Origin of the sequence: Pseudoalteromonas sp. C2R02 (assembly GCF_018860845.1) — a bacterium.
Lineage (GTDB): Bacteria > Pseudomonadota > Gammaproteobacteria > Enterobacterales > Alteromonadaceae > Pseudoalteromonas.
In genome coordinates, this window is sequence record NZ_JAHKQC010000012.1 from 1 (window position 1) to 57,671 (window position 57,671).

The window sequence follows — 57,671 nt, forward strand, 5'->3', positions numbered from 1 at the left end:
ACTTTAATAAATACTTCAAGGTTTTTAAAGTCGTAATCTTTAGCGGCATTAACTTCTCGCTCAGCAGCAACCTGTGCAGCGAATGGCGTAGATTTACGTGAACCACGGAAACCTGAACCACCTGCAGTTGCCCAAGATAAAGCATTACCTTGACGATCTGAAATAGTTACAATAGTGTTGTTGAAAGAAGCATGAACATGAGCCATACCATCAGCAACTTGTTTTTTTACCTTCTTACGACGAACTGGTGCTTTAGCCATAATCTATATCCCTTATCGCTTGATAGGCTTACGTGGACCCTTACGAGTACGCGCGTTAGTCTTAGTTCTTTGACCACGAAGTGGTAAAGAGCGACGGTGACGAAGACCACGATAACAACCAAGGTCCATAAGACGTTTGATATTTAAAGTAACTTCACGGCGAAGATCACCTTCAACAGTGTACTTACCAACTTCTTCACGAAGTTGATCAAGTGTTTCTTCATTTAGTTCACTGATCTTTGTAGATTCAGCGATTCCTGTCGCAGCTAAAATTGATTTAGCGCGAGTTGTACCAACACCATAAATGGCAGTAATAGCTACTACTGCGTGCTTATGATCAGGAACGTTAATGCCAGCAATACGGGCCACTAACACATCTCCTAATTTGGATTTGGTAATCAATTTGTTGGAAAGCCCGTTAGGATACCCAACTAATGACCAAATCATCTAAATAAACAGACCAAGCTACTTATATAAATAGTTAGCTTAGACTGCACGATTTCTTAATTAACCTTGCCTTTGCTTATGCTTAGGCTCTATGCAAATTACACGTACAACACCGGCACGTTTAATAACTTTACAATTACGGCAAATCTTTTTAACGGATGCACGTACTTTCATGAGTCATCTCCGTAGCTATCTAAAAGTGCCAATTGGCTAAACTTTTAGATTAACTTTTTTAAATATAGAATCATATTGATAAGCCTACCGATTTCTTCCAGCGATATTAAAACAGTATGAATTAAATCAGCGTGTTTAGTTCGAGCTAGAAAAATCAGCCCTGTATTCTACTCGTTAACAGTTCAATTCCACTACTAAAGATTGGTGGAATAACACTATATAAGATGATTTTATATGATTCTAGTGCGCTTTACACTACAAAAATAACTAAGTTGCACATTTAAAATACTGATTTGTATATATATCATTCAAAATAAAAGTTATCCCTATCAAAAATAATCATAGATGCATCCTCGCTTGTAAAAAAGTCAGCCTACAGGCCAACCTACAATAAACAAATCCAATATAAGCCTGTAGCACCAAACCTGTAGGAGAAGCTTTGCCTACATTAATGCAGGAACTTGAAAAATCCAGGGAGATATTGCCGTTGCTTTTCTAAACTTTATACATGTAAATATAAGAATTACACAGGAGCAGACATAGTTCGTTTTTCATAACTATATTACTGTAGGAGAAGCTTTAGCTTTTCAAGGGCCATCAAAATCTACCAAGTCAGCCTAAAGGCCAACCTACAAAACATTAATCAATCAAATTAACCTGATATCACCAAAATTAACCACACATCACAAATTCAAAAATAAACTATTAAAACTGCCCTATTATTCATTCCAACAACTAGCAATTATAACTAAACAAATACAAAGGGAATAAATTATGAACACTTCAAGCAATAGCGAATTATTAGTAACTTCAGTATTAGGCGGCATGGTAATGAGTGTTTTAACTTTTAATGGCATGGCATCAGCTGTTGCTGTTGGTTCTGTAATTGCAGTTACAGTAATGAGTGCAACTTATGCATTAACTTCTAAATAATGAAGGTACAAATTTGATAAAACTTAATACAAAACTTCAACCCTGAAACACCGCTAATTAGCGGTGTTTTTATATGTACGTTTAGCTATAAATGGCATTCTTAATTCTACTCAAGGCCACAGGCGTCACCCCTAAATATCTTGCAATATCATTTTGCGTAACAAAATCATAAATATTAGGGTTACGTTGTAATAATTGCTGATAACGTTGTTGGGCATCTAAACATAAGAGCTCATATTCTCTTTTTTCTTTTTTCTTACCAAAAGCAACAAGTAATTCAATCACAGAATTTGCGATTTCAATATTAGTTTTGCTCTGTTCGACAATTGTTTGATAGGCCAATTTAATAACCTTAGTATCTTTTAGGCATAACAAATTAAAACTACACGAATCACCGTCTAATGCTTGAAGACTCGCAATAGTATCATTAGGAAGTACAAAAGATTTTATAAACTCTTTACCCTCTTCTGTTAGATAATGTGCTTTTAATACTCCTTCAATTACAAAATACACATGCTGGCTAATGTCGCCTAAGTTGAAAATATATTCTCCTTTTTTAAAGCTTTCTACTGTGCCAAATTGATTTGCTATCTCAGAAAAATTCATTTTTAACCTATGTTAACGATTATCTATAAAATCCTTTTTATATTAGTACCCAATAATCTACAAGGGTCAAGATATGAAATTGTTAAATAAAAAAATTTTAATAACAGGTGCTACTTCTGGTATAGGGCTCAGCATATTAGGGCAGTTATATGACACTAATACACTGTATATAATTGCCAGAAGCCACAAAAAAATTGAACAAATTAAGCTAAAGTATCCAAAAGTTCAGATCATAAAAGCCAATTTAACTGAATTAGACGATATACAAACAGCGCTCACTACACTAAAACAGTTGACGAATGAAATTGACATATTGATCAACAATGCTGCGGTGCAATATACCGCAAAGTATATTGATGACGACTTTATGTTAGATACAATAACTGAAGAAATTAACTGTAACTTCACCGCTATTTGTAGTATCACATATTTAACATTGCCTCTATTACAACAAGCTAAAAGTGCTTCGATTGTTAATATTAATTCAGGATTGGCTTTAGCGCCTAAAACATCATCAGCAATTTATTGTGCAACTAAAGCGGCATTAAATTCTTTTTCTCAAAGTTTAAGGTATCAACTAACAAATACAGACATTAGCGTGTTACAGGTATTTTTACCTTTAGTCGATACCCCAATGACTCAAGACAGAAATCAATCAAAATTAGACCCTGACTATGTAAGCAGGTTAATTACGGCAGGAATTGAAAAACAAACCTTAGATAATGATATTGGTAAAGTAAAAATACTCAGAGTATTACTTCGCTTATGGCCTGCACTTGCAAAGAAAATTATGAGGGCTCAATAAAATGAAATTAACGATTACAAAACTTTTAGTTAGTTTATTTATATTTTTAAGCTCTCCATACGTAAATGCAAACATCATAAATGTTGAGATAAGCAATATTAATACAAATAAACCAGGCAATATTCTGATCATGCTATTTGGTAAAGATGGCTTTCCTATTGAACATCAAAAAGCACTCGATATTAAAATTAAACCAGCTTTAACAAGTTTTATTAATGTTAGTTTTGATAATGTAAATCCTATTTTTGCTATTAAAGTTTTACATGATGAAGATGAAAACGGTCAAGTGACAAAAAACTGGTTAGGTCTCATTCCTACCGAAGGTATGGGGTTTTCTAATGGCGCAAAATTAAATTTTGGCCCTCCAAGCTTTAAGGATGCAAAGCTGATAATGCAAGAAGTTGATCCAGTAATTAACTTAACCATCATTTATCCATAAGGAAATCTCAACATGAACCCGTTACTAAAAATAATGCTAATTTTAGCAAGTATATTTGCATCAACGTTTATAATCATAAAATCTACCGGTTTGATTTCAATTGAGATAATAGAAAACTGGTTAATTCAGGCTAAACTCATTAATCGATATTATGTAGCTGCAATCATAATTTTGATTCTATTCGCAGATTTATTTATTGCAGTTCCTACACTGACAGTGATTATTTTATCCGGTTACTTTCTGGGTTTTACGCATGGCGCATTAATGGCAATATTAGGAGTGAGTCTTGCTGGGAGCACTGGATATTATTTGAGTTATCAATTTGGCGATAAACTTTTAAAGCATTTAATTAAAAATACAACAGAAAAACAAAAAGCTTTGTCACAATTCAGGGCTTATGGATTTGTAATGATATTACTCTCAAGAGCTGCCCCTATTTTACCAGAGGTGACCGCGTGCATGGCTGGAACGAGCAAAATGCCAAGAATTAAATTTATGACAGCGTGGTTATTAGCGAGCGTGCCTTACACATTGATAGCTGCTTATGCAGGCTCTATTAGTACAATACAAAATCCTAAACCAGCAATTTTTACAGCAATAGGTCTAAGTTTACTGTTATGGATATCATGGTTTGTATTTAATAAATATTTTATAAATCATTCTAAACTTGTTTAACAGCTCAGCATAGGGGGAGCATCCCCCTTAGGTTTTCTCTAAAATATAATCACGTAATTAACCCATTATCACCAAAAATAACCGCACATCACAAAGCTAAATTAAAAAACTCAAACTACCCTATTATTTATTCCAACAGCTAGTAACAACAACGACTAGCAATTATAACTAAACAAATACAAAGGGATTATATTATGAATACTTCAAGCAATAGCGAATTATTAGTAACTTCAGTATTAGGCGGCATGGTAATGAGTGTGTTAACTTTTAATGGTATGGCATCAGCTGTTGCAGTGGGCTCTGTGATTGCAGTAACAGTAATGAGTGCAACATATGCTTTAACCTCTAAATAATGAAGGAATTAATTTGATAAAACTAAATACAAAACTTCAACCCTGAAACACCGCTAATTAGCGGTGTTTTTTGTTTTAATAATCGATTATCCTAAAAGTTAAAGTTGCCCTAATATCTCGATCATTTTTTCAGCTATTGGTGCTGATGACAAATAATTTTGCCCTGTAATAACCCTGCCATCTACTTTTATAAAAGGTGTGTTTCTTGGTCCAAACTCAAATATACCTGAACGCGACTCTATCGTTTTTTGAATTAAAAAAGGAAAGTGCTTAAAGTAAGCTTTATCTGGATTTTCATAAGAATCAGGGTAACCACTGATCTTTTTGCCTGATACAAGGTATTGACCGTCCTTGGTTTTTAAATTAACAATTCCAGCAGTACCATGACAAACAGATGAAATAAGGCCATTGTTATCTTCATAAATAGACATTGCGATATTTTGTATTTGTGTATTATCAGCGATACCAAACATGGCACTTCCACCGCCTATGTAATGTATAGCACGATAATTTTTAGGGATAACTTGTGATGGATTCATTGTATTGCCAATTGCAGACATAAAATCATTGTTGTACAAATATTCTTTAAAGAGTTCATGAGATGTATTGATATAAGCAAGCGGTATCGCGCCCCCTTCAGGGCTTACAAAATCGACTGAATAGCCTCCTTTAATAAAAGTATCATAAGCATTTACCAATTCAGAATAACTATTACCTGTATTTAAAGTAGACTCTCCATATTTATCAGCGTTAGACACTACAAATAAAATTCTTTCACCATTTTTATTAGATTTTTCACTACTTGCAGTTTTACTGATAATTTTCCATTCCCCTGCAACTTTTTTGAGTAACAGAAGATCAATATATTTAAGTTTTCTTTTCGGGTATATAATTTCAATTTTTGCACTGGCGATATTGCCATTAATATCACTGGATATGATATTGCCTATTCGACCTGTAAAACTGCCGTATTCTTTTTTAGTAAACCAGCTCACATACTCTTTAGAGGGAACGGTCCATACATCTTCATCTTTACGCGTTAAATATAAATTTGCTTCTGAATAAAAAGCGTTTTTAATCATATCGGGTTTGTTAAACGAAGTGCCATTTATATAGTAATTTAACGCTTTATTTAGCTTTTCTTGCTCGGGATTTTTAGCAAAACAATTGCTGCTAAAAATCATAATTAAGACAATAAAATAAGTTTTCATATGTTTTCCTTACAAATTAAGTAAAGGAATTTTGGAACATACAAAAAACTAAATCATTGATTTATTATAATTTAGGTCTCCTGAATTATAATATAAGACATAAAATCAACCCTTTTTAACGCTATCTCTGTATTTTGCAGGTGTTGTCCCTGATATTTTTTTAAATACAGCATAAAAAGTAGAGTTACTATTAAAACCACATTGTTCTGAGATAGTCTCCATTTTCATAGGTTTTTCTTGATTCAATAAGTATTTGGCTTTTTCAATACGGTATTCATTAACAAATAAAGTGAAGCTTTTATTTAAATTGTCATTCACCAATTGCGATAATCTTGGAGTTAAAATATTCAGTTTTTTAGCTAACTGAGGCATAGTCAAATTGGGATCTGTATATAGCGTCTGCTCTTGCATTAACAAAGCTAACTTATCAATGAGATATTGCGCATCATCATTTGTCATTTTCTTATCTGCATATTTTTCAGGCTTTATAACGGCCTTATTTTTAAGACGAAATACATACAACAATCCTAATAAATAGAATACAAAAGAAAACGACAAAGCACCGACAATATAAGAAGTGTAAGAAGCAGAATAATGTGCCAACCAAATTATTGCATTGCCAATAAAAATACTTAAAAGCCAAATATCATTTTGTTCAATTGCGACTTTACTCGCTAGAAGCTTAAATTTATCTTTAATTAAATAACCCGAGATTACAATATAAGTTAACCATTGATAATAAAAGAGCCAATAATAATCAGACCAAATCTCAGGATATTTTGAATAGGGATAAAGTAACCCTACCCCGAAAACAAGTATGGTGAGCGATGCAAGATGTAGTTTCCATTTAATAGTGACTTCATTAGATGATATTTTACTTTTGACATAAAAATACAAAAAAGGGCCAATCATAAAATATGCAGAGAGTCCTATCTGTAAATATGTTTTATCAAGATCTGGATTAAAATAAAAAAAGATAGATTTAGAAATGCGAATACATAACATCAAAAGTAAAGCAGCCAAAAAGAAATTAGACTGTTTTCTAGGTTTTAGCCAACAAAAATATCCCGCAAGCAATAAACCATTAAATACACCTAAGCCACTAAAAAAAAATAAAAACTGTTTTGTTATATCCATGGTAAAAATAATAAGTATATAGTACTCACATGATAAATATCAAACAGTTAAAAGTCTACGAACTCTAGAGTCAAAAAACATTAATAATCACCTAAATCAGCCCAACATCACCGAAATTAACCACACATCACAAATTCAAAAAAAACAATTAAAACTGCCCTATTATTCATTCCAACAGCAAGTAACAACAACGACTTGTAATTAAACTTAACCGATACAAAGGGAATTTATTATGAACACTTCAAGCAATAGCGAATTATTAGTAACAAGCATTTTAGGTGGTATGGTAATGAGCGTTTTAACTTTTAATGGTATGGCATCAGCTGTTGCAGTGGGCTCTGTGATTGCAGTAACAGTAATGAGTGCAACATATGCTTTAACCTCTAAATAATGAAGGAATTAATTTGATAAAACTAAATACAAAACTTCAACCCTGAAACACCGCTAATTAGCGGTGTTTTTTGTTTTACTAATTTAATTATATAAATCTTTAAATCAATCTAGTTAAAAAACAAGTAAGCCTAAAGGCCAACTTACAAAAATAAAATAATACCCAAATTTATGATTAATCACACATATAAAAAAATGTAATCGCCAAACGTTTATCTCTTTTATCGGTTCCAAAATAACTACTCGCGCTATGAACCATATTGCCTTTAAACAAAATTAATCTATTAAATTTATTTTCAATACTGTGATCAACGTACCAGGCATCAGATGGCAATGCTTGAGTATGTAAAGCATCAACTAAGTTTTTATAGGGATCTTGTACTAAATTTCCACCAGCAGCACCATTTGCATATTTTAATCTATAAAATGAAGTGCCAGAATCTGGTGGGGGATTTTGATTTAAATATAAAACAGCGCCATATTTACACAACTTACGATTATCAACGTGTGGCCGCGATTTCCCCTCTTTAGCACCGACTAAAATTGCTGTATTTGAATCAACAATAACATCGTCACTGTCGACTACCCATATTTTATCTGTATTGATTTTACTTTTTATCCAAGCCTCTACTTTTTCTAGTTGTGCCTTTTTAAGTGCTTTAGCTGCTCGCATACCGGGCCAAAGCTCAATTGTATATGGGCTGCCTAACTTCCATTTCTTTTTATCTTTGTTTAAACATTGATTCGCAATTGCGATAGCATCTTTATGACTAAAGAAATCATCAATAATCCAATAGTTTTTATTAAGTTCAGGGGCTTCATGAGTTAATGTAGGTACATTATAAGGAACGGCGATGTCTAATAAATCTTCTGTAAACAGTGTATGACGCATATACAACACTCAAAAAAGGTATATGTATTAAATAAAAGCATTTATCTGAAGATAATCAATATTATCTTCAGATAAATTTAAAATATGAAGCAGGAATCACTTCCTGCTTGAATAATTACTCATCTGTCGTATCGTTTTTTACCTGAGGGTCGCATAAAATGAGTGCATTATTTTCGATATCTCTCACTTTAATCGTTAGATCATAAATTGCGTTTTTATCAGAAGTGTCTAAATCATCTATAACTATCTTTTTACTATCAAGGCTAGCTTCATTAAACGGGCTTTCTGAGACTCGTGTAACCTTAAATCCTTCTAATTTAAATTGTTTCGATTTTTCTAAATCAACAACTATATTTGATGATTTATCTACTTTGATTATTTGCTCGCTAAAATTATATAAATATCGACCGCAAGGGCTATTTCCTCCTCTTGCAACAGGCGATACACTTAATGTTATATTTATTTCAGGTTGTGCGTTCATGTAACTTTTCCTTTTTATGAACATTAAAAAATAGTGCTATATATATCTGGATTTCTGTATTGAGATGAGTGTAATCGGGAAAGTAAAGCTTCATCACTATTTAACTTCTTAGTATGATTAATCATCGCAAAATACAGAGATATATTTTTAAAAGAGGGAGTACGGTTTTCAGTAGTGTTAATTAATGATTTGGCTGCATCGTGATAGAGACGTTCATTTATATCATTAATAAAGTGATTAGATTCATTAGAGGTAATATGGCGGTTAAATATAATAAATGCATTAAGGAAATTAGATTTACTTCCTTCATTTAAATGATTGTTATAAATATCTAAAGCTTCATCAATTAAAGTAATAGCACTTGCATTCTGATTCAATTTTTTAAACAAAAAAGCTTGTTCAATCAAAACATAAATATGTACTCTCATAATAGAGTTTGAATATTTATTTTTTATTTTAAAGTTATTAATTAATTTTGTTGCAGTACTTGTAAGTAGAAGTCCTTGCTCTAAATCACCTTCATGTTTTAATAATTTTATTTTTAATAAATAACTCCACAAAAGCTTAATTTTATAAGATGAATTTAAATCATCATTTAAAATTAATCTATTCAATAAAGATTGAGTATTACTTGTGTGCAAGTCAGAAAGCTTTAAATCATTAATATCATAAAATAATTGAGCAATACTATGCTCTAACCTTGCTCTATATTCTATCCATTTATAATTATCTGGTTGTAATGTTGATATTTCGACGATATAAGTTCTAGCATTTTTAAGTAAATCTAAAGCTATAATTAATTTTCCATTTTGCTTGTAAATCTCACTTTGCCAAGATAGCGTATCTGCTAAATCGGCTCTTATATCTAAGTTATTTGGCTGTAAATGCGTTAACTTGGTTTTTATTAAAATAGATTGTTCAAAATATTCCATCGCAAGATCTGACATAAACGTCTTTTTAGCGATAGAACCTAAATTACTTAAAGCATACGATTTCTCTAATAACCATTGTGCTTTAATAGGTTCAATTTCGATTAACTTATTAGCCGTAACTAGATATTGCTGCCAAAATGTTTCAGCACTTATAAAATTTTGTTTGCGGTATTGTAAGTAGCCTAACCAATAATCACTATGCATTTTTAGTTTGAGTAATTCGACTTTTAATGGCTCAGAAGTTAACGCTGTAGATAAGACTAAATTTGATTGAGAAAAGTACTCATTAGCCTGAGAAAAGTCATTTTTATTTATGTTTACTTCACCCAAAATATGAAGTGACTCAACCCACTGAACTAAAGGTTTACCCGTTAAGTTTTTTGTACCGGCTTGTTTAAAGTAGTCTCGTGTTTTTTCGCCAACTAAACTTAGTAATTCTAGTTTACCCAAAGGTTCCAATTTACCTTTTAAGTCATTCAAAATAAATGAAATTAAATTTTCAGCACTGTTTCTTGTCTTAGCTACTTGATTATTTTTTTCGACAAAAGAATAAGCCAAAACTGTTAATGAAATTAAACAAGTCGATAGTAAAACAAAAATAAAAGATCTTAATTTTTTGTTGCTTCTATATTTACTTGTAGAAGAGGCAATAAAAGTATTTTCATTTTGAGTAAGTGTAATATCAGTATGTTCGACAAGTTGGTTAATTTGATTTAGAGGGGTATTAGAGTTTAATAAAAAGTCAGGATGGCGGTCATTATATATCCACCTTTCAGTTGCCAGTTTTATATCTTGCCTAAAATATAGCAATTCGAAATTTTTCTTTATCCAATAACTTAAATAATCCCATTCTATAAGCAATTTTTTATTCGAGATTTCAATACAATAACTATCATTTACCTCTTTTGACATATCTTCAATAATTTTATAGTTTAGTGCCCCCATTTTTATAAGTTTAAATACGATATTAATCTCAGGTGAATTATTAAGTGTTAATTCTGTAGTCGTAAGTAATATTTCTTTATTGTTACATGGGTTTATTGCTATCAAACGAAAAAGCAAACTATTAAAAAAGCTTTTATCTGAACTTACCAGTAAGTCATAATCATGCTCTATTTCACTCAGCTGATAACCAAAAACTTCTCCTAAACTATTGTAAATATCGTAAGTTAAGGTGTTATCTGTTCTGTTTTGATAAAGATCAAATAATAAGTTTTGTAATGTACTTAATTTGATAGAATGTTTTTCTTGTTCTTGTAGTATTAAGTCAGATAAACTTTGCTGTTCTTCAGTGTCATAATCAAAAGCGATATTAGCGACTTTAGCTGGTTTAGCTATGGCTTCTGATATTTCACGTGTTCTCAATTCTTGTAAATCATAATTTATAATTTTTGATTCTGTACAGCTGTTAAGCCGATATAAAAACAAATCAGTTACAGCTGTTAAAACAAAAACCTTATTTGAGCGCAATAAGCAATATACAATTTTAAAAAACACATTAACTTTTGAACTCATTGACAAAAATAATAACTCTAAGTGTTCTATAACTAGGATTATTTTTTCATCATTATTTTCATTATTGATACATTGTGGCTTAACATACCTAATAAATTGATGGTATTTATTTTCATCTGTTAAAAGTTTTAAATAATGCGTAAAATCTACTTTATTATCCATGATATTTCTATCGACTAGAAATTCTAAAAATGTATGCGCTGAATCATGCTTTTGGTCACACAACTCGTAGTTAAATTTATTTATATACAATGCAGTTGAAATAGATTGATAATGTTCATTTTCCGTCTGTATTTTTATTTTTAAAATTTCAGGTACAACATGAATATTTATAAAAGAAGATTTTCCGCATCCAATTTTTCCTGTGATATTAAGCCAATTATGTTGTTCTAAAGTCATTTGATTAATAACTTTAGTAATCTCTTTAAGTGCTTTTTGTCTTCCAAAAAATACATCTTTATTTTGATACTTTAAGCTTTTATTTTGAATATAAGGATTACAGTTTAATTTAACGTGGGTATCAGTATCTTTACTGATATCTAAGCCTGACACTTTTGCTACAACCGTATAGCCCCTTTTAGGAATCGTCGCGATAAAAGATGAATCTTTTGATGTATCACCTAGGGCTTTTCTTAATTGCGCAATACATTTGTGTATCGGGTTATCACCCATGAATTGATTAGACCAACATTGATTTATTAACTCATCAGCACTAATAACTTTTGTATTTTTAATGCATAAGTAGGTCAAAACTTCCATAAGTTTAGGTTGAATGCTTCGAGTATCAGTTAATGTATGAATTTTATTTAGCTTTGGATCAATTAATAATTGTCCTAAATGAAAGGCAGCTATATTTTTAATTTCATTGTTGTTCATCAACATCCGTATATGACATTCCATTTAATTAATGATGATATTCGAATAAATACAAGTTCGATTTACTTAACAATTAATATAGTCATACTCTCGATATTTTGTACCTATTTTATTATTTATTTGTTCAATAATTTTATTTATGAAATTAGAGAAAAACTTTCTTAGGTAAGGCACTGTTATTGTTAGCTTTTAATTTTAGGTAAGTTTTTGGTAAGAAAACACAATATTAAAGTAAGGACTAAACACCTCCAATTAATCTAGTTTTATTTTCGAACTGTTCAGGTAACTCTTGGTTGTTGTAAATCTTAACAAGGATTATCAGAACTTAATAAGGTAGTTTTGAAATACAAAATGGATGATTATTATGTTAAACAAAAATTTTTTTTTACTAACCCAATTAATGATTACGGCAACAAGTACGACTGCATTGGCAGGTACATTATATGAAACAAAGCCGGCAACAAATATAAGTCAATATAGTGCACAACTTAATGGATATGCAGCCTCTACAATTGGTTTAAGTGGTGAAATATTTCATTTTGGCACAACGACAAGCTATGGCAGTGCTACTATGGCATCACCACAAGGCGTAAATGGTCCTGTGGATGCAACAATATCAAATTTGCAATGTAATACAGTCTATCATTTTAAATTTGTGGGTGATCCAAAACCCCCAAGAACTACAGGTCAAGGACAAGACCTTACTTTTACTACATTACCATGTGACCCCGTAAATCAATTACCAATTGGTTATTTAGATGGCATATCAAATAGCTATACTGCGTATGGATGGGCATTAGATTTACCATCAAATGCACAAGTTAATGTACAGTTTGAGATTGATAGTCAAATACAAGACAACATAACAACCAATGTTTTACGCCCAGATGTAAATGCAGTGTTTAATGTGTCAGGAGATCACGGTTTTGATTGGCAAATTCCTACTCAGTTTTTAGACGGTCAACCACATACCTTAAATGTATTAGCCCAAGATGATATTACTGGTGACTATATAAACTTGGTTCATTCGGGTATGTCTTTTGTTAACAACACATTTAGCAATAACCCAGTAAATCAAACCTTAACTGTTGATGGCGTTGACTTTGCTTGGAGTAATGACGGACCAATAAATAATATGGTTTGTACACATATTAATGAAGGAGCAGAACCAAGCGAACACACATGGAATAATAATTATTTTTGTAGTTCGATAGATATTGGCTTAAGTTGGAACTCAGCTGGCCCATTAGCTAATATGGATTGTACTCAAATAGAAGAAGCAGCTGATCCACATACATGGCATGACAATTACTTATGTTTACCGCAAAACGCTAATTTTAAATTAAATTGGAAAAGTTATGGTGATAAAAATAATCAAAATCTACAATGGTTAGAACCTTCTGATCCAGATACATGGAACGACAATTATTTAACCATTACTGGACAATCTGTTATTACCCCTGCTTCGGCTTCATTTAATGGTAACTCTTATACTTCAGCAAATAAATTAATTGACGGAAGTGGTTTAACTAATGAAGTAGAATTATTAACTCAAGCACACTACTCTAGCATCGGCACGAGTAACTTTGTTGGTCCTGCCATTGATATTGTTAATAACACTATTGATTTAGAATTAGGTGGTCTGACTAATCTGTCACGAATACATATTTGGAATTATTCTAATGAAATATCTTTTTATATTGAAAGGGACGCCAGAGAAATTGATGTATCTCTTTCAACAGATGGAGTTAATTACACGCAACCTACAAGAATCACATTAGCTGGCAGTGGCAATGATCCTGAGTATGTTCAATCTTTTGACCTTACAGGTAAAGCAACACATGTTCGCATTCAAGTTGTTACGGGTTATGGTGCAACTAACACACATGGCCAAGAGTTTGGCTTAGGTGAAGTGCGTTTTAGCGGTATTCAATAAATCAAAAAAGCATAGCGAAGTTCGCTATGCTTTTTCACTTATAATTAATGTTCATCTGAATCATGTGCCGCAGCATATTTAAATGCAATAAATGATATTAAAGCCAATACAAAAGGTACTGGCGCTGCAAAATAACCAAAATAATCGGAGTTTGCATAACTTGCTCCTGCTAAATGACCAACAAGCCCAATTACAAAAACAATTACAGCTAATATTAAAACTACAATTTCACTTTTTCTCATGTTAATAATCCTTCATACATTGTTAATAACTAAACAAATTATGAACCCATAAATAAAGTATTTATTGATCTTAATCAAAAATCATAAGCCAATTTTCATACTTAATCACACCCATGTTTTAGATCAATAAACAACCAATTGTTTTATGAAATTAAACATCTTGGTATAAAAAGTAATTTTAAAATGGCATTTATTGTCCTTTAATTCACTCTTTTACTAAAATTTACCAATAAGCTTAATTTAATGAGGTGATAGTGAATGCAGGTAAATCAATTAAGCGTTGTTTTAATACTCTATATAACCTTATTAACAAGCACGCATGTTAGCGCTACTATCAATGACCCTTTAATAACTAACCAAACTCAACCAATTCAAGTTCGCTATTATCAAAGAACCGTAAAAGATAAATTAACTGCCGATGAAGATTATTGGATAGGGCTATTAAAACTAGCTTTAGATAAAAGTGGCCATCCATATAAAATGAATGCAGTGATTGAGAAAGATATGTCTCATGCGCGATTAATTAACAGTTTAAATAATAATGGTCCTGTAAACTTAGCTTTTATGGGGACTTCTAAAAATGTTGAGCAACAATTACAGGCTATATATATCCCCGTTTTTCGTGGCTTAATGGGTTACAGAATAATGATGACTACAAAAGAGTCTATGTTGTCATTCATAAACGTGACACATATAGATCAATTAACAAATATTAAGTTTGGCCTAGGTTTCAACTGGGCTGATGAACCTATAATGAAAGATGCCAATCTCACCGTTATAACAGCCGCATACAATGATTTATTTACAATGCTTGCAGGTGGTCGTTTTGACGCGATATCACGTGCAGCACACGAAATAAAGTCAGAACATGATATTGTTGTTAAACAATACCCGACTCTTACGATAGAGCCCAACCTCATTTTTGAGTATCGATTACCCTCGTTTTTCTTTGTTGGACAACATAATACAAAACTTGCCAATATTATTAATTTAGGATTAGAAAACGCATATAATGATGGCAGTTTTTTAAACTATTTTAATCATCACCCTGTAATTATTAGTGCATTAAAATTTATTAACCAACCAAATAGAAATTGGATTAACCTAGAAAACAATCATTTATCTGAAAAATCAAACCAGATCGAAAGTAAATACTGGTTAAAATAAATATTAATAAAATAGTCACGTTATAAAATACACTTAGTGCCATGAAAATATTAGCCTAAGGCAAACCTGCAACCTTCCTCTGTTAATAATATTGTTTAAATTAAACCTGGTTTTAAAACAAAAAAATCCGGCATAAAGCCGGATTTTAATGATAAATTGAGTTTACTTATAATTACTCAACAATATCCATTTCTTCAATTAAGTTAGTCGCGCCATCAATGTGCTCCATAACCCAAAGCATATAACGTACATCTACATGAATTGAACGATTTAACTTAGGATCGTAATCCCAATCACCTATAATGCTTTCGTACACACCATCAAACACTAAACCAACAAATTCAGCTTTGTCGTTAAGTGTTGGTGAACCAGAGTTACCACCTGTGATGTCTAAAGTACCTAGGTAATTAACTGGTACTGAACCAATTTCAGGTTTAGCATAGTCACCATAAAACTTATTTTTGATAAGCTCTAACTGCTTTTTAGGCGCGTCAAATGGTGCTATACCTGTGTCTTTAGCAACAATACCTTCAAGCGTTGTATAAGGTGTAGCTGTTAAACCATCTTGTGGAGAATACCCTTTAACATTACCGTAAGTAATACGTAGCGTGCTGTTTGCATCTGCATATACAGGTAGGTTTTTATCATTAAAGTAAGCAATTAATGCTTCCATATATTTAGGACGATAAGCTTGAATATTACCCGCTAACTCTTTTGATGCATCTTCAATTGCTTTACGCTCTTTAAAGCTAGATACAGCTAATTTAACAAATGGGTCATTACTATCTTTAAAGTCAGCAACTGAATTATTCATAAGCGCTAAACGTTGTTTTTGAGAATTAAGTTTAGTTTTCTTATAAATTTTGCTTAATTTTGTACGAAGTTTTTTCTCGTTAAAGTTTTTAGCGGTTACATTTTTTAAACCAAAGAATTTATCGTAAGACTTAAGACGATCTACTTTTGGTAATGCAACATAATGCTTTAACATCGCAACAAGAATTTCTTTATCAATTTTTTCATCATAACGACGGTCAACTGATTTCATACCTTGCTCAAAACGTGCTAAATCACGTTCTTGGTATCCACGTTCGCGTTCAAGGTTAGGCTTTTGCTTTTCAATCGCTAAACGATGCAATTTATTACCGGTAGATAGCATTTTGCTATAACGCATGTAACCCAAAATTAAATCGCGTGCTTGTTGTTTATCATCTTGCTTAATAAGTTTATTTAAACCAGATAATGACTCACCATATTGTGCATTACGTTTAGAGCTACTCTTTAACCACTTACCAAGGTTTGATTCTAGTTCTTGCTTGCGTTGTAAAAAAGTACCTTTATTGTAACTGTGGATCATAGAACCATAGTTTTTAGCGTAGTTAGCAAGGCTAGCTAGTGTGCTTTCGTACTTAATGCGTGCTTCGCTACCTACTTCAGAATTTGTATGAATTAAATCGATAATTTCTTCACGGTACGCTTTAGCTTGCGGGTAAGTCCACGAAAAAGTATTTTCTACTTCATAAGCTGTACGGTAACGGTTTGTTCTACCAGGGTAACCCAGTACCATGATGTAATCGCCGTCATCTACACTGCTCTTATTTACTTTTAAGTGATGTTTTGGCTCATATGGTACGTTGTCTTTATGAAAATCTGCAGGTTGGCCATCTTTACCTACATAAGCGCGGTAAAAACCATAATCGCCAGTGTGACGTGGCCACATCCAGTTATCAATATCACCGCCGTATTTACCAACACTGCTTGCTGGTGCATGTACTAAACGTACATCACGGATCGTTAACTGTTTAAATAAGTAATACTCTAAACCGCCATGAAAGTTAACAACACTACAACGATATCTGTCGTCGTTTTCACATTCAGCAACTAATTTTTTAGAATTTGTATCAATCGCTTTGTAACGTTCGCTACCAGGCATATTGTCAGTAATACCAGATTTTACAGACTTAGTTACTTCAGTAATTTCTTCAGTTACATATATACGACTACCCGGTGTTGCTGGTAATTCTTCATTAAAACTTTTAGCTAAAAACCCATTTTTAAGTAAGTTGTTTTCAGCAGTTGAGTTGTATTGAACAGAGCCATATACACAGTGATGGTTACTCGCAACTAAACCTTTGTCTGACACAAAAGAGGCTGTACAACCACCAAGGCTAACAATTGCGCCCATAGGAAAGCCGGTTAAGTCTGTTAAATCATTTGGATTTAACTTTAAACCTGCATTAGTTAACTCTTTTGCAATTGTAGGTAATTGGTTTGGTTGCCACATACCTTCATCTGCTAATACTGCCGTACTGCTTAAAGCAAATACTGGCAACATTATTAGGTTTTTAAGCTTTTTCATAGTATCCCTAAAATAGTTTATTTTATTAATGTTTTTATAATATTGTTATAATGTATCAAAACGCAGCTATTCTGCGCTAGTCAAACAACTTAGTCAAAAAAACAATCAAAATAATTATCACAGAAGTGTAAAGCACTTTGCCCATTTTGAAGTTGTTTTTACGGTTATGATATTTTGATAAAACACATATAGTCAATGTGTTATAAGCCTAAAGCCCAACCTATAAATATACACCTGTAGATGAGGCTTAAGCCTTACATATGATGTTTGTACTTATACAATAAAAGAAATAATGATGTAGACGGGCTTCAGCCGCGTAATATATATGTCATAAAAAGAACATGCATGAAGAAATACAGCTAGCCTTTCATAACTTAATTCTGTAGGAGAGGCTTTAGCTTTTCATGATAAATAACATATAGATTCATGCATAACACAGGAACAATTGTCAGTAGCGTTTCTTTTGTTGTAGTACATTTGTAAATCAAGTCAGTCTAAAGGCCAACCTACAAAAACAAATGTAAAATTATCTCGTACATTTCTAGCGAAGCAATTATCACCATCAATTTAAAACTCAAAAGACAGTTTCATCTGCTGAAATAGATTAATTTTACCTTATGAAGTTATTAAGATTTACAACTGATATAATTCTCTTGTTTAAAATCTGATGGATTCAAGTCTGTTTCATTCGTGGTATATGTTTTCGAATTACTTGAATTCCATCTAATAACATCAATCATGTTAATAATTTTTTGTGAACTTTCCCCTGTGATTAAATTAGTTGAATGCCATTGATAAATAAATCCAGTGAATGTCACCCTATCACCTGCTTCAAAGTCTGAAAAAGAATGTGGGTCAGGAATATCAATCGGCATATTAGGAAAAATTCCTTTATTAGTTATCTTACCATTTTCAACTTTATAAAATTTAGAGCAAAGAGGTGCTCCAGTAACGTTATAATATTCAGATTCTAAAGTCACTGGTATATCACCCATTCTTTTATACTCATATTTCATATAAGGCTTAAACAGCCAAATGTACAAAAATGAGAAAATCAACACGAAGCTAAATGTAATTTTTAAAAACATGATTATAAACTCGCAGTTGAGGTATTTTTATATTCTAATAACCCTTTACTTTATTTTACGAGCAACTCGAAATCCTATACGTTTGCTATTAAAAGTCTTTCCGTCAACAGCTGCGCCTCTAACTGTAGCTTGTATAAAGTTAACATTATTCATCCAAGATCCATTTTTAACAATATGTCGATCACAGTCTCCATTTAGTCTAGGGCTGCCATCAGATATTTTATCTGGATTACTTTTAATTTCACAATCAGCAGTCCATTCAGCTACATTTCCATGAACATCATACAAACCAAAGGCATTTGCTTTAAAAGAATCGACTTCTGCAGTACCATCTTCAAGCAAAGGAACATTTTTACAATCTATGCATGTATGAATTTGAGCACACCCCGCACATTGAGCATTTTTATCTCCAGGATCATTGCCCCACCAGTACTTTGTAGTTGTTCCTGCTCGTGCAGCATATTCCCATTGCGCTTCGGATGGTAAAAAGTAATCTTGCCCAGTTTGTTGAGACAGCCAAGCTACATATGCTCTTGCGTCATCCCAAGTACTATCAATAGCTGGACGCTTACCTCTGCCCCAACCTTCATCAGTTGGTTTTGGGCGACCAGTTTCTTTACAAAAAAGATCATATTCTTCAAATGTTACTTCATATACCCCCTAATGCAAATGGCTCTTTAATATCAACTAAATATGATGGTCGTTCATTTATTGGTCGTGACTCATCATCTGTGCCTAACCTATTAACTCCTCTCGGAATAATTGCAAGTTTAGGAGCTAATTCATTGTTGGCTAATGTATCTTGAATGTAACTAACTTTGTGATCATCAAACTTAGTTAATTTATCATTATTGTGATTTGAAACTTTATTACAGCCTGTAATTATAAGAAACAAGAACATGTAGATTATAGAATTGATTTTCATAAGCTATAGGTGTGATACCTCAGCTTTATTGTTATGTTCAAATAGTAAAGGCCATTTCTCAGGGTCTTTAAGCTGTTTTTCAGCAATGCTCCATAATGAATCATTTTGCTGTACCGTATACTGCCTTCCTAGCATATTATTTTCCTTATAATTTCAAACACAGTAAAGACCCGATTATAGGTACTCATGATATTAAATTCAACAGAATTATATAAAACAAATACTTTATTCACTTACCTCCAATTAATGTAATGTAAAAAAATAGTGATGGTGTAGATAGAATCATATTCATAACTCAAAAACGATGAAACAAACTATTACTCAACTTGAATGCCAACCTACCAATGACCCGGTACCTGTAGGTGAGGCTTCAGCCTTACAACTAAATATTGCTACTAGCCCAATTCAAACAACAATTTTAGATATCTCGGAATCAAAAATAACCTTAATCTTTTGCTGCACCCTTTTGCCTTAAACAATACCTAAATTAACTTTTATATACTCACTACCCGTTTCTGGCATATAAGATCATCATTTTGTTTCATTTTCTGATCTGTTTATCTGTAAATTCAACTTACTCAAAAATCCAGCATTTAAAATATTAATTCAAATGCTTTTAAACATCGCATTATTTATTCACCCACCAAGCAGTACCCATTACTTAAACATTAATTATCCAAATATAAACATTAAAAAATACAATTACTAAAAACCTATAATAGGAACTAGATTAAACATAGCTTTTAACATTTGGTTAACAAGCTTTATTTAATAACAAGGATAAATAATGAAAACAACAATACTCCCTATTTTAACATCCTGTTTAATTACGGTAGCGACAGGCACAAACGCACAAGTACACTTTGATAATCACGATACAATTGAATTTGACGAAAAAAAATTACAAAACTTGCCTATTAATGCTTTATTAGTAATTGATAACGATAAATTTGTTTTTTCAAATACACAATTAAATGAAGACTGGGACCACTTTTTTAATACACAAGCCACAGCATTAAAACACAAACAAGAAGTCATAATGCACTGGGCCGGCTACACGAGTATCAACCCTAAAATTCTAATCGCATTAATGGATCAGCAAAGTGAAATTTTAAATAATGCCAAACTAAACGCATTCACTACCCCATTTGGACAGTTATCAACAAAGAAAGGGTTTGATAATCAATTACAGGATATTGCTTTAAGATTAAGCAAACATTTTTATTTGTTTTTAGAAGCACAAGAAAATAATAACATCACAACAAACAAGCTAAAAAATACCACCGCAGCTACAGTTTCAATCTCCAATTTATTAAAACTCAGTAAAGCAAACACCTTTAAAATCGACACTAAAACAACGAGTAATTTTGTTAATCATTTTCATCAGCTTTTTACTCAAAATAAAGACAGCTTACTATTACAAAATGCACTTATAGAGCCTGATAATAAAGTAAACAATATAAATACCGCAGCAAATTTTTATATGAGTTTTCCTTGGCCTTCTGGTTATGCTTGGTATAGCGGCGGCGCACACTCAAACACCGGTTCGGGTTATCCATATTCATCGTTAGATTTTAATAATAACTCAGGTGGATGGGGAAGCAACACACCATGGATACAAGCTTCGCATGGCGGTGTAGTAACCAAATACTCAAATTGTAATATGCGAATAACACACTCCAGCGGATATGCAACGAGTTACTATCATATGGACAATTTACAATACAGAACAGGCGACAGTGTACAAACGGGTGCTTGGTTAGGTCGTTATGCTAATAACAAACAAACCGCATTATGTGAAGGTGGTCAATCATCAGGCCCACATGTACACTTTTCATTGTTATATAACGGCCGATACACATCATTACATAACCATTATATAAGTGGTTACAGAGTAGATGTAGGTAACTACAATTACGATGACAATTGTAATAACTTTTATTTTAGTAAAAATGGCTACAAAACATGTGCTTGGCGTCAACTTTGGCGCTAATGTATAAATAATAAAAATTAATAAATGAGGTTTATAAAGGTAATAAACCTCATTTTAGTACTATTTAATATAAGGCTCAGCACCTTTGTTTTTAACTATAGTTAAATGGGCTTTTCGATCTGCCCTACTCGTTTTAGATACATTAGATCTTAATTTTTGATTAAACTCAATAACTTGTTTTTCTGTAAACTTTACCTGTTCAAATGAATAAAAATGGCCCAAAAGCTCACCAATTTTAATCACATTGCTTGGCATGTCTATTTTAAATTCTGCACGCTCAGTAAACACAACAACAGATTTAATATTTGAAACTAAACCCAATAGTTTACCCACAGCTAAACAATGCTTATAGTTTTGACGAAGTGGGTTTTGAAATTGTGACTTCTTTTTATATATTTGTTGAGTCCACTTAGCTTGATGTTGAGAACCAAATATCCAGCCAGCGTAATTTTTTGTTTCAATAACAAAAATTCCATACTGGCTCACAACTAAATGATCAACTTCTGTTAAGTCATCATTCTCAAGTGACAATATTAAATTTTTATAAACGGTATAATCATTGGTGTTTAATTTACCGAGATATTTATTAACTAACCTTTCAGCTAAAAAGCCTTTAATTTTTGCACTATTTAACCTAACAATAATGCTGAGCACACCAAAAGATATTAATAGAGTAAACAAAGCAATAATTTGACCTGTAGGAAATAAGCTGAATATATTTAACTGTTTATTTTCAGCCACTTTACTTGGAATGTTACTGATTAAAGCAGGTTTTGTTTGAGGTTTATTATAAGCAGTTTTAGAGATAGATGAGTCTACAAGTTTAAACTTTTTAAAAGAGATCTGTTCAGGGTTAATACAGGCACTATCAAGTAGTTTTTTAGACTGCCGATAATTTTTATGCAATCTATTATTACTATACATAGCAACTTGTTGTTTTAACAAAATACAAGTTGCTTCAGTTTGTTGCTCTACTGCATAAACAGAATGACTAAAAAGTAAAACTAACAATATAATCCATTTCATCTTACATCTAATCTACTATGAAATTACGTTTTATAACTGCTGATTTAGGTATATTAAATATGACTAATTCAATTTTATTGGAAGAAATCATAGCTACTTCACTTCCTCTTTTATAAATCATATAACCTTGCATTAATGTTTTATTATTCTCCAATACTGTACTACATATTGACCAATTAGAGTTTTCTGTGATTCTAGTTTTGCAACCTTTAGTTTTTAATATGTTTATTTTATCTATTGCATCTCTTTTACCTATTTCAACAGCCTTTAAGATCATGAGCAACATAAACAAACCGATTAAAATGAAATATCCTAATCTTGATAGTGAAAAAGATACTTTAATTAGCTCCTCTTCCAACTTTTTCAATTTTGGATAAAACTTAAAAAAAACAACAAAAATTAAACCTACAGCAATCCCAATTAATGGTAAAATTAAAATCCCCCACAAAGAAATAAAGTAATAGTTAAATGTCTCTTTAAGCACTTCAGGTATAATAGTAAGAACATTAAAAAAGCCAAACAAGGTAAGTATTTCTGTATTTGGTATAGATGAATGAATCCCATAACCGACATCACTTCCAATTGAATAACAAAGTCCAACAATGAAGAAAATACCAGATATAAGAACAGTTAATTTTGTTATGAGTAAAAATATTGAGTCTGCTTTAATTACTTTAGATTCATCTATCAACTAAAATACCTCTTACGATTAATTTTTCTACAAAGACCATTCTAATAGTTCCCTAAAAAAACTTCATTTCTATGATAATTTAAAAAATATTCTTGCTCTTGGTTAAAACAGCCAACTTTAGTACCCAAAGTTAGATCTACACCCATTTTTAATAAACTATCAACTTTGATGATAGGAGCTGCTAATATTTCCCCATTAGTATCAAAAGTAATGAAACCTCGATCAAAAAGATGATCTACGGTTGGTGTAAGCATTAAACCGTTGCTTCCACTAAGTTTTTCTTTATGGTCGTCGCAATATCGCCACGGTTTTATATGACTAGCTCTTAGATGCTGGATCTCATCAACCTTTGTGACCCTACAAAACTTTTCTAATACTGAAACATTTCGTCTAAATATACCTTGACCTCTTCGTGCGAGGATTATTGATTTCCTTTCTGTTTCTAAAAAGCTACTGTCTGTTCTAATAAAATTTTCTAAGTCTTCTTCATATTCAGTCAACCCATCTTTAACAGCATCGTTATATGTCGATATCGAACAATCATTTACCAAGGAAATATCAATTAAGCTTTTAGCCTCAACACCAATTAATGAGATCAAATTTTCAGCAAACAGTTGAGGTAATAATGCAAGGTAAACACCTTGGTTTCCGTTCCCATTTTTCTGAATTGGGGAGTAAATATCAGGAAGGTATCGCCTTAATATTTCTATATTTTCAGCTGGTTTTATTTTATTGCTAATTAGTTGGTAGTTAACATCAACTTTCCATCCTACATCACTCCAATAGCCACCTGTCTTTCCAAACTCAGTAGGTTTTGGGGCTGCATATGCAAAAGAGTTTATTACACCAATAGCTTGAATTCTTGTTTTACAAAATGAAAAGACAATATCACCAGGTTTAACAGCTTTCATATACTCATAAAATTGGTTTTTATGACCATTTTGCTTTCTTTTCGGTGACCAAAGATATCCACCTTCTATTTCTTGTTTAAAAGTTTGATTTTGATTCACCCACCAAAACTTCAATTGAAAGACCTTATTCATAACCATTTGTAAATATGTTGTATTTATACAGCATATTTAAATCGTTACCAACTGATTATTAACTATAATTTATTTTTTAGATTAAAAACTTCCCTAGCTTACTTTTTATAAATACATGGGAAAAAATAACAGCTAACCCCTCATACCTAATTGCTAAATTTAAACTCAAGTAAAAATTCACATTAAAACCCATCATTTATTTATTGTTATACAAAAATTCCTATTCTCTGATACATGTCAATAAACATTTCTTTTTTAATCGTTTTGACTGTACCTATTAAAGCACAAGTAGTACGCTTTTCACCCAAACCAATAAAAGGATGTAAAATGGAAAGCCAACTTAAATTATTCGATGAAATCAGCAGTCTAAAACAAAACAAAGAAACTCCCAAAGAGTCAAATAGAAAGTTTTGTAAAGATTTAGAAGAGATATTATTAACATTAGGGTTTTCTGAAACTGAAAATAAAAGCCCAAATTTAAATCAATTTAAGAAGCGTTCACAATATAAAGATATGTACGATTCTAACAGACATAGCGCTTTCTTATTAAATCATAACGTCCATGGACTACTTAGAATTGAAGCACATAGACAAATACAATCGGGTTCTGTTGACCAAAAATTTCCGTTTTTTCTAGAATCCCTTAATAATGCTCCTGAAAATAAAGCTATTTTAGTTTTTGATGGAAATGGATATAAAAATGAAGCTTTTCAATGGCTACTTAATAATGCTGAAAGAAACAAAGATAAAGAAATTAAAGTATTTGGCACTATTAATTCTTTTATAAATCACATCAAATACTAATTTAAAAAGGGCTGGATTTACCTTCTTTTAATCTAGCTTTTATATTTTATTATTTAATCATTTGCAGTCCACCCTATAAAAATCGGAAAAACCTTTCTGAAACATTTACCGTAATCACAATTACTCTAAGAACGTCACTTTATTTAATTGGCAAAGCCAAAACAGCCCTTTGCCAGATTCAGATAAAGGGCTTAGTTATATACAACACCAACAAACAGGTAAAACGCTGATTTTATTTGTTCGCGAACAAAATAAAGACGAAAACGGCAGAACCTTAGGGTTTGTTAATTTTGGTGAAGTTGAGTATCTGAGCCATAAAAACAGCCAACCTATGGATATTATGGCAATTAAAAAGCCCGATGCCAAATGCGTTATGGCAACGAGCTGGTAAATTGGCTGTTGGATAGAATCGTTACTGTCACTTAGTTACAGTACACCTAAATAAAAAATTAATTAGCAGCCTAGAGTTATTTTATTTATTTGCTTATTACCTATTAGATAATAAGCTAATCAGTAATGCACCTAAAGCCGCGCCTGCTACTACCTTACCTGCACCAGAGTTATCAACTCCTCTTAACTGTGGAGTGACGTTATAACCTTTATCTTTAAGCCGTTTAATATAAGATTCAGTTTCAATCATTAAGTTACTCACTGTTTCCTCCAGAGCCTGAGAAACAAGAAAAATTTGATCTGTACTCATCGATGACTTACCACTCTCAAGGCGGCTGTAGGATGCTTGTGATATTCCCAAAACATTAGCAATCTCAGATTGCTCTTTTTCTTGGATTTTTCTTTTACTAGCGACAATCGCGCCAAACACTGCTGAGTATGTTGTTTGTAAATTATTCATATAAAACCTTTACACTAAATCCATATACGCTTAACCTATATATACTTTAAACGCATACACATAGGATTTACATGTATAATAACTTAAAAATTGGATCTTTACTATTACGTAAGAAAGGGATCTTTGAACACACAGGTATTTATTTAGGGCAAGGTAAAGTAGTCCATACTGTACCTGAGACTGGAGTTAATATTATTAACTACGAAGAGTTTGCAAATAAACAAAATGTAAATATTATTCATACAGAAAACCTTGATGTTGAAACTTTAACTTCAAGGTTGGAAGAGATTTTTGGTGGGGATACTCGGTATTGCCTTATTTCAAACAACTGCCAGCACATAGCGCACTACTTAATTCATGGTTCCTCAAAAAGCTCACAGCTTAATTGTGCTGTCGGTGGTGCCGCGTTGGGCATATTTCTAGGGTTAATAAATGAAAAAAATATTTGGTTTTCTGCAATTATAGGTGGAATTACAGGGTGCTTACTCCATTCAGCAACATTAAAAATAGACAGTACTCTCCCGGCAATAAGGGCTACAACTTAAATGTTGATATGGTCATCAGTAAATTCATACATGATGACCATAAACCTATAACTCTATCTGATGAGAAAACTCATAAAACCCTTCAAGAATAGTAGTAAAACCCCGTAAAGTATTATTTTGTGTTGGTTATCGAGTATTGCTACCACAAGCTTTTTTTTAGTTTCATAGTTCAAACCATTGAGACTTGATTCTAAGTACTATCCTACTTTAAAAAATTTGGATATGTGCTAACACTGACAAATTACAAATTACAAATTACAAATAGATTACCCGGTAAACAATTAATAGCCAATATATAGCGGTCCTCTTTTCCTATAATTTTTCTTATTAATTGTACGTGAACAAGGCAAACATGAAAATGGGAGCACCATGGGATTTGTTAATTTTGGCCCAGTAGAATTTGTTAAATATGAGGGCAGCCAGCCTATGAACATAACTTGGAAGTTAAAACATCCCATGCCAGCATATTTGTGGCATGAGACGGCTAAGTTGGCGTTGGGTTGATCATGCAATCATAGATATTTCATCATACTCAATAGAATTCACATCAAGTTTAGCCAACAATTTTTCTCTATTAAATCCTGTTAATTGTTTAGTTTTATTTTCAATAATTAGACAGCTTTTAAGAGTTTTATCTTTGAATATTTTCTGTGCTGTATGACGAGACACACCTAAATTTTGCATAGCTATAACTAGGGAATGCTTACTACCATACTCTAAAAAACCAGCCCAATTTTGACCCGCTTTTTCCTCACCTAAACAACTAACAAGAACTTTGTGATAATGATTAAAATATCGCTCAAATGTGTATCTTAGTTTTCTTTCTATATTGTCGAGAAGGTTATCAATAATCCGGTTAATGTGTTCTTTACTACCATTAAATATTGGGCTTTCTTTACCATGACCAAAATATACAGGGCTCTGATTATCTTCGTGGTATTTGATCGCTTTCGTGATCATCTCATTGATTGGTTTTCCACTAATCCAATCATTCATTAAAAAGCCAAAAAATTTAATTTGATTCAGTTTAATCTTTTCGGTTTTATCCCACTCATAAAGCTCATTAAACCTAGTTAAAACAATTAAACAATTGTCATACGAAAACTCTGGAAGCACATATTCCAAAGGAGCTTCTCTTATCTTATTATAGATTTTTCTTTGTATTTCAAAATTTAGGGATTTATATGAATTAATAACATCAAAAGAAATATCTTTAATTATTTCACTTCGTTTTTTAGCCAGATCTAAAATGACAAGTAAGTGTTTGCTTATAAACTTTTTTAACATAAAGCTATCGTTAAAATTATTTGGGAAGCGTAATGTATCAATACAAATAATATTAGCTAAGTATTCAATTGTTTTATTGAGAGCTTCTTCACTAGCCTCACTATATTTTAAGGCCTCCTCTAGTTTCCTCAAGCTTGTATTAGAATCTAATTTAATGTCTATAGTCGTTGTTAGTTTAATTTGTTTTACTTTGAATATCTCACTAGAATCCCATTTTTTACTCGCAGAAGGCAAACAAAAAATGTTACCTGATAACTCTTTTCTATACCTACCAGCACGACCCGCTAAGTTCCAAAATGTTAAAGTTTTATTGGCATTTCTTTTTTTATCTTTAGTTAATCGTATTTTATCTTCACAATTTATAAAAATATTTTTGGTTGGCATATTAATGCCTTCAATTAACGTTGGTGTACAAAATATAAAGTCGATATTTCCATTTCGAAATAACTCTTCGATAATATTACGAACGATAAGTGGTAACTGACCATGATGATATGCCACACCTTTTTTTAGACACTCAACTAAATAGTAAGATTGATGTATGTAAGAAGATATTTTTGATATGGCATCAATCAAAGGCTCTGTTAATTTGTTTTTTGGTATCCTTTTTGAAAATGTATAAGCATTATTAATAGACTTATCGCGGCTAGAACAATAAATCATATTGGAATGCTGCTTTTGACCAATCGTAAAAATAAAATCATCAACAGTTTGAATTTCATTCATGATAGATGTTTCAATACTAAAAATGTCTTTATCAACGAAGCATTTTATTGCTCTACTTTCTACATCTACAACATATAAGTTTTGTGCTACAGGTGACTCTACAATAGACTTTGAGTATTTGATATTTTTGTTAAATAAGCTAAGAAAAACTTCAGGATTTAAAATGTTTGGTGAAGAAAAATACAACTTGATATTAGGGTATTTTTTAATTGTTAAATCAATAGCATTGTATTCAGTAATGCTACGTTCAGCATCTTCGCCATCTTCTGACAATTTATGTGCTTCATCGACAAAAAGGAAACCAATCTCCAGATTTACTTTGCTGTTGTGAAAATTTAATAAACGTTCTGGTGTCAATATGAAAATATATTTCTTATCAGGGTCTTCATTTCCACTTACATTTGCTACTACATGGTAATTATTATTTTTTAGTTGCTCACCGCACTCATTATTTAACTCAACACGGAATTGGGATATTAGCGCTCGACTAGGAACGACGATAACTAGGTTTGATTGAGCTTTAATAATTTCTGATTCAACAAACCTTTTTATTAAAAATGACTTACCTAGAGATGTAGGCCCTGAAAAACTATAACAAGGTGCATTTTCCATTTCAGAATAGATACTGTATTGTGAATCTGTAAAATGATATTTACCGCAATCAGTTGTGTAGATATGCTTTTTGAAATTACTTTCTAAGCGCCGCTCTTCAGGTAATACATCTGAATCATAGTTTAAAGCGAACAGCCCCATTTTTGAGTAAACTGAAACAGATATCACTTTAAATATATTTTTATCTTTGATGAATGGTTCCAATAAACTTATTAAGTGATAAGCCTTTGAGCGAGCAAAAGGCAAGATTGAATTAGCCAGTAAATCAATAAATTTTACTAGATCATTCTCTTCTTTATCCGTCAATTCATATTTTAACGTCCCATCAAATATTGATAATGAATAACAATTGTGGATCTTAATGAATAATTTTTTAAAATAATCATTTTGAAGAACACTTCTGGCTAAGTTATCACCCAAACGTTCCATGTTATATATCCTTTAAAAATGATTGACAAAATTCTTGGGTATCGTTGAACGGAACTATATAACAATTAAGTTCCGAGTTAACAATATTAAACTCATCTAATAAGTTCCTAATGTTACTCAAGACTATTTGTATCTTTTCAATGATCTCATTTTGAAAAAGTTTATTAAATTCAGGAGTGTTTTTATACAAAATAGCATTGCTACATTTAAAATCGAAGCCAATAAAAAGTGAAAATGAATTGCTTATATTATTTGGCTTATCATCTTCTGTCGGCAACAATAACTTTGATAATATTTTTTGTTCTTTATTATCAAAGGTCGAATCAAATAGATGATTACTAAGTAAAGAGTCAACGCCACTTAAATTAGGTATTGCTTGCAATAGGCCATTTAAAGTATTGCACAGAGTCGTTTGTAAACATTGACCCATTTTAGCTGTTGAATAAACGAGTTCACAAAGCTTTGTATCGTTAAGTTTGATATGGACACTTTGTATATTTTGATTATGGCTATCAATAAATGAATAAAGCTTAGGAGCATTTAAATGGGACTCTAAAAAACCCTGCAATAACAATTCAGCAACTTTATTCTTACCATTCAACTCTAAAAATATTTTATTACCATGCCTATCTGCTTTTTTATTCTTATTTTGCTCTTCATACTGTTTAATCAATTTCCTTGGCAAAGTGAATAACTTAATACACTCATCTAAACGTTCTTTTAGGTTGTCATAATCAATTTTTTTACCATCTAGTTTTATTGTAAAAAGGTTTAACTCCCTTTGTTTTCCTAAAGCCAAGTCGTGCTTAATTTCAGTAAAACACTTTAAAAAATCATCTTTTATTAATGTGCTAATTTCACTTACTTCATTTTCAAATACAAGTAAGGGCATACTTTCTGATTCAAGTAATTCATTCACCGTATGATCGATATATTCTCCGTAAGAAGCGCTTATATCACCCGTTTTAGTGTAAATACCAACTAATAAATTCTTATTTAGATGTTTTTTTATTATTCCTGAACCTGAGTTCCCCGCCAAGTTATCCTTCGTAGACTCTAAATTTGAATTTACACTTCCTTCTATTTGAAAATTTAAACCTCGCCCTAATTTTGCCATATCTGTATAATGAATAGGCTGATATTCATTATTTCCAGTAACTACTGGAAAACCACATGTAACAAATTTATCGCTATCTGTAATGTCGTCAAAGTTACAGATTTTCACCTCAGGCAAATCTCTCACAAATGAATAATCCTTGGCTTTGAGTACTAATAGCGCTAAATCTTTATCCTTATGAGCTATAACTTTTTTTGGTTTAATTTCTCGATTATTGGCTCCTACATTACTTACATTTATTTTTGTCACTTGTGCCTTGTAACTATTACTCAGCTCACATGAATTACACTCTCTTTTAATTCTTTGGCTTTGACACTCCTCTGGAGATTTGGGGCAGATACTATGTTTTGCTGTAAATATATAGATATTCTCACCATTTATATAAATAGTTCCACTGCTATTCTTCCCATCACACTTAACCTTAACTGACAATTGTTCAGCTATATCAATATTCATAAATAAATATGACCCCTTCCTCTTTAGAATTTGGATAATGTGTTTTTATAGAAGGGCTTTTAGCAAAAATCCTTTCGATATCTTTATTTTTATTAACAAAGAAGAAGTTAGTTTTCTCTATTCCAACATGATCTAAAACTCTCACTAAAGCTTCTTTGTGCGGGTGACAATGTATTTTATTTGCATTAGCGGATACAACAAAATTCTGGCTTTCTATGAGCCCTAACAAGTCATCACTTGTATTTTTCTTACTCCCATGATGAGATAACTTAATAACATCTAATTTTAATTGGCTGCCTCCCACAGGTAATAACTTCCTGAGATTCTCAACTATTATATCCGGGTGGGAATCAGATAAAAAAAGCCATTTAAAGTCATGATACTCGATTAAAAACGCAATACTGCCACCGTTTACTTTACTTTCATCTTGCTCAAAGTATGGTAACTTCATTTTTAATTCTTCAATGCTAAGATCATAATCAAACTCACATTTTCCTGAAGACTCTATAGCTCCTTTTTTCAAACTTTGAGTTGGCCAATAATTATTTAAAGACTGTAATTTATCTATAGATGGCGATAATACGTTAATTTTTAATCCATTCACATCTGCCACCACGGCATCTGTTATTACTTTCTGATTCCATTTTTTATTATTTTCTAAAATTGAATATAAATCGTAATCCTGTTGACGCGATGACTTAACTGCACCTTTTAGGTGTTTGTTTACTGGATATTTTTGAGTTTTTTTAAATGGTTTACCGATTAGTTTTGCTATAGTTTTTTCAGAGTTAAACCAGTATTCATCAACATAACTTTCTATTTCATCATCAGCAACTAGGTTTAATATACCTTTGATATGGTCGTCATCGCTATGCGTTACCACTACTAAATCAAATCTTCCCTTCTTCCCATGCTCAATTATTTTTAAAAGTTGTTTCTTCTGCTTTTTAAACTCAAGAGCTTTACGATTTCCACCATCAATTAATATATTATGATAATTTAAACTATTATCTTGGAATTGAATAACAAAACAATCTCCTTGTCCAGCAGGTAAAAAATGTAAACTACATTCTTTTTTTGTCACTTTGAGTCCCCTCTTATGATGCTAAACTCAACCCCAAACTTCCCAAAATAATCTTTCCCATCCTGATCCATTTGTTCTTTTATCTTTTCAAAACACTCTGGTGTCAGCTTTTCCCACAATACAGGATCAAAGGCGACGATGTTTAAATCTTTGGCGTGGTAAACAAATCGTTTTCGTTCGAACTTTTCAAACGGGTTAGCAAGCAAACTGCGGGTGATGTAGGCGGTATCGTTTAGGCGCTCTAAATCGTTTAATGGGTTGTTTGGTTTTTCAGCTTTGCCGTGTTTTTGGTGTAACTGCTGATAAAAGTTTTGATATTTTGCTGCCAGCTTGGTTAGTTCCACTTCGCCTTGTGCATTACATTCGCTAATAAAGCTCAGTAAAAATACTATTTTGTATGAAAAGGCGTAATCGCGTTTTTCTAAAAATTCAAAAAAGTCATCTCGGCGAGTATCGTCTGTTCTCTCTTTTATGTTTTTACTGTGTTTAATTTCGCTTAATTGGTTTTGGCTAAAGTAATGTAGCTTTTGTTTGCCAAAGTCATGACTTTTGGCGGGTGTTACCTCGCCTTTTTTCACCCAGTTTTTTACGGTACTGGTTGATATAAATAGCTCTCGGGCAAGTTGTTCTTCGTTAAGTAAGTCGCCAAATTCTTTTTCAAAATTGAATATGTTTATTTTTTCAATACGGCGCTCACCTTCCCATAAATGATCTAAGGCGAGTATTTCGTGCGCTGGTGTGGCAAATTCAGTTTTGACTAAATTGGAAAAAGGCTGGTAGCTGGTAAAGTTAAATAAACTGTGAACTGACCAAGGTTGCAATGCTGCGCCGTAGCTGTCGACCACATCAATCACAATTAATGCTTCTTTACCTTGGTATTTGCGTGTGCCACGGCCTAATTGTTGGGTATACAATACCTTTGACATGGTTGGCCGTGCCATTACCAAAATTTCGGTTTGCGGTGCATCCCAACCTTCGTTTAATAAATCGCAGGCGCATAAAAAACGTATTTTACCTTGCTGATAGGCATCTAGTCCTTTTCGATCAAGGCCGTGTACTGCTTGTGCACTTATGCCATGTTGATTCATTAATTTTGCCATACGTTTGGCATGTTTTACGTCAGTACAAAAAATAACACCTTGCTTTAAGTTTTGCCCACTAATGAGCGGCTCTGCAAAGTATTTATTAAGTAAATCTACAATAAGTTGATCGCGTGATGGCACTAAAATCGTTTTGTTTAAATCAGCTTTTACAAAGTCTTTACCGTTAAAGCGCACTTTTGATAAATCGAGATTCGATTCTAGCCGATAGGCGCGTATTTGTGGTGCTAAGCCTTTTGAAATTGCTTGCTCTAGTGTTAAGTCGACTTGGTAACTGCCAAAAATATCTTGTAGTTTTTGCTCGTCTAGACGCTCATCGGTTGCAGTTAAACCTAAGAAGGTTTTAGGTGCAAAATGCTCTATTACTTTGCGGAAGCCAACAGCGGCTGCGCGATGTGCTTCGTCTACTAAAATATAGTCAAACTGATTGGTTGTTAATGTATGGTAATGGCGTAACAAATAGGCACTGGTTTGTACTACTACATTTAAGTTTTTATTATGTATTGCCTCACCCACGGTTAAATTTGGCAATCTGTGGGCTAAGCGTGTTTGTAACTGATCTTTTAATGCGGTGCTTGGCACAATGGCTAAGGCATTTTGGCATTCGCCCAGCTCTATTTGTGCTGCTAAATCTTGTATAAATACTTCTGTTTTGCCAGTGCCTGTGGGTAATACCACTAAAAAAGTATTTTTACCGGTTTGGCGTTGCTGATTTATTTTATTTACGGCATCTTCTTGATGCAGCATTGGCTGATACGCTACGGCACGCTGTGCTAGATAGTTTGGTGAAGCTGCGAAATTTTTGGCATCGCCAAAGTAGTTTCGCATTTGATCTCTAAATTTGTATTCGTCTTGCATGCCTCTAAGTGACCAGCGGTAAACCAAATAACCGTCGTAAATCAGTGAATTTTGTTTAAATAGCTGTGAGCGATATTGTTTAATGCCTGTTATTAATGGGTGATGATAACGCTCACCGTTTAGTTCAATGGCAATATTATTGGTCGCTTGGCTGTTTTCGCCTTGGCATGCACTGTTATGGCGACTAAGCATAAAATCGATATAGCGTAAGTGCCCTTTGCTATCTATATATTTACTTTCGGCTTGTAGTGCGTATAAATATTTAGAGCCAAATACTTGCTCAAACAATGCAGTGAAGTTGTATTCGGGTGCAGTTGGTTCGCTATGTGTTTCGCTGCGATCACTACCAAAACGCTTTATGTTATCGCTGTGATGCTCTTCTGAACCTAAAAATATTTCGAGATCTTGTTTAAATTGGTTTTGAGAAACTTCAACTGATGCATTGGTATCATATACAAAGCGATATAAACCTTGGTATTTATGCATTTGTTGATTTTGATAGCTGGTGTAATCAACATATTGGTAAGTGTTGGCGCTTAAATCGAATAGTGTCAGATCTACAAATACGGCTGGACTACCTTGTTTTATATACAAACGACCTGCATTTGTTTGATCAACAAATATATAGTTATATTGATTTAATTGGGCATCGCAAAACGTTTCTGGGTTGAGTTCCGTTAGTGTGTTTAAATTCACCTGTTATATGCCTTGTAAGACTGAAGTCTCACCTACAGGATTTGTGTTTTTCAATTCAGATTTTATGATGATGGCGTTAAGCCATTGTTCGCCTTCACGCCCTGCTCGTCTATCGCCTGTGATCCACGTTTTATTCAGTTTTAATTCTTTTTGATTGGCTAATAGATTATTTAAGCTTTGCTCATTAAGATCTGTAAATAAGCGGCCATTGTGTTCACGTTGACTTTTTCCTTTCAATTCCGCTGACTCACCGTATTTAAATGAAACATAAAGTACGCCATTTGTTTTTAAAGCATTACTTAATTTTGTAAATACAGAATCTAATTCATTAAAAGGAACATGTAATAAACTAGCGCAGCACCAAATACCATCAAACTTGTTTTTATCGTTAATTTGTTGAAAGGTTTTGAGTTCTACAGGTTGACCTAAGTATTGTGTTGCAATTTTAACAAGCTCTTCACTTGCATCAATAGCCGTTACTTTAAAACCTTGGGTTTTAAAAACTTTGGCATCACGAGCACTGCCACACCCGGCATCTAAAATATAGCCACCTGCTGGAACTAAAGGTAAAAACTCATTATATAAAGGCTGCATATCAACTGAGAATGTTGATTCGCTGAAAGCTTGGGCATTTTGGTTATAGTATGTATTGTTGGTATTCAAGCTTTGTCCTTTAACTACTAACAGCAAATAGATTAATTACTGAGTTTCATTCCATTTCGCACTTTGGTGCATTTACTCAAGAATCTAACTTACCACATCATTTATTTTATAACTAGCCGTTTTTATTGAAGTTATTGTATTTCATTTAATATTGCATACAAAAGTATCAATTTTATGAGCTAGATCATGTTTTCAAAACAGGTATTTAAATGTATGTTAAACATATTGGTAAAGTAGATATATGAGGTTAGTGTTATTGTTTATTTAAATTTGTTATTTTGTTTGATCATAAACGAGAAAAATTAATTATATTTACAGGATTCTATACATAAATTTCTATTACTAATTTATTAATCAACTTCTTACAGATAAAGGATTATCTATGAACATAATACATCATGGTGCTGTTAATGGCGTTACTGGGTCTTGCCATCAATTAAATATAAACGATGACTCTGCTGTTTTAATTGATTGTGGGCTTTTTCAAGGAGATGAAAAGGCATCCTGTAGTAATGGTAACTCTTTAGAAATCGAATTTGATATTAGTGATGTAACTGCTTTAATTGTTACCCACTGCCACATTGACCATGTTGGTCGCATTCCTTATTTATTAGCTGCTGGTTTTAAAGGCCCTATATATTGTACTACTGCTACTGCCAGTTTATTGCCTATGGTGATTGAAGATGCGTTAAAAGTAGGTGTTACGCGTAATAGCCAAATGATTAATGCCTGTTTAAAACTGCTTAAACGCCAAATTGTAGCTGTAGATTATAAACAGTGGTTTGAGATACCAGTGCACTTATCGAGCGATTCATCGAGTTATAATATTGCTAAAGCTAAGTTTCAGGTTGCGGGCCATATTTTAGGTAGTGCTTATGTTGAGATTGAACTTGGCAAACGTCCCAATAATCATAGAGTCGTTTTTAGTGGCGATTTAGGTGCGCCTTATGCTCCTTTATTACCAGCCCCCAAAGCGCCCTATCGCGCAGATACTTTAGTGATTGAATCTACCTATGGCGATAAAAATCATGCAAAGCGTAAAGAGCGCAGTAAACAGTTAAAACAACTTATCGAAAAAGCAGTCAGTGATAATGGTGTAGTACTTATACCTGCTTTTAGTATTGGTAGAACCCAAGAGTTACTATACGAGTTAGAGCAAATTATTTATACACAACGTAATGTGAGTCCTGTTTGGCAATCAATTGAGGTGATTGTTGATTCGCCCATGGCCGCTAATTTTACGGAATCATATTTAAAATTTAAAGATTTATGGGATAAAGAGGCGCGTCGAAAAGTACATTCTGGTCGCCACCCTTTAGATTTTAATCAGCTTTATACCGTTGATAGCCACCAGCAGCATATGCAAACCATTGAATATTTGGCTAAGCGTAATAAACCAGCCATTATTATTGCAGCTAGTGGAATGTGTTCAGGTGGGCGAATTGTTAATTACCTAGAAGCTTTTTTACCAGATAAAACCGCGGATGTTATTTTTGTTGGCTATCAAGCAAAAGGCACACCTGGGCGAGATATTCAAAAGTACGGGCCGCGAGGTGGTTATGTATTTTTGAATCATGAAAAAATAAAAATTAATGCGGGTGTACATACCATATCTGGTTATTCAGCCCATGCAGATCAAAGTGGTTTAATCAATTTTGTAAAACGCATGCGCCATAAGCCACAACATATTCGCATTGTTCATGGTGATGATTATGCTAAAGAAGCGTTGCAAAGTGAGTATTTAAAATTATTGCCTGAATGTGATGTGGTGATTGGGTAGGCTTTTGAATTGTTTGTAGTTTTTGTAGGTTGACCTTCAGGCTGACAACGCATTATATTTAGCAATCATACGGCTAGCGGCAATTACACCTACCTTACTCCTGTACTTGTATCCATAACATAAATGAGTAAGGCTGAAGCCCCACCTACAGGGTTTGATATTTATTTGTAGGTTGGCCTTCAGGCTGACAACGCATTATATTTAGCAATCGTATGGCTAACGTCAATTACGCCTGCATTACTCTTGAACTTGTATCCATAACATAAATGAGTAAGGCTGAAGCCTCACCTACAGGTTTTAGATTTATTTGTAGGTTGGCCTTCAGGCTGACTGTTTTGATGAATGTTTTGATGACTGTGCCAAAATAAAAGAAAAGTTTATCTATATAGTTATTTTGCCATGGGATACGTAAACAATAATAAGTGCCCAATATTTAATATGAAGTGAACTGCTATTGCGGCACTTAATCTGCCTGTATATAAATACGTAAAACCATATAACACACCCGCTATTGTGGCCACTAATACGTAAGCTAAACCACCAGCAAAATGTGCTATACCGAACAAACAGCTTGTTATTACAATGGCCAAAACTGGGTTAAGTTTGTTAGATAACTTTGTTTGTATAAAGCCTCTAAAAAATGCTTCTTCTACTACGCAAGTGATTATTAAATTATTTAATGCAAATACCCATAGCCATGTTGGTACACTAGCCTCAAATTTTAGTAGACCAAAACCATACGCTATCGCATAAACACTTAATATGGTTAAGGTAATAATGGCCATAAATTGTTTTTTATTTATGATGTTTAGTAAAGGTTTATGTAATGCTTGTTGCTTTAATATATCGGGAATTAGTAATAATAGAGCAAAAAGAATAAGCGGTTTATCTAAATTTAAGTAAAGGCTAAATGGTATGCTGTTTTCGCCTGTTAATACTTGTTCTAAAACGTGTAGGTTACTAAACCCAGGTAATAAATGTGCTGCCAGTGCAATCATCCACAATACTACAGCTGTTTGTAATACTAGTTTTAGTATACCTTGAGTTAATGCTTGTAGCTTTGCCACAGCCAAGCCCGCGCAAATAATAATCCCACCAATAATGCTTATGTGTTCTAACCAAAATGCCATTAACAAGCTTAATGAAAGTACCGCAAAGCTTAATTTTGAGTGATAAAATGCACTGATAATTGCAGCCGCTAATAAAAGCCAAATTATTCCGCTGTGTTGAAGTTGCTCTAAATAAAACATTGTTTGCCATCATTATTATTTTTGCGCAGCATGCTGTAATTTGAATTTTAATGCAATTATATTTGTACCTTTTTAAAAGTGTTGCATAATTATTTTAGTAATTTTGTAAAGCTAATTAGCTGCGCAAGGCTGAAGACTCACCTACAGTGATGCGTTTTTATTGTCGGTTGGCCTTTAGGCTGACTAGGTTTATAAATGTGCCACAAAAGAAAAGCTAAAGCATCTCCTACAGGTGTGGGTCATGAAAAACTACCGGCAATTGCTCCCTGAATTCTCTAGTACCTGCATCCAAGGCTCTCCTACAAGTGCAATGTTACATTTAAGTTTTTTATTTTTAAGTAGTCTTTTTTAAATTAATAATCGACTAATCATCATTTTATTGATCTAGATATACTTTATATTTATACCAATATATATCATGAACTTAAGTTAATTGAATAACATATTAACATTAAAGTATATAAGGATTATTTAAATGAAAGCAGCAGTTAATCACCAATTTAAAGGCCAACTTGAAATTCAAGACATTGATGTACCTGAAATAACATCAAATGATGTTTTAGTAAAAATACATGCCTGTGGTGTATGTCATACCGACTTACATGCATGTCATGGCGATTGGCCTGTTAAACCTAAAATGCCTTTAGTTCCAGGCCATGAGGGGGTTGGTGAAGTCGTTAAAATAGGTGCAAACATTACTCATTTAAAACTCGGTGATCGTGTTGGTATTCCTTGGTTATATAGCGCATGTGGTCAGTGTGATTATTGTTTATCTGGCGATGAAAATTTGTGTTTATCACAACAAAACTCGGGATATTCGGTTGATGGTAGTTATGCTGAATATTGTAAAGCTAATGGTAATTATGTGATTAAAATTCCTGATAACTTAAGTTATATTGATGCAGCCCCTTTATTTTGTGCGGGTGTTACCACATATAAAGCGCTTAAGGTTTCTGATGCAAAACCAGGTAATTGGGTCGCAATATTTGGTATTGGCGGTTTAGGTCATTTAGCAGTTCAATATGCTATTGCTATGGGTTTAAAAGTGGTCGCTATAGATACTGGCGAAGATAAATTAAACTTAGCGAAATCACTCGGTGCGAGTTTATGTTTAGACTTTAAAACTGATGATGTTGTTTCCCAAGTTCTTGAACACACTAATGGCGTTCATGCCAGTATTTGTACTGCTGTTAGTAAAAGTGGTTTTGAGCAAAGCTATCAGGTAATTCGCAGAGGCGGTAAGTGTGTTTTAGTTGGTTTACCGCCAGAGGAAATGCCTTTGCCTATATTTGATACTGTTCTAAATGGTGTTAGCGTTGTTGGGTCTATTGTTGGTACACGCAAAGACTTAATTGAATGTTTAGACTTTGCAGCTCAAGGTAAAGTAAAAGCAATTACGATTGAAAAATCACTAGACGATATTAATGCTATTTTTGATGATATGCAAAATGCCGAAATAACTGGTCGGGTTGTTATGAAACTTTAATTTTATATATGCTAAAACACCGCTCATTAGCGGTGTTTTAGGGTTGTAGCTTAGTGTTAAGCTTAATCAAATTTTAATCCTTCTATTCGTTGTTTTATTTACTAGTTAGTGCGTATGTCACGCTCATTACCGTTACTGCGATTACTGAACCAACTGCAACTGCTGATGCCATACCGTTAAAGGTTAATACGCTCATTACCATACCGCCTAAAACTGATGTAATTAATAATTCGCTATTGCTTGAAATATTCATAATGTATTCCTTTACTTTGTTTGGTTAATTTTATGGGCTACTGCGCGTTATGCTTTGAAGCTGTTGAAATGAATAATAGTGGAGTTTTTATGGTGTGTTTTTAGCTTTATGACTAGTGGTAAATTATGGTGATGTTTGGCACATTTGAGTGATAGAGTGAATATATTTAGGTAACGAACCTTAATATTGTAATCATTCAAATAGCAGATCATTAATAAGCTTTACATTTTTAAAATAGCTTCACTGTATAAACTCATAACTATTAACTAATATTTTGTATTGTTCAGACTGCTTGAATTTTTTTAACGCTGTATTAAATTTCATTTTGAGTATTCTATTTCTAAAACCTAATCTGTAATCATTTTTTGGGAATAAGTTATGAACATCTACATTATTCAAATGGTTTTTGCCTAACAAGCCTTTGCTTAAATAGTTAAATATATTTATATCCATAACCACCAAATCTACTCTACCCTTTAACAACATTTCGACTTGTTTTTTTTGATCTGGTAGCTCTAAGTAAAAAGGGCTTTTATTAACGGCCTTACTATATTCTTGACCTAATATGATGTTTGAATTTTGAAAAGCAACAATTGAATACCTTGAGAGATCAGATATTGAATTTACTAAAATGTCTCTTCCTTTGAGACTAATCGCTACATTTTTATATGTTATATAGGGATCACTTAACTGGTTTGCATTCTTTAATAATTTAGGGCTTAAGGTCATTGCAAAGTCGAGTTTATTTTGGTCTAACAAATAATGTGAACGACCAAAAGGGACATAAACAAAGCTTAATTGATAACCCATTCTAATAAAAATGGCTTTAATTAACTCTATTTCAAAACCTGAATTTTCGCTTTCTATAACATAGGGAGGTTTAGTCCAACCAACCCCCACAGTTAAAATTTTGTTTATTTTTGCACTGACTTGTTTGCTTAAAATAATGAATATAAATATTAAAAAGTAGGTTATCACGTTATATTTTTTCATATTAATGTCTTTTTTGAGTAAGAAATTTAATATAGAATTTTGATTCAAACATGAATGTATTGCACATTTGTATCATTAAATATAAGACATAACCTCGTTAAATAGTATTAATTGTCAAACCTTATTGATGGCTAAAGATCTCGTTTTACTAATAATGCGTAAGAACTAACAAAAAAAGTAATACACCATACTAGTGCGATAGAGATATCTTGAAAGCTGATTTAGGGAATAAAAAGCTAAAGTATCTCCTACAAGTTCAATATTACATTTGAGGTTTAAATTCGGTTTTGTAGTTTAGCCTTTAGGCTGACGAATTTAGTGTAGGTCATGAAAAGCTACCGGCAATTGCTCCCTGCATTGCTCTGGTACCTGCATCCATGCAGGCAAAGCCTCTCCTACAAAGTGTAGTGACTAATTGGATTTTGTAGGTCGGCCTTTAGGCTGAATTTTAATGTGCTTTTACTTGTGTTGTTCCCCCTCGCCCACAGATATGGTGCCAATGGGAGCTATTGAACATTTTTTGTAGGTTTGTTTAAAATTATCAGTGTATAATTATATTTATAAAAGAATTTATTGGCTTTTTAATGCATCAAAAAATAGTTAATTTAATTACGCAAGATTATCCAAATACAAAATTGATTTATTTATTTGGCTCACAAGCCAATGGTCAATCAATTAAAAGTAGTGATTGGGATATTGCGATTTTAAATAATGAAAAGCTAAAACCTTTATCTCGTTGGGATTTAAGCGAATCATTATGCAATTTAATAAATTCAGAAGTAGATTTAGTTGATCTTTTACAAGCCTCGACTGTTTTACAAATGCAAATTGTAACTACTGGTAAGTTACTTTTTGACGCTGCAAATTATGCAGACCCATTTGAAATGCAAGTATTCAGTATGTATGGCCATTTACAAGAAAGCCGAAGTAAAATTATAGAATCGTTTATAAGTGAAGCAAAAAATGCATGATGTTGTTTTAAATAAAATAGCGACAATAAAACGCTGTCTATCTCGGATCAATGAAGAGTATACAGACGAGAGCTCTTTTAAGAATAGTTTTACAAAACAAGACTCAGTAATTTTAAATATTCAACGCGCATGTGAAGCTTCTATAGATTTAGCAAATCACCTGATTAAAAAAAATAATTTAGGGATCCCGCAATCTTCAAGAGACAGTTTTGAGCTGATAGCCCGCGAACAGATTATTACCTTAAATATTGCCAATAATTTAAAAAAGATGGTCGGTTTAAGAAATATAGCAGTACACGATTATCAATCTTTAAATATTGATATTTTAATTGCAGTGATCCAAAAACATTTAACTGATTTTGATGATTATTGTGCTCAACTGCTCACATATTTAAAAATTTAAATATACTTATTAATTTTTTATATAAAAAACACCGCTAATTAGCGGTGTTAAGTAGTAAAGCATATTTATTGTTTGTGTAATTTATTGATGTTTGACTTATTAAATTGATGCCATTTTAAATAAAAATACTGCAAAAGCGGTATATAAGGCGAGTCCAACTACGACCATCAAAATAAGAGGTTTGGACTTCGCTATAGCACTAATTAAACCAAACTCAGGTTGCATTTTTATTACATTTCTCCAATTAAATTTATTATCTAGTTTATAAGCCGATTTGTTTTGAGATTGAGTCATAAATACCTCTCTTTCTATCGTGTTTTCCATCTTTGCTGTAATACCTATTTATTTGATAAAAAGTATGTTGCAGCAACTACAGATGCTGCAATGGCAGTACCTATAATAACCGCAGATGCCATACCATTTATCGCCAATACACTTAATACCATAGCGCCAAATACTGACGTTGAAATTAGTTCACTATTGCTAGATACATTCATAATTTTCACCTTACTAATTAAATTTGTTTGCTGCTTATCAGCTGTTGAAATAGATAATAGGCCAGGTTTTGTATTTTAATTGCTGTTTAGTGATGTGTGGTAGCTTTCAGTGATTGCTGGTTAATACTAGTGATGGATGTTTTTGCCTGTAATCAAATTCTTATAGGTTGGCCTAGAGTCTAATAATAAAAAGAAAGGCTAAAGCCTCACCTACAAGTTAGGTGTTTAATGTAATATCGAATTCATTTTGAAGGATGGCCTTTAGGCTGACTCTAGTGTTTTTATTCGAATTAACTTAACATTAGCGCATTAATTCTTTTACGAACCACTTCCTATTTTATGCAACAGCCACCAATTAAAAATATAAAAGCTGGATTTACTTTAATTGAGCTAATAATTGTAATTGTCATTTTAGGCATTATCGTTATTACTGCATTACCAAAGTTTTTAAATATAAGTAAAGATACTAAAAGTGCTGTTTTAAATAAGCTAGCAGGTGACATGAGGTCTTTAAATGAGCAAGTTCATGCTAAAGCGGTTATTTTAGCTAAAGATAAAACTTCAGGTAATGAATATTTTGATACAAACTTAGGTGAAGTTAATGTTTTTAACGGTTATCTAGAAACGATTGGCGAAGGTGGCAGTAAAATCGGTATTTTTGAAATGGTTGGCGTTGCTGATATTAATGACTTTACCTTAAGTAGTGAAGTTGGCTATTGCGCTTATCGTAGAGGTGGTTTTGGAGACTTAGGAAATGCAGGTTCGACCAACCTTGGCGATAGTTGTTTCATAGAATATAAAGAAGCCTGTAGTTTGAATGTTAAGTATATAATTACTGTAGTTGATACCGGTTGCTAGCCAACGATTAAAAACAAAAGGGCTTAAAGCCCTTTTAATTTATATTAGATAGTTCAGGAATCTTAAAAAATGGCAGGTATATCATCACTACATTTATTTGATGTAACTTCACAAATTTTATAAATGTAACTTCCTCCCCCTTTGCTGCCCAAATTATGCGTAAAGCTATAACCTGTAACACCTTGACCAACCATTACACCGTCTTTAAACACATTTACATCTTCAGATGTTGAATCCCAGTTTAAATCTACATGTTTTATACCTTTCACTTTATATGTGGTGGTTGTTAAATTAAATAACCCTGACGGATCGCCTCCACCACCTCCAGTATCATCGTTACCACAATTATTAGCTAAAGAAGCAAGTGCTGCATCTGCTTGTACAATACCAGAGCCAAATTTTACATCTTCTCCAGCACTTAATGCTGTTGCTTTAAGTACAGACCTAACATCCTCACCTGTACAATCAGGGTAATGAGACCACACTAAGGCAGCAACGCCTGCCACTGCTGGTGTAGCCATAGATGTACCGCTCATATATCCATAGTCTCCAGTAGATATATTTATGGCAGCTGTTAATGAATTAACAAAGGCTGTTCTATCACTTAAATCCGCACCAACCGCCGGGATCGAAGTTAAATTAGGGGAGCCTAATGTGCCATATAACATACCTGGTTCATTATTTATAATTACAGCACCAATGCCACCTGAATTTTCACAATTTAACACTTTATCGTGAAAAGATATTACCCCTCTATCTATCATGCATATTTTTCCTAATGCGCCTAAATCTGTATTTTCTGCTGTACCCATATAATATGAATTGCCATTAGCATTTCCGTTATTTTCCATAGCTGAAGTTGCATAACCAGTTTCATCTGCTGTTAGACTCGCAACGCTACCTAAACCAACAGGATAAGTAGATAAAGTATCTACACCACCAGCTGTAATTTCTACACAAATTGTTTCATCTGTAACGCTACGGCGTTTTTTACCTCGACCTGTTGTTGTTTCACAGCTTGGGAACTGTGAAAAATCAGCAATATTGCCATTAGCATCATTAGCACCAACCATCATGATGGATGAATACCCAGCGGGGTAACTTCGTATTGTGTTACCATCATTACCTGCTGCTGCAACAACTAAACCGCCATTACTTACGAAATTGTTAAACGCACTTTCTTCGGTACTACTTGGGCTGCCTCCACCTAAACTCATACTAATAATATCGGCACCTTCATTTGCACAAATATTAGCTGCACTAGCTAAAGAAGATGAATATGCCCAACCAGTTTCTTCAAACACTTTTATTATATGCATTGAAACACCTGGGGCCATACCCACTACACCAATGCCATTATTAATCGCTCCAATCGTACCAGCAACATGTGTGCCGTGAGGACCTCCATGTACAAATGGGTCTCCAGTACCAGAATCCCATGAGCCTGTAATAGAACTAGTATCAAAGTCTAAATTTGAAGTGTCTAATCCAGAATCTATTACACAAACTTTTATTGATGATGGTGGGTTAAATACGATTGTATCTGCTTTTGATTGTTTAACTGCATAAGGTGTTAATTGTGATGTAGCAGGATCCCCAGTATCATCACTGTAACTCGTTAATAATTGGCGCTTTTGATCGAGCTCTATTAACTTAACATGTGGATTATTGAGGATCCCTTTAATTTGACTGAGTGATTTTCCGTTAAAACTTGCCGCAATAAACCCATTACTATCAATATGTAATTGCCCCCCTAATTGTTTAGTTAAGGCTTTTACAATTCCTTTATTATCATTATCAACCTGTATGACAACGCGTTGCGCGTTTGAAGAAAATGAAAATGTGCCGATAATTGCTAAAGAAATGAGTGATATTCTGAATTTTAATTTCAACATATAAACTTCCACCAAAGAAACTTCAAACATGGTTATTGTTAATTATAGTCTCTCAATTTGTTGTGTTTATATTCTATTTAGGTAAGAACTTTTCTTTTATGATTTATTAATATATGGATTTTAAAAGTAAAGAAAATCTTCTGGCAATTGCTCCCTACAAGCAAATAACCTACAGAGGTTAGGTCATGAAAAGCTAAAGCTTCATCTACAAGTATGGTGCCTAATTCGGTTTTGTAGGTTGGCCTTTAGGCTAATAATCAAAGAAAGGCTGAAGCCTCTCCTACAGTTTAATATGCATTCATATTGACCATTTATTTGTAGGTTAAGCTTCAGAAAATTTAAATTAACTTACTTCAATTACAATTTTACCTGTTGCGCGTGCACTTTCGCTTTTGATCATAGCTTGTTTTGCATCATCTAAGCTGTATACCGAATCTATTGTTACTTTTAACTGATTTGATTCAAGCATGTCAGTTATCTTGTTTAATCCTGCTTTAGATGGTTCAACTAGCATACGTGCATAATTAACGTTTTTATCCTTTGCAAACTGTTCATCAATTTCATCTAATAAAGAAATTAATCTGCCGTTTGGTTTTATTACTCCTAATGAGCGTTCTACTATATTGTTACCACCGACTGCTGCAAATACTAAATCAACATCTTTAACATGCTGCTCAAAGTCATCTTGCTTATAATCAATAAACTCATCGGCACCAAAACCCATAATAAAATCTTTTTTAGCTTCAGAGCCTGTTGCAATAACATGAGCGCCTAAATGTTTTGCTATTTGTACTGCGAAGTTACCTACGCCACCTGATGCATTATGTATCAATACTTTTTGACCCTTTTGTAATTGACCATGCGCTGTCAGTGCTTGTAACGCTGTTAATGCAGCTAGAGGCACTGCGGCACTTTCAATAAAGCTTAACGATTTTGGCTTAATGGCCACTACATCGGCATTCACAGCTATATATTCAGCCTGTGCGCCTTGCTCAGTTAATGGCGCATATACAAATACTTCATCACCTGGTTTTACACCTGTTACTAAATCGCCTACTTCGCTTATAACACCTGATGCATCCCAACCTAATACTAAAGGTAACTCATGTGTACCAGAGTCTTTTAACATGCCATTTCTAATATGAAAATCAACTGGGTTAACACCTGCCGCTTTAACTTTTATTAAAACTTGAGAAGCTGTGATGCTTGGCTTTGAGACCTCACCAACGATTAATGTATCTATGTTACCGTATTGTTTTATATGTGCTGCTTTCATAATTTAACCTTTAGTGTTCTTTGTTTGTTTTAACTACTGAGTTTTGATATGCCTAGTATTGATAAATTAATTGATATTTACTAATTGATAGTTAACATAGTATTCATTGATTAAAATGATGGGTTATTATAATAAGTGCTATGAATAAAATAGACTTAAATTTAATGGTTATTTTTGATGCCATAATGCAAGAACAATCAGTCAGTAATGCAGCCGAACGTTTATCAATGACTCAGCCATCGGTATCAAATGCATTATCTCGGATGCGTCATGTATTTAAAGATCCCTTATTCATAAAACATGGTAGAGGTATAAAACCCACTCCATTTGCTACAAATCTGTGGCAACAAATATCACCCTCGCTCAATACAATTTCACATGCTGTTAGCCCAATACAATTTGTGCCTCATTATGCTAAACGTACATTCAGAATTGCGTTAACAGACGGATTAGTTTCACTGTTATGGCTTGAACTGAGAAAGGGAATTGAAGAAAAAGCACCACATATTAATATTCACGCAGTGCCTTATACAATGAATGGTGAAAACTTATTAATGAATGCCGAAGTAGATTTAATTGCTGATTATGTACCAGATCTAGGACGAAATATTCAACGAAAGCATTTATGCAGTAACTACTTTGTTGCAGTGATGTCTCCAAATAATCCATTAGCTCAAAAAAAGCTAGATCTAAAAACTCTTGTCGATTGTGACAATTTATTGGTTTCATTATCTGGTGATGCATCTGGCATAGTTGATATAAAACTAGCTGAGCAAAACTTAAAACGTCGAATTGCTATGACCACCAATAGTTTTGCAAGTGCGATGAGCTTAATACAACAAACATCTCTTATTTGTGTTTTACCCTATTCTATTGCTTCAGATTTAGTTAAATCAGGTAATTTAATCGCTAAGTCTGTGCCCCTTGATATTCCACCAGCTGAAATATCAATGGCATGGCATAACCGCAGCAATAAAGATGTCGGTTTAGCATGGTTAAGAGATACCATTAGTGAAATCGTGAATAACAAAGCAGATTTGTTTAAAAATGGTGCTTGGATCACTTGATTTGAAAAGCCAAATGCTAAGAACTCATTTGGCTTTTTTGCATTTTATATTTACGAATACTTATAAAACACTTTTTAGTTCTACCCTTATTCTGTCTACTAATTTTAATGCTGTCGTCATATTTGATAAATCTTTATACACTTTGCCATCTTTACCAGAATGGTGACCTCTGCCTATCAAGTCCATTTTGTATAAGCCATTTTTATCATTGGTATCTATTATTGCTTCATAAATTACAGAAGGCTGAGCACTATAACCATTACCTGAGTAAATCGGATCATCCGGGAATCTATCACTTGAGTAATAACTATTAAAATCAAAAGAATGATTGATCTCAAAACGTAATTTGTATTTTCCATTAAGTGGTGATTGTGTTTTAGTATTAAGCTCAAAATTGTTTGAGAGCGTCGCCCCAGTAAAAGCATCAGAAATCAGTTCACCTTGCGTTGGTGCAAATAAACCGTCTGAGGTTTTAGAACCTAATTTATGTAAAAATACAGGTAAAGATTCAGAACGAATACGTGTGTCTTTAGAAGCTGGATCTTCACCAAATACAAATAATTCATCAATGATACTGTCTTGCTCAACAATTAAATGAGAATCAAATACACGCTTATCTTTACGGGTAACCTTATTAGTGAACTGATTTTTTGCGATTGCTTGTGTCACATATACTGGTTGTACAAACTCACCCTCAAGTGTTTCTAACCAAATCGCATATTGTGGCCATAAAAAATAAGGCCCTTTTTTTAATTCTATACTTAAGTCTGTGCCTTCTATGCTTTTTGAATCCATATTAAATACTTGGTATGTCACCTCTTCTTTTTTAGTGGCGACGGCGCCATCTGTTGCTCTTATTTCATTTCCCCAATTATAAAAAGATAAAAAAGGTGTAAATTGAATGAGTGATAAAATAACTAAACTGCTAATAAATATTAAAGCAACTGGCATTGTAAAATTGTATTTTTTTGATGATGGATTCAGTTTAATTTTAAAGTAATTAAACAATGCTTTCATGTTATTTTTCACATGAAATATCAACATTAATAAAAGACCTAAACCGACGATTGTATGGGTTAAAGCAATAGACGTATTGTGACTTTGAATGAACATTAATACTGATGTCAGTAACATCACTATAAATATAAAGAATATAGAGAGACTCACTAACGAGCGAGTTTGAATAGAAAACATAGTTGCACCTTTAAAAAATTAAAATTGTTATAAGCTGTTTGTGCTTATGGTCTATTTAATTATCTAAAAGCGCTAATAAAACAATCTAAAATAAACTAAAACCTTTGATTATAAAGGTTTTAATCTACTAAGGTTATATCTCTTTGTTTTATAATCTTTTGTGCATTCTCTTTATGAAAAGTACTTTTAAGTTGATTACCTTGCTTTTTATACAACCCATACAAGAAAGATTCCATTCTACTATTTCCAATTGGACACCTTATAATATTAAAATATTCCAAAGCTTTACTAGCAGCTTTTATTGCCATTTCAGTATTGTTTTTACTGTTTTCTTTTACCGCTATCAGTTCAGCAATATATGCTTTATATAACCAATCACTTTGATTATCGGCATAAGCATTTGCTTTATCAATGAGTTCATCAATTCTCAGGTTTATCTCTCCTGATTTTAAAGAGTGATTAAAACTACTCAGGGCTAAAAAAAAGTAAAGCCTCGTCAGTTCTGACGACTGTGATTCAATGGCTAAAGGCAGCACATTGTTTAAAGTTTCAATTGCTAAATTAAAGTTACTTAAAGCCATATATGATTCAGCTAATAATCTATGTGCAATAATATTTTTAGGTTGGATCTGAATTAAACTCGATAACAACTCACTCGCTAATTTAAAATTATTATTATTTATTTGTTCAATCGCCCGTGCAATGAGTTCACTATTAAACTCATCATGACTCATATCTTGTGAGCTCACTATTTGCTGATGGGTATAAGATGCGATTTGTGAGGCTAGCTGGTCTAATACTCCTGTGACGGTTCTGCTAAATAAAACCCCTCGCTTTATATCGTTTTTAAAATACAGGCTATAAGCGAGTCTATATTCTTCAACAGAACCAGACAGTTCAGATCCAACTACAATGACAGCACCAGATACCTCAAATATGCGATTAATGTTATGTAAATCTGAAATATTAATGTTGGCTAACTTCATGGATGACATAACGTAATTCAAATCAGCCACTGCTATTGAATCGTTTGATTTGAGTGTATTGATAAGTTGATCCATAGCGCCAAAACTTACCCAGTCATGATCATTGCCAATTATTTTATTTTGCACAGGTAAAACAAGTAATGACCCTTTCATTTCAATATCTTTACTGTCATTTTTGAAATACACAATTACGAGCGCAATGACTAAAAATACACTGACCAAAAATGTTGGTAAATATTTTTTTAATTCTGTTCTACTAGAAGGACGTTTTGTGGGAGTTGCACTGTTTTCAACGGGTTTTGTTGCTATGGTAATCTTTTCTTCAATTTTTTCGACATTTAGTAACCAGCAATAGCCTTTTCTTGGTACTGTTTTTATTACTTCGCTGCCTTCAAATATGTTTCTGAGCTCTCTGATTGTTTGAAATAGTACTTGATCATTAACTAAAACATCATCCCATACGGTTTCTAAAATCGTTTGTTTTAAAATAACTTGTCGCGGATTGTTTAAGAATATACACAGGAGTGAAAACGTTTTAGGTCGGATCTCAATTTTTTGATCTAATTTATACAAAGATAAACTGAGTGTATCTACTTTCCAGTCACCTGTTTTAAAAATGTGTTGCAAGTTACATCCTGTTTGCTTTTTTGTTTTACATCATACATTAATACTATTTGTGCTTTAAGTAATAGATGCTTAAAGTTGTTTTATTTATATAACAAAAAACACCGTTATATAACGGTGTTTCAGGGTTGTAACTTTGTATTTAGCTTAATCAAATTATAATCCTTTTATTTACTTGTTAATGCATATGTCGCGCTCATTACTGTTACTGCAATTACAGAACCAACAGCGACTGCTGACGCCATACCATTAAATGTTAAAACGCTCATTACCATACCGCCAAAAATACTTGTTACTAATAATTCACCGTTGCTTGAAGTATTCATAATTTATCCCTTTGTATCTATTAAGTTGTTGATTTAGTTTTGCTAGAGGTTGTTATCTCTAGCTGTTGAAATGAATAATAGGAGAGTAATTAGATGTTTTTGTTACCTTTGTGATATCTGGCAAAATTGGGTGATTTTAGGTTAATTTTAGTGATAAAGGATTTTGGAGATTTGTTCTTGAGAGATTAGTTATTATATTTGTAATATTTGCGCGGCTAAAGCCCCCGCCTACAAGTTCAGTGTTTACACTTATTTTTTGTAGGTTGGCCTTTAGGCTGACTAAGTTGATAACGGTGCCAAGACACATTCATATTGAATCTCTTTCTAAATCTCATCACTATTTTGATTAATATCAATCATAAACCCTTCAAATAAGCTATATATTAACTATGTGCTTATTGTTGTAGTAAATACATGTTTCTATTATGTCTTTATCTTTTTATTGCTTTATTTTTCTCCTTTTTATGCTCAATTGCAGAATCTGTTTTGTTGAGTATTACTTGGGTGCATATTGCCTTTATGGAAAACAATAAAAAGAAATCTGGTAAGATCTTTAGGATTTTAAAAGAAGATATAAATAAACCGCTTGCTGCTATTTTAACGTTAAATACCATAGCACATACTGTTGGTGCGGCAGGTGTTGGCGCACAAGCGAGTATTGTGTTCGGAGAATCATATTTAGGATTAATTTCAGCAGTTTTAACCCTCTTAATTTTATTTTTTTCAGAGATCATACCCAAAACACTCGGTGCAACCCATTGGAAAGCCCTCGCACCTATAATAGCTTATGTACTTAAATTTTTAGTGTGGGCTTTATATCCCATGATAAAAATATCTGAATTAATTACACAACGCATGGTTAAAAAAAGCGAACCCATTGGTTTCAACCGCAACGAATTTTTTATCATGGCACAATTCAGTGCGCGTAATGGTCATTTATCTGAAGAAGAAGCCACTATTTTACAAAACTTATTATTACTGCAAGGCATTAAAATTGAAGATGCTATGACACCGAGCACTGTGATGTTTGCCCATTCACAATCAATGAAAGTAGAAGCATTTTTTCATAAACATCATAAAAATCGATTTTCAAGGATCCCTGTTTTTGATAATAATCCAGATGAAATTATAGGTTTTGTATTGAGAACTGATTTATTGCTCGCACAAGCGCGTGGTAATACACAGTCGCCTTTATTTAATTATGTTAGGTTAATGCCAACCTTGCTTGATGTGATGACCATATCACACGCTATGAAAGAGTTACTGAGAGTTAAATCTCATATCGCACTCATCGTTAACGAATACGGTACTGTACGAGGCATCTTAACCTTAGAAGATATTTTAGAAACCTTGATAGGTCATGAAATTGTAGAGGAAGGTGATAAAGAAATTGATATGCAAAAATTAGCTAAACGTTTATGGAAATCTAAAGCTAAAAAATATGGCATAGATATTAAATCCGATGAATAAGCCTCTCAATTAGACTTGTTTTTTAAATGCCTGTTTTTCTTTTCTTAATTGCGCTAATTTAATGCCTATTTGTGCTGAGTTAGGTAAACTTTCATCAAACTTTAAAAGTGGTTTTGTATTGAGCTGTGCTATTAACCACCGTTTAGGGTCCAATGTTACTTGTGCCATTTCATTAGGTTTTGCCCCCAAACCAAAACGATTTGTTGCTATGCTTGCTTGGATTGACATCTGCTGGCTCCACTTTTAATTATTATTTACACCTATGTTTAAAATTAAGTAAAATTTATCATTAATACGATTTTATTTACCGAACTTTACAAAACGTATTTTTTTCTACATGCCTTTACAATAAGAGATCTCAATATGAAACAGCCTATTGTTGGTTATCACCAAGATGATGAAAATTATTGGGTCGCTAAATTGGCTTGCGGTCATAATCAACATGTTCGTCATAACCCACCATGGACACTTAGACCTTGGGTAATAACCCTTGATGGCAGAAATGAAAAACTTGGTTTTGAATTAGGATGTGTAAAATGTGATGAAAATGCCCCCCGTGATTGGCTTAAACTAGATACTTCTGATCAGGCATTAATTAATAAACTATGAACTATTTAGCTCACTTATATTTAGCACAGCCCAATGCTGATTCTTATTTTGGTAATTTATTGGGTGATTTTGGTGGTAAGGCACATATTAATGGATTAGCAAAACCAATAGGTTTAGGGCTTAAAAATCATTATTTGGTCGATAAATTTACTGATAATCATTCAGAAGTAAAAAATGCAAAACTTCTTTTTAGTGCCAAACGAAGACGATTTTCTGGTATCGCATTAGATGTTTTATTTGATCATTTTTTAATTATTCATTGGTCGAAATTTCATGATGTACCATTTATTGAATTTAAAACAGCATGTTATAGGCTATTAAAACAAAACTTAGCGTTAATGCCTAAACAAATGCAATATGTCGTCACGCGTATCACACAAGATGATTGGTTTAAAACTTATGAGTCACGTGAAGGTGTTGGTTTAGCGCTTGATAACATTGCTAGGCGCATTCGTTTTGAAAATACTTTTGCAGGCAGCATTGAGGATATCAACTTGCACTTTGATGAATTAGAATCGGTCTTTTCACGTTTTTTCCCTGAATTAATTAAGCATGTCTTATCTAATAAAATAGAACAAATATAAAATAATTATATTTGTTCTATAAATTGATTTAGCCAACCCGAAGCTAAACTTGGCTTATAAAACAGCGCTACTTGCTCTGTATTGATATGAGTGTAATCTGTTATATCAACTTCTCGTAAATTATATTGCTCTGCAATAAAGTCGGGCACATAAGCTAAAGCAAGGTTTTGCTTAACTAAAGACATTAAAACAGAAAAATCATTACATCTAAACCCAATCGTTCTCGGATACTGAGCATCTTGCCATCCATCTGAACCCTCTCCTCGTTTAATACCACAAAATGGTGAAACACTTGGGCATGCAAACGTAAACTCATTTAACGCTTTACTGGTAAGTTTTCCATTTGGGTATTTTTTAAATAAGGCATGATCCTGTTGCGCGACCACTTTAAAGCTAATATCACCTAATGAGATACTAGATAACCCTTTAGTCTCACTGCCTTCATTAAATGAAAACTTTGTTGCTAAAGCAATATCCATAAAGCCATTTTCAACTTTATTTAATGCCTCACCTTCCCATTCAATTTGAAGATTTAAATCATATTTGTCTGGCGCTAGTTTATTTAACATCTTAGGTAGCCAATATTGAACTAATACTGATGGACCTGTGATGTTTACTTTAACTTTATTATTTTTGTTACCAAATTCACTTATTATTTGATCGGACTCATGCACAATATGAAGTGCATATTGTTTAAAGCGCTCTCCGTATTGATTCAGTTGTATATTTCTACCCTTTCGATCAAATAATTGGGTGTCTAACTTATTTTCAATACGTTTTATTATTTTAGATAATGCCCCTGCGGTTTTGTTTAATTCAACGGATGCACGTTGTAAGTTATTAAAATGTGCAATCACTAGAAATTGTTTTAAGTCTTCAGAATCCATAAATACTAAATCTAAAAGAATAAAACTTAATGATATCCTAGATGGAACTAATTAATTACTTTTATTCGATTTTTAGTTAACTGTAAATTATTTAAAATTTCTTATCTTTTTTAAATTGGCAGCAGTCTTAACCATGAATCCTTCTATTAATTATTTATTTATACTTTTAATCAGTATTTATTCAATGTTTTGTAGTGTGGTTAAATCACACTCAAACATTCATCAACAGCCCTCTGGTAGCCGCATTGGCAGTCATGGCATGGTGTTGTTTACTAATGGTAAAAGTTTATTCGCAAGTCATATGCCCCTTTATAATAAACCTCATGATTACCAATTAATTTATAAAGTAGAATCAAACTTTAAACACACGATCATAGATAATTTAAAAGCAAAACTTACGAGTAATAAAGCTGAGCCTTTAATTTCTATTTTACCTGAAAGATTTGATCTTAATGTATTAATAGAAAATAAACCGTTAAATATTAGAGCTGATGTATATATGGGGCACTTTGAACGTGGTGGAGATATTTGGCTTAAAGATGCTCAATTTAGATTTACTGAATTGATTTTCAAAAAACAAATAATCAATAACAATATTAATGCTAAAAGGAGTCTGTGGCAGCAATTAAATATTGGCTTAGCTCAAGATAAACTCTATGTTCATATCATAAAATCAGCCCCTTCATTTGATGCCATTATTTTAGCTAGTGATTGTGGTTCAATCATGAAAACTGATTTTTATGAAACCAAATTCGTTAAAAATGTCCCTATTCTTTCAGAATCAGTCAACTGTAAAAAACAAACAATTTTATATTATGAAACTCAAGATTTTATGGAATAACTCATGAATAAATTATTAATACTATTATTTTTATTGCTACCAAGCACACATGTTTTGGCTAATAAACAATCAGATTTACATGAACATAACTTTATACATGGTAATGAGTCTTGTGAAAACAACACTGATCCTAAAATAGAGATATATGAATACAGTCCCTATACCTATATTTTGAGGCAAAACAAGTGCACGCATTACGAAGCACCGTTTATATATGTGCTTTTTGGTGATAATAAGGTTTTAATACAAGATACAGGGGCAACTAAAGATACAGCAAAATTCCCACTTTACTCAGTTGTTATGGAACTTGTTAAAAAATACGCTTTACTAAAACAAAAATCGATAAATCACTTCGAAATTATTGTAAGTCATTCGCATAGCCATAGTGATCATATCGCTGGCGACGAGCAATTTAAAAATAAAAAAAATATTAGCCTTATAACCCCTACATCTTCAAGCGTTCAAAGTTTTTATGGTTACGATCAAGATACGCTAAAATGGCCTAGTGATAATACGAATTTAGAGTTAGGGAATAGAAATCTGACAATCATTCCAATTCCAGGGCATCAATCAGAATCAATTGCTATTTATGATCCTAAACATAAATGGTTGTTAACAGGTGATACGTTTTATCCCGGTAGGTTATATATAAAAAACTGGCAAAAATATAAGTTGAGTATTTCACGCTTAGTGTCATTTTCAAAGTCACATCCTGTGTTAGCAATTATGGGTACTCATATCGAAATGTCAGATAAAGCTGGCATAGATTACCCTATTGGGAGCACATATCAGCCAAACGAAGCTCCCTTGCCTTTAGAACTAAATTCACTATTAAAACTAAACGCGAATTTAAAGTTAAATACAACTCCTAAAAAAGTTGTGACAGACAAATTTATTATTTACCCCATAGATTAAAATCTGAGAACAATGGCATTTTAAGCTTAAGTTTTTTATAAAAAGCACATTTAACAATGTGCTTTTTATGGCATAAATCTATTTAGCTGCGACTAAAATTTTACGCACTATATCTAAGGTTAAATCACCTGTTTCAGATAATTGTGTTAAACCCATTTTTTCCATATTAGAAATTAAAGTTTCGATAGCGTTATCATCAATATCATAATGAGATAGCTTAGTTATAATATCTAGTGAATTGAAAAAGCTTTCTGTTTTATCAATTGCTTTTGTTATTTTTTCATCATCTGTGCCATCTGTTATATCCCAAACACGTTCTGCAAACTGAATTAGCTTTTCTCTTTTATGGTCTTTACGTTCGCGCAATAAGCTAGGTAATATAATTGCGAGTGTTCTACCATGTGCAATACCAAACATAGCCGTCATTTCGTGGCCTATCATATGTGTAGACCAATCTTGCATCACACCAACACCTATTAAACCATTTAGTGCTGATGTTGCTGACCACATAAAGTTTTTACGTGCTGCTATGTCATTATTATCTTTGTAGGTAATAGCACCATCTTCTATTAATGTTTTTAAGATCCCTTCAGCAAATCTATCCTGAATTTTTGCATTTTGAGGTTGTGTTAGATATTGCTCAATAACATGGATAAATGCATCTGCTACCCCATTGGCTATTTGCT

At 32.7% G+C, this 57,671-nt stretch carries 58 protein-coding genes and 3 pseudogenes (1 of these 61 running past the window's edge); 24 read left to right on the forward strand and 37 right to left on the reverse strand.

Features of this window, described 5'->3' with window-relative positions; all coding sequences use genetic code 11:
* The 3 genes from rpsK to rpmJ all read right to left on the reverse strand — a co-directional run.
* On the reverse strand, positions 1–260 hold a 260-nt coding region (gene rpsK / locus KO527_RS02510; protein WP_216038812.1), incomplete at its 3' end, for a 30S ribosomal protein S11.
* A 12-nt stretch (positions 261–272) separates the two neighbouring features.
* Positions 273–629, reverse strand: a complete 357-nt coding sequence (gene rpsM, locus KO527_RS02515) for a 30S ribosomal protein S13 (RefSeq protein ID WP_059364687.1) — start codon at positions 627–629, stop codon at positions 273–275.
* Positions 630–767: 138 nt separating this feature from the next.
* On the reverse strand, positions 768–881 hold the full coding sequence (rpmJ, locus tag KO527_RS02520; RefSeq protein WP_059364690.1) for a 50S ribosomal protein L36: 114 nt from the start codon (positions 879–881) through the stop codon (positions 768–770).
* A 774-nt stretch (positions 882–1,655) separates the two neighbouring features.
* On the opposite strand from rpmJ, the gene KO527_RS02525 reads away from it, so the two are divergent.
* A complete protein-coding gene (locus tag KO527_RS02525; RefSeq protein WP_216038813.1) occupies positions 1,656–1,814 on the forward strand; it encodes a hypothetical protein in 159 nt (52 codons plus the stop codon).
* Positions 1,815–1,895: 81 nt separating this feature from the next.
* Here KO527_RS02525 and KO527_RS02530 read toward each other — a convergent pair whose 3' ends face one another.
* Entirely contained in the window at positions 1,896–2,420 is a 525-nt protein-coding gene (locus tag KO527_RS02530; protein WP_216038814.1) for a Crp/Fnr family transcriptional regulator, read from the reverse strand.
* 73 nt (positions 2,421–2,493) lie between these two features.
* On the opposite strand from KO527_RS02530, the gene KO527_RS02535 reads away from it, so the two are divergent.
* The 4 genes from KO527_RS02535 (at position 2,494) to KO527_RS02550 (ending at position 4,692) form a co-directional block, all read left to right on the forward strand.
* Positions 2,494–3,225 carry an SDR family NAD(P)-dependent oxidoreductase gene (locus tag KO527_RS02535; protein WP_216038815.1) on the forward strand — a complete coding sequence of 244 codons (732 nt, stop codon included), beginning with the start codon at positions 2,494–2,496 and terminating at the stop codon, positions 3,223–3,225.
* A gap of 1 nt (position 3,226) precedes the next feature.
* The gene (locus KO527_RS02540) at positions 3,227–3,664 is read left to right on the forward strand and encodes a DUF2141 domain-containing protein (protein WP_216038816.1); all 438 of its coding nucleotides are present in this window, start codon (positions 3,227–3,229) and stop codon (positions 3,662–3,664) included.
* Positions 3,665–3,697: 33 nt separating this feature from the next.
* Positions 3,698–4,339 carry a VTT domain-containing protein gene (locus tag KO527_RS02545; RefSeq protein ID WP_252733368.1) on the forward strand — a complete coding sequence of 214 codons (642 nt, stop codon included), beginning with the start codon at positions 3,698–3,700 and terminating at the stop codon, positions 4,337–4,339.
* 194 nt (positions 4,340–4,533) lie between these two features.
* Positions 4,534–4,692, forward strand: a complete 159-nt coding sequence (locus KO527_RS02550; protein WP_216038813.1) for a hypothetical protein — start codon at positions 4,534–4,536, stop codon at positions 4,690–4,692.
* Positions 4,693–4,790: 98 nt separating this feature from the next.
* On the opposite strand, the gene KO527_RS02555 is transcribed toward KO527_RS02550, so the two are convergent.
* Positions 4,791–5,903: a nuclear transport factor 2 family protein gene (locus tag KO527_RS02555; RefSeq protein WP_216038818.1), complete on the reverse strand. Its 1,113-nt coding sequence runs from the start codon at positions 5,901–5,903 to the stop codon at positions 4,791–4,793.
* 105 nt (positions 5,904–6,008) lie between these two features.
* Positions 6,009–7,040, reverse strand: coding sequence for a helix-turn-helix domain-containing protein (locus KO527_RS02560; RefSeq protein ID WP_216038819.1), 1,032 nt, complete (start codon positions 7,038–7,040; stop codon positions 6,009–6,011).
* A 232-nt stretch (positions 7,041–7,272) separates the two neighbouring features.
* Between KO527_RS02560 and KO527_RS02565 the strand changes: the two genes are divergently transcribed.
* Positions 7,273–7,431 (forward strand): hypothetical protein, encoded by a 159-nt coding sequence (locus KO527_RS02565; RefSeq protein ID WP_216038820.1) that lies wholly within the window; start codon positions 7,273–7,275, stop codon positions 7,429–7,431.
* Positions 7,432–7,605: 174 nt separating this feature from the next.
* On the opposite strand, the gene KO527_RS02570 is transcribed toward KO527_RS02565, so the two are convergent.
* The 3 genes from KO527_RS02570 to KO527_RS02580 all read right to left on the reverse strand — a co-directional run bounded on the left by KO527_RS02570 (position 7,606) and on the right by KO527_RS02580 (position 12,126).
* The gene (locus KO527_RS02570; RefSeq protein ID WP_216038821.1) at positions 7,606–8,322 is read right to left on the reverse strand and encodes a DUF6445 family protein; all 717 of its coding nucleotides are present in this window, start codon (positions 8,320–8,322) and stop codon (positions 7,606–7,608) included.
* A gap of 115 nt (positions 8,323–8,437) precedes the next feature.
* Positions 8,438–8,803 carry a hypothetical protein gene (locus KO527_RS02575; RefSeq protein ID WP_216038822.1) on the reverse strand — a complete coding sequence of 122 codons (366 nt, stop codon included), beginning with the start codon at positions 8,801–8,803 and terminating at the stop codon, positions 8,438–8,440.
* 23 nt (positions 8,804–8,826) lie between these two features.
* The gene (locus tag KO527_RS02580; protein WP_216038823.1) at positions 8,827–12,126 is read right to left on the reverse strand and encodes a winged helix-turn-helix domain-containing protein; all 3,300 of its coding nucleotides are present in this window, start codon (positions 12,124–12,126) and stop codon (positions 8,827–8,829) included.
* Positions 12,127–12,490: 364 nt separating this feature from the next.
* On the opposite strand from KO527_RS02580, the gene KO527_RS02585 reads away from it, so the two are divergent.
* The gene (locus KO527_RS02585) at positions 12,491–14,062 is read left to right on the forward strand and encodes a hypothetical protein (RefSeq protein WP_216038824.1); all 1,572 of its coding nucleotides are present in this window, start codon (positions 12,491–12,493) and stop codon (positions 14,060–14,062) included.
* Positions 14,063–14,106: 44 nt separating this feature from the next.
* On the opposite strand, the gene KO527_RS02590 is transcribed toward KO527_RS02585, so the two are convergent.
* Positions 14,107–14,304 (reverse strand): hypothetical protein, encoded by a 198-nt coding sequence (locus tag KO527_RS02590; protein ID WP_216038825.1) that lies wholly within the window; start codon positions 14,302–14,304, stop codon positions 14,107–14,109.
* A gap of 258 nt (positions 14,305–14,562) precedes the next feature.
* Here KO527_RS02590 and KO527_RS02595 point away from each other — a divergent pair, with 258 nt between their 5' ends.
* Positions 14,563–15,471, forward strand: a complete 909-nt coding sequence (locus tag KO527_RS02595; RefSeq protein WP_216038826.1) for a hypothetical protein — start codon at positions 14,563–14,565, stop codon at positions 15,469–15,471.
* 172 nt (positions 15,472–15,643) lie between these two features.
* Here KO527_RS02595 and KO527_RS02600 read toward each other — a convergent pair whose 3' ends face one another.
* The 5 genes and pseudogenes from KO527_RS02600 to KO527_RS02620 all read right to left on the reverse strand — a co-directional run bounded on the left by KO527_RS02600 (position 15,644) and on the right by KO527_RS02620 (position 19,975).
* A complete protein-coding gene (locus KO527_RS02600) occupies positions 15,644–17,827 on the reverse strand; it encodes a S46 family peptidase (protein WP_216038827.1) in 2,184 nt (727 codons plus the stop codon).
* Between the two features lie 626 nt (positions 17,828–18,453).
* Positions 18,454–18,807: a hypothetical protein gene (locus KO527_RS02605; RefSeq protein WP_216038828.1), complete on the reverse strand. Its 354-nt coding sequence runs from the start codon at positions 18,805–18,807 to the stop codon at positions 18,454–18,456.
* A 153-nt stretch (positions 18,808–18,960) separates the two neighbouring features.
* Positions 18,961–19,509: pseudogene (locus tag KO527_RS02610) on the reverse strand (SUMF1/EgtB/PvdO family nonheme iron enzyme); the annotation flags it as partial.
* 55 nt (positions 19,510–19,564) lie between these two features.
* Complete coding sequence (locus tag KO527_RS02615; RefSeq protein ID WP_216038829.1) at positions 19,565–19,816, reverse strand: hypothetical protein; 252 nt, start codon at positions 19,814–19,816, stop codon at positions 19,565–19,567.
* Positions 19,817–19,843: 27 nt separating this feature from the next.
* Entirely contained in the window at positions 19,844–19,975 is a 132-nt protein-coding gene (locus KO527_RS02620) for a LysM peptidoglycan-binding domain-containing protein (RefSeq protein ID WP_216038830.1), read from the reverse strand.
* A gap of 652 nt (positions 19,976–20,627) precedes the next feature.
* Here KO527_RS02620 and KO527_RS02625 point away from each other — a divergent pair.
* The gene (locus tag KO527_RS02625) at positions 20,628–21,833 is read left to right on the forward strand and encodes a M23 family metallopeptidase (protein ID WP_216038831.1); all 1,206 of its coding nucleotides are present in this window, start codon (positions 20,628–20,630) and stop codon (positions 21,831–21,833) included.
* A gap of 60 nt (positions 21,834–21,893) precedes the next feature.
* On the opposite strand, the gene KO527_RS02630 is transcribed toward KO527_RS02625, so the two are convergent.
* Genes KO527_RS02630 through KO527_RS02640 form a run of 3 tightly spaced genes read right to left on the reverse strand, consistent with a single transcriptional unit; the run spans position 21,894 to position 24,575 of the window.
* Entirely contained in the window at positions 21,894–22,844 is a 951-nt protein-coding gene (locus KO527_RS02630) for a nuclease-related domain-containing protein (protein ID WP_216038832.1), read from the reverse strand.
* A gap of 22 nt (positions 22,845–22,866) precedes the next feature.
* Entirely contained in the window at positions 22,867–23,550 is a 684-nt protein-coding gene (locus tag KO527_RS02635) for a hypothetical protein (protein WP_216038833.1), read from the reverse strand.
* Between the two features lie 41 nt (positions 23,551–23,591).
* Entirely contained in the window at positions 23,592–24,575 is a 984-nt protein-coding gene (locus KO527_RS02640; protein ID WP_216038834.1) for an HNH endonuclease, read from the reverse strand.
* 345 nt (positions 24,576–24,920) lie between these two features.
* Here KO527_RS02640 and KO527_RS02645 point away from each other — a divergent pair, with 345 nt between their 5' ends.
* Together KO527_RS02645 and KO527_RS02650 are read left to right on the forward strand one after the other, a co-directional pair.
* Positions 24,921–25,397, forward strand: a complete 477-nt coding sequence (locus KO527_RS02645; RefSeq protein WP_216038835.1) for a PD-(D/E)XK nuclease superfamily protein — start codon at positions 24,921–24,923, stop codon at positions 25,395–25,397.
* Between the two features lie 115 nt (positions 25,398–25,512).
* A pseudogene (locus KO527_RS02650) lies at positions 25,513–25,804 on the forward strand (DUF3427 domain-containing protein); the annotation flags it as partial.
* Positions 25,805–25,884: 80 nt separating this feature from the next.
* On the opposite strand, the gene KO527_RS02655 reads toward KO527_RS02650, so the two are convergent.
* Positions 25,885–26,247 (reverse strand): helix-turn-helix transcriptional regulator, encoded by a 363-nt coding sequence (locus KO527_RS02655; protein ID WP_216038836.1) that lies wholly within the window; start codon positions 26,245–26,247, stop codon positions 25,885–25,887.
* A 71-nt stretch (positions 26,248–26,318) separates the two neighbouring features.
* Between KO527_RS02655 and KO527_RS02660 the strand changes: the two genes are divergently transcribed.
* Both KO527_RS02660 and KO527_RS25755 read left to right on the forward strand, forming a co-directional pair.
* The gene (locus tag KO527_RS02660; RefSeq protein ID WP_216038837.1) at positions 26,319–26,792 is read left to right on the forward strand and encodes a lecithin retinol acyltransferase family protein; all 474 of its coding nucleotides are present in this window, start codon (positions 26,319–26,321) and stop codon (positions 26,790–26,792) included.
* Between the two features lie 324 nt (positions 26,793–27,116).
* Positions 27,117–27,296 (forward strand): annotated as a pseudogene (locus tag KO527_RS25755) (hypothetical protein); the annotation flags it as partial.
* Here the strand turns inward: KO527_RS25755 and KO527_RS02665 are convergent.
* Genes KO527_RS02665 through KO527_RS02685 form a run of 5 tightly spaced genes read right to left on the reverse strand, consistent with a single transcriptional unit; the run spans position 27,297 to position 35,820 of the window.
* Positions 27,297–29,846: a DEAD/DEAH box helicase gene (locus KO527_RS02665; protein WP_216038838.1), complete on the reverse strand. Its 2,550-nt coding sequence runs from the start codon at positions 29,844–29,846 to the stop codon at positions 27,297–27,299.
* Between the two features lies 1 nt (position 29,847).
* The gene (locus KO527_RS02670) at positions 29,848–31,419 is read right to left on the reverse strand and encodes a Hachiman antiphage defense system protein HamA (RefSeq protein WP_216038839.1); all 1,572 of its coding nucleotides are present in this window, start codon (positions 31,417–31,419) and stop codon (positions 29,848–29,850) included.
* Positions 31,409–32,503 carry a hypothetical protein gene (locus KO527_RS02675; RefSeq protein WP_216038840.1) on the reverse strand — a complete coding sequence of 365 codons (1,095 nt, stop codon included), beginning with the start codon at positions 32,501–32,503 and terminating at the stop codon, positions 31,409–31,411. Before KO527_RS02675 ends, KO527_RS02670 begins: the two co-directional genes overlap by 11 nt.
* On the reverse strand, positions 32,500–35,157 hold the full coding sequence (locus tag KO527_RS02680; RefSeq protein ID WP_216038841.1) for a DEAD/DEAH box helicase: 2,658 nt from the start codon (positions 35,155–35,157) through the stop codon (positions 32,500–32,502). The genes KO527_RS02675 and KO527_RS02680 overlap by 4 nt, the downstream gene beginning before the upstream one ends.
* 3 nt (positions 35,158–35,160) lie before the next feature.
* Positions 35,161–35,820 carry a class I SAM-dependent methyltransferase gene (locus KO527_RS02685; RefSeq protein WP_252733370.1) on the reverse strand — a complete coding sequence of 220 codons (660 nt, stop codon included), beginning with the start codon at positions 35,818–35,820 and terminating at the stop codon, positions 35,161–35,163.
* 382 nt (positions 35,821–36,202) lie between these two features.
* On the opposite strand from KO527_RS02685, the gene KO527_RS02690 reads away from it, so the two are divergent.
* Entirely contained in the window at positions 36,203–37,600 is a 1,398-nt protein-coding gene (locus KO527_RS02690; protein WP_216038842.1) for an MBL fold metallo-hydrolase, read from the forward strand.
* 389 nt (positions 37,601–37,989) lie between these two features.
* Here KO527_RS02690 and KO527_RS02695 read toward each other — a convergent pair whose 3' ends face one another.
* Positions 37,990–38,850 (reverse strand): CPBP family intramembrane glutamic endopeptidase, encoded by an 861-nt coding sequence (locus KO527_RS02695; RefSeq protein ID WP_216038843.1) that lies wholly within the window; start codon positions 38,848–38,850, stop codon positions 37,990–37,992.
* A gap of 475 nt (positions 38,851–39,325) precedes the next feature.
* Here KO527_RS02695 and adhP point away from each other — a divergent pair, with 475 nt between their 5' ends.
* Positions 39,326–40,336 (forward strand): alcohol dehydrogenase AdhP, encoded by a 1,011-nt coding sequence (adhP, locus tag KO527_RS02700; RefSeq protein ID WP_216038844.1) that lies wholly within the window; start codon positions 39,326–39,328, stop codon positions 40,334–40,336.
* A gap of 94 nt (positions 40,337–40,430) precedes the next feature.
* Here adhP and KO527_RS02705 read toward each other — a convergent pair whose 3' ends face one another.
* Together KO527_RS02705 and KO527_RS02710 are read right to left on the reverse strand one after the other, a co-directional pair.
* Positions 40,431–40,589: a hypothetical protein gene (locus KO527_RS02705; protein WP_216038845.1), complete on the reverse strand. Its 159-nt coding sequence runs from the start codon at positions 40,587–40,589 to the stop codon at positions 40,431–40,433.
* Positions 40,590–40,829: 240 nt separating this feature from the next.
* The gene (locus tag KO527_RS02710) at positions 40,830–41,582 is read right to left on the reverse strand and encodes a transporter substrate-binding domain-containing protein (protein ID WP_252733372.1); all 753 of its coding nucleotides are present in this window, start codon (positions 41,580–41,582) and stop codon (positions 40,830–40,832) included.
* A 584-nt stretch (positions 41,583–42,166) separates the two neighbouring features.
* On the opposite strand from KO527_RS02710, the gene KO527_RS02715 reads away from it, so the two are divergent.
* Together KO527_RS02715 and KO527_RS02720 are read left to right on the forward strand one after the other, a co-directional pair.
* Positions 42,167–42,553: a nucleotidyltransferase domain-containing protein gene (locus tag KO527_RS02715; RefSeq protein WP_216038846.1), complete on the forward strand. Its 387-nt coding sequence runs from the start codon at positions 42,167–42,169 to the stop codon at positions 42,551–42,553.
* Positions 42,534–42,956 carry a DUF86 domain-containing protein gene (locus KO527_RS02720; RefSeq protein WP_354668598.1) on the forward strand — a complete coding sequence of 141 codons (423 nt, stop codon included), beginning with the start codon at positions 42,534–42,536 and terminating at the stop codon, positions 42,954–42,956. Before KO527_RS02715 ends, KO527_RS02720 begins: the two co-directional genes overlap by 20 nt.
* 99 nt (positions 42,957–43,055) lie before the next feature.
* On the opposite strand, the gene KO527_RS02725 is transcribed toward KO527_RS02720, so the two are convergent.
* A complete protein-coding gene (locus KO527_RS02725; protein WP_216038847.1) occupies positions 43,056–43,250 on the reverse strand; it encodes a hypothetical protein in 195 nt (64 codons plus the stop codon).
* A gap of 44 nt (positions 43,251–43,294) precedes the next feature.
* Entirely contained in the window at positions 43,295–43,453 is a 159-nt protein-coding gene (locus tag KO527_RS02730) for a hypothetical protein (protein ID WP_216038848.1), read from the reverse strand.
* Positions 43,454–43,792: 339 nt separating this feature from the next.
* Here KO527_RS02730 and KO527_RS02735 point away from each other — a divergent pair, with 339 nt between their 5' ends.
* Positions 43,793–44,311 (forward strand): prepilin-type N-terminal cleavage/methylation domain-containing protein, encoded by a 519-nt coding sequence (locus KO527_RS02735; RefSeq protein WP_252733373.1) that lies wholly within the window; start codon positions 43,793–43,795, stop codon positions 44,309–44,311.
* Positions 44,312–44,373: 62 nt separating this feature from the next.
* Here the strand turns inward: KO527_RS02735 and KO527_RS02740 are convergent, their stop codons facing one another.
* Together KO527_RS02740 and KO527_RS02745 are read right to left on the reverse strand one after the other, a co-directional pair.
* Complete coding sequence (locus KO527_RS02740; protein WP_216038849.1) at positions 44,374–46,206, reverse strand: S8 family serine peptidase; 1,833 nt, start codon at positions 46,204–46,206, stop codon at positions 44,374–44,376.
* Positions 46,207–46,549: 343 nt separating this feature from the next.
* A complete protein-coding gene (locus KO527_RS02745; protein ID WP_216038850.1) occupies positions 46,550–47,482 on the reverse strand; it encodes an NADP-dependent oxidoreductase in 933 nt (310 codons plus the stop codon).
* Positions 47,483–47,622: 140 nt separating this feature from the next.
* Here KO527_RS02745 and KO527_RS02750 point away from each other — a divergent pair, with 140 nt between their 5' ends.
* Entirely contained in the window at positions 47,623–48,549 is a 927-nt protein-coding gene (locus KO527_RS02750; protein WP_252733375.1) for a LysR family transcriptional regulator, read from the forward strand.
* Positions 48,550–48,609: 60 nt separating this feature from the next.
* Here the strand turns inward: KO527_RS02750 and KO527_RS02755 are convergent, their stop codons facing one another.
* From KO527_RS02755 to KO527_RS02765, 3 genes are all read right to left on the reverse strand, one after another.
* Complete coding sequence (locus KO527_RS02755; RefSeq protein WP_216038851.1) at positions 48,610–49,743, reverse strand: hypothetical protein; 1,134 nt, start codon at positions 49,741–49,743, stop codon at positions 48,610–48,612.
* A 119-nt stretch (positions 49,744–49,862) separates the two neighbouring features.
* Entirely contained in the window at positions 49,863–51,356 is a 1,494-nt protein-coding gene (locus KO527_RS02760; protein ID WP_216038852.1) for a winged helix-turn-helix domain-containing protein, read from the reverse strand.
* A 164-nt stretch (positions 51,357–51,520) separates the two neighbouring features.
* On the reverse strand, positions 51,521–51,679 hold the full coding sequence (locus KO527_RS02765) for a hypothetical protein (protein WP_157575770.1): 159 nt from the start codon (positions 51,677–51,679) through the stop codon (positions 51,521–51,523).
* 414 nt (positions 51,680–52,093) lie between these two features.
* Here KO527_RS02765 and KO527_RS02770 point away from each other — a divergent pair, with 414 nt between their 5' ends.
* Positions 52,094–53,149 (forward strand): CNNM domain-containing protein, encoded by a 1,056-nt coding sequence (locus KO527_RS02770; RefSeq protein ID WP_216038853.1) that lies wholly within the window; start codon positions 52,094–52,096, stop codon positions 53,147–53,149.
* A 9-nt stretch (positions 53,150–53,158) separates the two neighbouring features.
* On the opposite strand, the gene KO527_RS02775 is transcribed toward KO527_RS02770, so the two are convergent.
* Entirely contained in the window at positions 53,159–53,377 is a 219-nt protein-coding gene (locus KO527_RS02775) for a hypothetical protein (RefSeq protein ID WP_216038854.1), read from the reverse strand.
* A 135-nt stretch (positions 53,378–53,512) separates the two neighbouring features.
* Here KO527_RS02775 and KO527_RS02780 point away from each other — a divergent pair, with 135 nt between their 5' ends.
* Positions 53,513–53,758 (forward strand): DUF3565 domain-containing protein, encoded by a 246-nt coding sequence (locus KO527_RS02780; protein ID WP_216038855.1) that lies wholly within the window; start codon positions 53,513–53,515, stop codon positions 53,756–53,758.
* Positions 53,755–54,342: an ACP phosphodiesterase gene (locus KO527_RS02785; RefSeq protein WP_216038856.1), complete on the forward strand. Its 588-nt coding sequence runs from the start codon at positions 53,755–53,757 to the stop codon at positions 54,340–54,342. Before KO527_RS02780 ends, KO527_RS02785 begins: the two co-directional genes overlap by 4 nt.
* 5 nt (positions 54,343–54,347) lie before the next feature.
* Here the strand turns inward: KO527_RS02785 and KO527_RS02790 are convergent, their stop codons facing one another.
* Positions 54,348–55,229, reverse strand: coding sequence for a LysR family transcriptional regulator (locus KO527_RS02790; protein ID WP_216038857.1), 882 nt, complete (start codon positions 55,227–55,229; stop codon positions 54,348–54,350).
* Between the two features lie 196 nt (positions 55,230–55,425).
* Between KO527_RS02790 and KO527_RS02795 the strand changes: the two genes are divergently transcribed.
* The gene (locus KO527_RS02795; RefSeq protein WP_216038858.1) at positions 55,426–56,070 is read left to right on the forward strand and encodes a hypothetical protein; all 645 of its coding nucleotides are present in this window, start codon (positions 55,426–55,428) and stop codon (positions 56,068–56,070) included.
* 3 nt (positions 56,071–56,073) lie between these two features.
* Positions 56,074–56,985 (forward strand): MBL fold metallo-hydrolase, encoded by a 912-nt coding sequence (locus KO527_RS02800; protein ID WP_216038859.1) that lies wholly within the window; start codon positions 56,074–56,076, stop codon positions 56,983–56,985.
* A 78-nt stretch (positions 56,986–57,063) separates the two neighbouring features.
* Here the strand turns inward: KO527_RS02800 and KO527_RS02805 are convergent, their stop codons facing one another.
* Positions 57,064–57,671: the 3' portion of an iron-containing alcohol dehydrogenase gene (locus KO527_RS02805; RefSeq protein WP_216038860.1), read on the reverse strand. The gene runs 550 nt beyond the window's last position; only the last 608 of its 1,158 coding nucleotides appear in the window; its start codon lies off the right edge, out of view; its stop codon occupies positions 57,064–57,066.

What these genes read in the sequence shown, in the direction of transcription:
- KO527_RS02595 (WP_216038826.1), top strand. Translation starts at nt 14,563, where the DNA reads ATGCAGGTAAATCAATTAAGCGTTGTTTTAATACTCTATATAACCTTA.
- KO527_RS02620 (WP_216038830.1), bottom strand. Translation starts at nt 19,975, where the DNA reads ATGCTAGGAAGGCAGTATACGGTACAGCAAAATGATTCATTATGGAGC.
- KO527_RS02660 (WP_216038837.1), top strand. Translation starts at nt 26,319, where the DNA reads ATGTATAATAACTTAAAAATTGGATCTTTACTATTACGTAAGAAAGGG.
- KO527_RS02690 (WP_216038842.1), top strand. Translation starts at nt 36,203, where the DNA reads ATGAACATAATACATCATGGTGCTGTTAATGGCGTTACTGGGTCTTGC.
- KO527_RS02705 (WP_216038845.1), bottom strand. Translation starts at nt 40,589, where the DNA reads ATGAATATTTCAAGCAATAGCGAATTATTAATTACATCAGTTTTAGGC.
- KO527_RS02710 (WP_252733372.1), bottom strand. Translation starts at nt 41,582, where the DNA reads ATGAAAAAATATAACGTGATAACCTACTTTTTAATATTTATATTCATT.
- KO527_RS02565 (WP_216038820.1), top strand. Translation starts at nt 7,273, where the DNA reads ATGAACACTTCAAGCAATAGCGAATTATTAGTAACAAGCATTTTAGGT.
- KO527_RS02560 (WP_216038819.1), bottom strand. Translation starts at nt 7,040, where the DNA reads ATGGATATAACAAAACAGTTTTTATTTTTTTTTAGTGGCTTAGGTGTA.
- KO527_RS02600 (WP_216038827.1), bottom strand. Translation starts at nt 17,827, where the DNA reads ATGAAAAAGCTTAAAAACCTAATAATGTTGCCAGTATTTGCTTTAAGC.
- KO527_RS02755 (WP_216038851.1), bottom strand. Translation starts at nt 49,743, where the DNA reads ATGTTTTCTATTCAAACTCGCTCGTTAGTGAGTCTCTCTATATTCTTT.
- KO527_RS02790 (WP_216038857.1), bottom strand. Translation starts at nt 55,229, where the DNA reads ATGGATTCTGAAGACTTAAAACAATTTCTAGTGATTGCACATTTTAAT.
- KO527_RS02715 (WP_216038846.1), top strand. Translation starts at nt 42,167, where the DNA reads ATGCATCAAAAAATAGTTAATTTAATTACGCAAGATTATCCAAATACA.
- KO527_RS02780 (WP_216038855.1), top strand. Translation starts at nt 53,513, where the DNA reads ATGAAACAGCCTATTGTTGGTTATCACCAAGATGATGAAAATTATTGG.
- KO527_RS02765 (WP_157575770.1), bottom strand. Translation starts at nt 51,679, where the DNA reads ATGAATACTTCAAGCAACGGTGAATTATTAGTAACAAGTATTTTTGGC.
- KO527_RS02585 (WP_216038824.1), top strand. Translation starts at nt 12,491, where the DNA reads ATGTTAAACAAAAATTTTTTTTTACTAACCCAATTAATGATTACGGCA.
- KO527_RS02535 (WP_216038815.1), top strand. Translation starts at nt 2,494, where the DNA reads ATGAAATTGTTAAATAAAAAAATTTTAATAACAGGTGCTACTTCTGGT.
- KO527_RS02800 (WP_216038859.1), top strand. Translation starts at nt 56,074, where the DNA reads ATGAATAAATTATTAATACTATTATTTTTATTGCTACCAAGCACACAT.
- KO527_RS02740 (WP_216038849.1), bottom strand. Translation starts at nt 46,206, where the DNA reads ATGTTGAAATTAAAATTCAGAATATCACTCATTTCTTTAGCAATTATC.
- KO527_RS02730 (WP_216038848.1), bottom strand. Translation starts at nt 43,453, where the DNA reads ATGAATGTATCTAGCAATAGTGAACTAATTTCAACGTCAGTATTTGGC.
- adhP (WP_216038844.1), top strand. Translation starts at nt 39,326, where the DNA reads ATGAAAGCAGCAGTTAATCACCAATTTAAAGGCCAACTTGAAATTCAA.
- KO527_RS02655 (WP_216038836.1), bottom strand. Translation starts at nt 26,247, where the DNA reads ATGAATAATTTACAAACAACATACTCAGCAGTGTTTGGCGCGATTGTC.
- KO527_RS02775 (WP_216038854.1), bottom strand. Translation starts at nt 53,377, where the DNA reads ATGTCAATCCAAGCAAGCATAGCAACAAATCGTTTTGGTTTGGGGGCA.
- KO527_RS02770 (WP_216038853.1), top strand. Translation starts at nt 52,094, where the DNA reads ATGTTTCTATTATGTCTTTATCTTTTTATTGCTTTATTTTTCTCCTTT.
- KO527_RS02545 (WP_252733368.1), top strand. Translation starts at nt 3,698, where the DNA reads ATGCTAATTTTAGCAAGTATATTTGCATCAACGTTTATAATCATAAAA.
- KO527_RS02555 (WP_216038818.1), bottom strand. Translation starts at nt 5,903, where the DNA reads ATGAAAACTTATTTTATTGTCTTAATTATGATTTTTAGCAGCAATTGT.
- KO527_RS02745 (WP_216038850.1), bottom strand. Translation starts at nt 47,482, where the DNA reads ATGAAAGCAGCACATATAAAACAATACGGTAACATAGATACATTAATC.
- KO527_RS02785 (WP_216038856.1), top strand. Translation starts at nt 53,755, where the DNA reads ATGAACTATTTAGCTCACTTATATTTAGCACAGCCCAATGCTGATTCT.
- KO527_RS02525 (WP_216038813.1), top strand. Translation starts at nt 1,656, where the DNA reads ATGAACACTTCAAGCAATAGCGAATTATTAGTAACTTCAGTATTAGGC.
- KO527_RS02615 (WP_216038829.1), bottom strand. Translation starts at nt 19,816, where the DNA reads ATGTTCTTGTTTCTTATAATTACAGGCTGTAATAAAGTTTCAAATCAC.
- KO527_RS02540 (WP_216038816.1), top strand. Translation starts at nt 3,227, where the DNA reads ATGAAATTAACGATTACAAAACTTTTAGTTAGTTTATTTATATTTTTA.
- KO527_RS02750 (WP_252733375.1), top strand. Translation starts at nt 47,623, where the DNA reads ATGAATAAAATAGACTTAAATTTAATGGTTATTTTTGATGCCATAATG.
- KO527_RS02670 (WP_216038839.1), bottom strand. Translation starts at nt 31,419, where the DNA reads ATGAATATTGATATAGCTGAACAATTGTCAGTTAAGGTTAAGTGTGAT.
- KO527_RS02575 (WP_216038822.1), bottom strand. Translation starts at nt 8,803, where the DNA reads ATGAACGCACAACCTGAAATAAATATAACATTAAGTGTATCGCCTGTT.
- KO527_RS02580 (WP_216038823.1), bottom strand. Translation starts at nt 12,126, where the DNA reads ATGAACAACAATGAAATTAAAAATATAGCTGCCTTTCATTTAGGACAA.
- rpmJ (WP_059364690.1), bottom strand. Translation starts at nt 881, where the DNA reads ATGAAAGTACGTGCATCCGTTAAAAAGATTTGCCGTAATTGTAAAGTT.
- KO527_RS02735 (WP_252733373.1), top strand. Translation starts at nt 43,793, where the DNA reads ATGCAACAGCCACCAATTAAAAATATAAAAGCTGGATTTACTTTAATT.
- KO527_RS02530 (WP_216038814.1), bottom strand. Translation starts at nt 2,420, where the DNA reads ATGAATTTTTCTGAGATAGCAAATCAATTTGGCACAGTAGAAAGCTTT.
- KO527_RS02590 (WP_216038825.1), bottom strand. Translation starts at nt 14,304, where the DNA reads ATGAGAAAAAGTGAAATTGTAGTTTTAATATTAGCTGTAATTGTTTTT.
- KO527_RS02695 (WP_216038843.1), bottom strand. Translation starts at nt 38,850, where the DNA reads ATGTTTTATTTAGAGCAACTTCAACACAGCGGAATAATTTGGCTTTTA.
- KO527_RS02665 (WP_216038838.1), bottom strand. Translation starts at nt 29,846, where the DNA reads ATGGAACGTTTGGGTGATAACTTAGCCAGAAGTGTTCTTCAAAATGAT.
- KO527_RS02645 (WP_216038835.1), top strand. Translation starts at nt 24,921, where the DNA reads ATGGAAAGCCAACTTAAATTATTCGATGAAATCAGCAGTCTAAAACAA.
- KO527_RS02570 (WP_216038821.1), bottom strand. Translation starts at nt 8,322, where the DNA reads ATGCGTCATACACTGTTTACAGAAGATTTATTAGACATCGCCGTTCCT.
- KO527_RS02625 (WP_216038831.1), top strand. Translation starts at nt 20,628, where the DNA reads ATGAAAACAACAATACTCCCTATTTTAACATCCTGTTTAATTACGGTA.
- KO527_RS02725 (WP_216038847.1), bottom strand. Translation starts at nt 43,250, where the DNA reads ATGACTCAATCTCAAAACAAATCGGCTTATAAACTAGATAATAAATTT.
- KO527_RS02550 (WP_216038813.1), top strand. Translation starts at nt 4,534, where the DNA reads ATGAATACTTCAAGCAATAGCGAATTATTAGTAACTTCAGTATTAGGC.